The organism is Halobacteriovorax sp. HFRX-2_2 (genome assembly GCF_043196705.1).
In the GTDB taxonomy this organism is placed as follows: domain Bacteria; phylum Bdellovibrionota; class Bacteriovoracia; order Bacteriovoracales; family Bacteriovoracaceae; genus Halobacteriovorax_A.
This window is the reverse complement of record NZ_JBEBMT010000001.1, coordinates 413,716-460,302: the sequence shown is the minus strand read 5'-3', so window position 1 is coordinate 460,302 and position 46,587 is coordinate 413,716. Positions and strand designations below refer to the sequence as shown.

The following is a 46,587-nucleotide window of genomic DNA, read 5'->3' as shown; positions in this document are numbered from 1 at the left end:
CTTCCCCTCATTATAACATAATCATTTTTTAAAAATTATGAAGCTGCTTCTTCTTTCTTCTCTGCCGCTTCAGCGTCAGCGTGAGTTTCAACAACCATTTCAGTTTCTTCAACTTCTGGCTCAACAACTACTTTTGGTAGGTGACAAGAAACAACTGATGCAGTTGGCTCATGTGCCCAAGTAAGACCTGTTGGTAGAGTGAAGTGCTCTAGAGACCAGTGTCCATCAAGCTCAAGACCAGTGATATCGAATTCTAGTGATTCTGGCATATCTTTTGGTAGACCTTCTACTTCAACTTCATGCATATTGAAGTTAACTAGACCACCAGCTTTTGTTCCAACTGCTTCACCAACAAAGTGGATTGGAAGAGAAATAACAACTTTCTCTTTTGCTGATACTTTGTGGAATGAGCAATGAACAAAGTCCGTTCCTAGGTGCCCTCTTTGTACATCTGCTAGAGTTACAAGGTGTTTCTTACCTTCGAACTCTACTTCAAATACTTTTCCTGAAGTGTGTAGAAACTTTGAAAGCCCTTGCTTTGGAACCATGAATTGAGCTCCTGCAAAACCTTTGCCGTAGATAGTTCCTGGAATATATCCGTCTTTTCTCATTTGAGTTGTTGATCTTCCCGGTTTTCTTGTTTCAACTTTTAAAATACTAGTTGTTGACACATTTTCCTCCTGTGTTCCGTGGATTCAATAGATAGTATTCTATCGACCGTTCATAAAAAAAATTTAGATAAAACTTGAATAAAAACACACAATCACATATTTTTTCCCTATGAAAACCGACTTAAAAACACAGCTACTCGACTCATTCTATCTACCCGCAAGTGATATCACTCCAACTAGTTCACAAAAGGTTATGATTATCCTTCACGGCCTAGGTGATAGCCTAGAATCGTATAAAGTATTTACTCAAGAAATTAATGTCACAGGCCTTAGCTACCTACTACTTAATGCTCCAAAGAAGTATTATTTTGGTTACAGTTGGTACGATATTCCACCTAATAATCCAGTTCCAGGAATAGAAAATAGTGTCAGAGTTTTAACAAAGATCATTGATGAGATCGTGGCCAATAACGAGCATATTGATTATAGCGATATATTTATCGGAGGCTTCTCACAAGGTGGTTGTGTTAGCCTTGAAACGGCCTACCAGCTTGATCACAAGCTTGGGGGAATTATTCTCATGTCACCAAGAATCTACCCAGAAAGACGCCCAAGAGAGCTGTCAACTTGCCTAAAAGATACAGATATTTTCTGTGCCCACGGAAGTCTTGATCCCGTTATTGATATTAATCAAACGAAAGCAGGAATTGAGCATCTGGTGGCCCTGGGAGCTAATGCGCAATTCCATGCCTATGAAATGGAGCATGAAATTGATATCGATGAAGTGATTCAACTGCGTAACTGGTTGAATGAGCGTCTTTAATTTCCGACACTTACCCTAAGCTATTTCCAAAACTGCCATTATTAGGTAAGATAGAAGAAATTGAAACTCAGGAAATAAAGGAATCAATATGAGCGATAATCCATTCAACATTCTTGGTAAAGAATCAACTCCTATTAATCAAGGAGAAGCAGTTTCTGGTGCTGATAAGTCACAAGAACTTAATATTCAAATCGAAACACTAATTAAGTCAGCTGATCTTTTCTTATTCATGAAAGGAACTCCTGATATGCCAATGTGTGGTTTTTCTGCAAATACAATTGCAATGTTAAACTCTGTAGGTAAACCATATAAGACATTTAATATTTTAGAAGATATGGATATTAGAGAAGGACTAAAAGCTTACTCTAACTGGCCAACTTACCCACAACTTTACTTCAAGGGTGAGCTTGTAGGTGGTAACGATATTATCACTGAAATGTTCCAATCAGGACAATTACAAGAAGTTCTAAATAGCTAATTAGTTTTTTAAGAATCGACGCTAGGCCTTACAACGTTTTGGCCTAGCGATATTGAAAACGTTGTAAATTCAAAGTCTTTTTCAAAATCAAGAATCATATTATTTTCAAGCGCTAATTTTTTCGAAATACTTAAACCGAGCCCAGTTCCCTCGCCCACATCTTTTGTTGTAAAGAAAGGCGTAAAAATATCCTTAACGTCTTTATCCTTGATTCCGTCACCACCATCTTGAATATAAATGGTATAGTGATCAAGCATTGACTCTTCTACCCAAATTTTAATCCAGCATTTTTCGAGACTATCAAATTTATGAACTGCCTGATACGAATTTGTGAGAAGACTTAGAACCACTTGATAGAATTCATTCTTCTTACACGCAACCTCAAGTTCACTAAATGGATTTTTAAAATCGATATATATCTCACGCCCAGTTTGCGCCTGGAAAAGCCCTAAAGAGTCTTGAATTAATTTATCAAGATTATGAACCTCTTTGGTGATGGAGTTTGACGAGCGAGAATAGATTTTCAAGCTATTTGCAATATTCTCAATACGATCGACTTGCTTAATAATACTTTCTAATTTCTTTAGGTAGCCAGGATCAGAATCTTTGATCTTTCCTGCATAACGATCTTTTAGCTGTTCGGCCTGAATGCGAATAATACATAATGGATTATTTATTTCATGAGCAATACCAGCAGACATTTGCCCAAGAGAGCGCCATCTTTCAAATTCTTCAAATTGCTTTTCTTGCATCTTTAGGGTGACACGATTGGTATGTTCTTGATGAACATCACGAATCTGAACCATATAACGGCCAACACCTTGAATAACAATATAGGTAACACTAATACGACAAAAGCGCTTCTTTGAACGACGCTTTCGATAAATAGGATGAGTTACTTTAAGAGCAACACCATCAAGACGCTTTGCCTGTTCAAAAGTATTTAAAAAGAAGAGATATTCTTCATCATCAAAAATAACTTCAGAAAATTTTGCACCCACAAGACTTTGCTTTGTCACCTTATTAATATCTAAGATAACAAGCTGATTATTTAAAATAAATAAGTCATCATCAGTTGCGGTATAGAAATTTTTAAATAAAGTAGAGATGAAATTTTCAGGGCCAGCATTTGTATTTCGACTATAAACCTCAATATAAGAAGGTTCGCTCCCCGTTGCTGAGTAGCCTGGTTGAAGCCAAACTTCCCACAGGTCTCTCTCCCCTAGTAAATTTATGCATTCAGAGAAGAAGTGGCATGCTTCTCCTTTCTTTGCTTTTTCAACTTGCTTAAGGAAGAACTCCATTTTGTCGTCAGGAGTATACTTAAAGAGATTGGTTCCAATATTTAGGCCATAACCAAGATAGAGATCATTGACGTAAGTACACACCCCATCAAAATCGATGTGACAATAATGGATATTCGAATTTAATAGCTCCTTATTGAAGCTACTATTCGGTTTATTCACTTGGCGTCTCGTCTCAATCATATTGACTATAATTGGTTTAAATCAACTTCTTCTAAATATAAAATCGCCTCTATTAGTAGTAGAGGCGATTTAAAAAATTAAAAATTATAATGAATTTTCTGATACTGAGTTTTCACTATCGTTACTACTAGATGAAACATTTGATTCATCAGTACTTGCAGCTTTTTCATACGTATCAGGAATGAGTGACCACTTACCGCCACCTTCTGAACGAATGATATAACCATAGTCATGAAGTTTTCTTCTTAGGTTATATAAGTGAACATCCACAGTTTTTGGGTGAACAGTTGTGTCGCCCCAAACATTATCTAAGATATCATCGCGACTTACGATGCGATGTGGAGAATTAATAAATAATCCCAGAAGTTGTTTTTGCTTACTAGTTAAGTGTTCAACTTCTTTTCCATCGAGAAGCATCGACTTGTGAGCAATTGGTTGTACCATTCTTCTTGGGCTACCATTAAATACATTCTCGATCTTAACGATTAATTCATTTTTCTTAAATGGTTTCGTTAAGTAATCAAGAGCACCTTCCATAAAACAGAATCTCAGAGCATCGATATCATCAATACTAGAAACAATGATAAATGGAATTACCATTAAGCGACGATCTTTTGAGTGATTTAGGTACGTCATAAAGTTACCATCATCAAGCATAAGATCTGCAATTATAAGTGCAGGATTCTTTTCTGTATTAGAAAGAGCCTTTTGAAACTCTTCAATTGAAGTAAAGAATCTTAAGTTGTTGTAGCGGTGAACGAGCGTTTGTTCGTAAACAAAACGACATCCCTCATCATCCTCTAAAATCCAAATTTCCTTGTCCGTTGCCATTGTCATAATTCAAACCTCACCGATAAATTGTTGTCCCCATCAAGAATTTCGTAATCCTTTCCCTTCGCTAAGAAGTTATGAATTCCGATATATCTTCTTAATGATTTTTCGTTTTCGTCACCTAAGTTTAAGATGGAATCTAACTCTTGTCTTAAGTATTTGTTTAATTCTGACTTAATAAAAATTAATTTTCTTAACTCGTCTTTAATTTCTAAGGTGATATGAAATGTTTCGCGACCTTCTTTTTTTGCTAAAGTCGAAAATAAGTGGGCAAAAGAGAACAAGATCTCACATAAATCATTGGCCTCACAACCTTTTACGGTTGAGTCGTTTTCAATATTCCATGTTAAATCTGCATAATGTTTCTTTAAGTAGATACGTGCTTGACCGAAGGCCCTTGCAGCAATTTTACTTAAAGGAACTTCTTCATCTAAGAAATATGGCGTCGATTGCTTAAGAAGGTTTAGATCATTCTCAAAGCGTTCAAGACCTTGGTTTAATTTTTTCACAAAAGGGTTTTCTTGATCCTGATCTTGCATTAACTCATCAATACAAAATCTAATCAAATGCATATGCCCCGAGTAATCATGGGATAAAACTCTTAGCGTTTCGTTAAAAGCTTCCCCTCTATCCAATTCGTTATTCATAGAACCTGCGCTGTTATTTCAATATATATTTTGTTTACATACCAATAAATATTGCTTATTCAAAGGAAAAAATCACGCATATCAGTAAACTATTGAAATTAAAGAGGAAAGAAGGAGTATTTTTTATACTAGATTGGACAATATCCAAAAGATATTCTAGTTTCGCCACATGGAAAATAAATTTTTAAACGCTGGTAAAGACGAAGTCTTTGCAAAGAAAATTGAAAAAATCTCAGATTTTGAATTCAATCAAGATGTGGCCTCAGTATTTGACGACATGGTGTCACGTAGTATTCCAAATTATCACGAGATTCATAAAATTATCATCGACCTGACAAGACGCTTTTACGAATCAGGTACTGTCTATGACTTTGGTTGTTCAACAGGAACAACAATGCTTTTAATGGCCGACTACTTTCGCCAAAATGATAAAGAGCTACCTCAATTTGTTGGAATTGATACTTCAAGGCCAATGCTTGAAAAAGCAGCACAGAAGCTTAAGTCTCACGGACTACAGGAAAATGTTAAGTTACTAGAAGAGTCGATTACTGATGTAAAGATTGAAAATGCTGGTATGGCCATCATGAACTATACGCTTCAATTCCTACCGGTCGAAGAACGCCTTGATGTTCTTAAAAATATCTACAATGGCCTAAATGATAATGGCTGCTTTATCTTAGCAGAAAAGATCATCTGCCAAGACGAGCAAATTGATAACTTACTCATTGATCTTTATTACGATTTTAAACGTAGAAATGGTTATAGTGAGATGGAAATAGCTCAAAAGCGAGAGGCCCTCGAAAATGTTCTTAGACCTCTTACACCACAACAACAACTTAAAATGCTTGATGAAGCAGGATTTAAGAAATCTGAAATGATTTTTAGATGGTATAATTTTGCTTGTTACCTATGTATCAAATAGGAAGAGAATGGATAATTTAGAATACTTAGAAAAATTTGGTAATCGAGTTGATATTGAATCTTTAAAACAGCTTAAGGCCGAAAAGATTCAAATGTTTCGTACAAAGTACCAAAAAGAATACAAAGAGATTTTTGATATCATTCCTTCTCTTGAAGAGGATTCAAAAGAAACTCTAGAAACAGCAACGAAACTTATTCCTTGGCGAAAGGGACCTTTTCAAGTTGGCGAGCTCGATATCGATGCGGAATGGCGCTCAGATAAGAAGTGGCAAAGATTAAAAGAATCTCTACCAAACTTGAAAGATAAGGTTGTCTTAGATGTTGGCTGTAATAACGGCTACTATATGTTTGAGATGGCCAAGCAAGATCCAAAACTAGTGCTTGGAATTGATCCAGTGCTACACAATCAGGCCCAGTTTGAGTTTATCAATCACTTTAAAAAGTACGATAATTTGAAATTTGAATTATTTGGAATTGAAGACCTTCCAAATTTTAGATCATTCTTTGATGTCGTCTTCTCAATGGGAGTTCTCTACCATCACCGTCATCCTCTTGAGCAGCTAATCTCAATTAGAGAGTCTCTTGTTCCAGGCGGAGAAATGATTATGGAGACAATTGGTATTCCTGGAGAAGAAACGATCTGTCTCTTCCCTGAAGACCGTTATTCAAAGATGAGAAATGTATGGTTTCTACCAACTCTTAGTTGTCTAAAGAATTGGATTAATCGTACTGGCTTTATTGATATGGAAGTTGTTTCTGTTTCAACGACTAATTTTGAAGAGCAGAGACAAACAAAGTGGTGTCCACCTCCACATCAATCACTTGAAGACTTCTTAGATCCTGAAGATAAAACGAAAACAGTTGAAGGCTATCCTGCTCCAGTAAGGTTTTGTATTAGAGCAAAGAAAAAGCCTAATTCACCAATAAAGACTTTTTAATGATCAATAAGAGCAGAAAGGCCATTTACCTAAGCTTTGGAATTGCATTTGTGATTCTTGCCTTTATTGGTATCTTTCTTCCTCTTATTCCAACAACTCCTTTTCTGCTACTAAGTGCATACTTCTTTTCTCAAAGTAATGAGAAGTACTACCAGTGGCTCCTTGACCACAAAATTTTTGGGCCAATAATCACAGATTGGAATAAGTATGGTGTCGTTAGTGTGAAGTCAAAAATCATTGCCATCTCAATGATCGTGGCCCTCTTTTCGTACTCACTGATTTACGTAGAAGTTGATCCAACGATAAAAGTTATCGTCTCATTAATTGGAATTGGGGTTATTGTTTTCTTACTGACAAGACCGAGTAAGAGAAAGCTATAATTTATACTTCTGACCTTTTTCAAAAATATAACACTCTCCGTGAACAACAATTTCTTCATCAGTAACCACAAGTCCACTTCCATCGGGACAGGCATAAATTGGATAGCGAGATAGAATCGAATGTCTCTTCAATTCGTCATCGTAACGCTTTGATTTGCGATAATGTGGAAAGAATTCAAAGTCGATAATATTCATGGCCTCAAAATCAGTTACATTATCTTCATTATCATCGCGATCCCAAGGCGGGAAAGATGCCGTTAAAATATTAGGAGTTGTGATAATGGCGCCAGCAGAGAGTCCTGTTAGAATTCCTCCTCGCCCTACATACTCAATCAGCTCTTCAAACATCCCACTTTCTTTGAGGTGCTTTAAAAAATAAAAAGTATTCCCTCCCCCAAGATGAATCACATCGCTTTGAAGGGCCTCTTCTTTTAGTGTTCGATCAAACTCATGATCAACAGGAAGATGAATAAACCTTTTAAAACCTATTTTCTTATAGGCCATGATTAGGTCAATGAATTCTAATTCAGATTCATAAGATCCTGCAGGTATATAAGTTATGCTTGGTGAATCGCTCTTACAAAGCTCAAGGATATGCTCGTCAATTTCGACATTGTCACAAAAGTCGCCGCCACCATATAGTCCAATTTTCATTTGCTAGATGCCTTCTCTGTAATCTCTTACAATTTTTAGAAGCTCTTTTACGATAGGCTTTAGATGCTTCTTCTCATTCGCAACTCGCTCACTCTTCGGACTGATATTATCAGGGTCGAATGTTTGATGTTCTCTAAAGTCATGAACCACATTGAAAATCGTTTGTGGATCAAACTTCTTATACTTCTTCATCATTGATTCAACGATGCGTGCGATACTATCCCCAGTTACTCTTTCATACTTATTAATGATTGAAGAGCGCATAACAACTTCTAATAACACTTCATCAAATCTCTTCTTTGATTTCTTTGAAACCAAGTGAAGTAACTTAATATAAGAATCTTGAAAAGAATCAATTTTATTCGCACGATATGAATTGATCTCTAAGTCGGCCTTACTTGCATAACTAGATTTAGCGATATTAATAAACTCCTCACGAGTAATCCATTCTCCTCGACTCAATATCATTTGAGGGTACTCTCGGAGAATATCGCGCATACTAAAGATTGCATCCCAGCAAATTCCATCACTAACTTCATAGAGGCCAAAGCTTGATTTCGCTTTTTCGAAATAATAGAAGGATCTTTGTAGCTCTTCAATTTCTTGAGATTTTTTTTGAATTAACCAATCATGATATTTCGGAGAAATCCCTATTTTTGAAATTAGATTATATTTCTTTTGAGTCTCAAAAATTTCATCAAATTGTTCGAGATACTCACTTGCTGCAAATTCAGCGATAGGTTTCTTTTCTTTCGTTTCTAAAAAATCCACAATCTGTACAAAGGATTGAACAATATACTTGGCCTTATCCTTTTGTTCTTTAATTGTTGTGGAATAGCGTTGAACATCGTCAAAGCGATACTCATGGTGGTAGAGCCCGAACTGCCTAATTGAGCCATAGTCGATAATTCCCCCATTCATAAGGATATTATCTCCATCCCAATCCAGCCAACAAAAGATATAGTCATCTTCAAAATTTGCCGCAAGCTTTGCAAAGACCTCAACTTGCTTCTTTAAGAAGTAGCGGTATCTCGCCTTAGTTGTCTTAGGAACCTTCTGCCAATCATGATTCATTTTTTGGCGATCAATATAATAATTAACGATATCTTTTAAGGCATTATAATTGGCCTGCTTTAGATGATTGAACATATGTGAAGGCCTAATTAAGTTACTATTGGCCCTGACATTGATTGAGATATTGTCTTTAAACTTAATAATGGCAAGACACCTCTCTGTCTCATAGTTATTCTTTTGCATAACTTCTGAAAACATAAGAGTTGCAAGTCCTTCATCAAACTCAGAGTAGCCACAACCGTATGAAATTGAAGGGTCACCAGTTTTAAAGTACTTATTTTGTATATGAGTTGCAGGTGAAAGTTTCGTTGCCCCAGTTCCCTGACTTGAGATATCCCAAGTAAGGCCATTGTGATTGACTGTTCCGTTCCAAATAGAGCGCCCATCACCAGAGGTCTTCCCCTGCTTATTCGGGTGCTGTAGCTGAAGATAGCGTGTTGCCATATAGCGATTTGGTAAGATTTCATCTTCTGGGTATTCAACACCATTTTCAATATCATATTCATTAATGATCACGATAGAGAATGTATCGAGAATTTTTTGAGCAAGATCTTTAGTAAGGGTATTTTCATGCTCCTCAGGGATTAATCCCATCTCCTTTGCTAGCTCAAAGTTAAAGTAAGCAACACTTCCCCCATGCCTCTTTCGTACCTGGTATGTAATAAAGGAATCTTGGCAGCTATCCTGGAGCGGATGTTTGCCATTAATTTGACTAAATTTAGAATAACTTAAATTCGATTTACTCGATAATTTATTATTTGTTTTGCTACTTATCTTTAATGAGCCCATACTCAGATTATATCTTAACTAAAATAGCAAATTCTTCCCTACGAAGAATTTGCTATTTATGAGCTACATACTTGAGTATTTTTGTAAAACTTCAGGATTAAGGAAGGACGTAAACCTTCTTAATTTCGATATTTGATACCGGAAGGTTTTGAAATGGGCCATTTCTTCCCGTTTTTGATTTTTTGATTCGATTAACAACGGCCATGCCACTAATAACTTTTCCGAATACTGCATAACCATATTGAGATGGCGTTGGCCCTGAATGATCGAGAAAAGTATTATCTTTTACGTTCACAAAGAATTGTGAAGTTGCTGAATTAATAACAGAAGTTCTTGCCATCGCAATTGTTCCAAGAACATTACTTAGGCCATTAGTCGCCTCATTCTTAATTGGCTTTTCTGTTTTCTTCTTCTTAAGGCTTGTATCATATCCCCCACCTTGAATCATGAATCCATCTATTACACGGTGAAAAATAGTTCCATTATAGAAACCAGAGTTAACATAGCTTAAAAAGTTTTTTACTGTCTCAGGTGCCTTTTTATCATAAAGCTTAATTGTGATGTCACCATAATTAGTTTTCATCATTACCTTAGTGTTTGCATGTACGCTAAGACCAATTAATAGAATAAAAAGTAGTTTTAATTTCAATTTCATTTTTCTTCCTCGAAGAATTTTTTAAAGTTAATAAATTCTTCGTGTTCATTATAATCTAAAAATTTATTTTTTGCGAGAAAGTCAATATTGTGATTGCCCCAATAAAAATCATCGTCAACTTCAAATGTTGGAACTCCGAAGACTCCTTTATCAAAGGCACGATTAATATCAAGCTTTAACTCTTTCTTTAAATTACGATCACTATCTAAACGTTCGTACTCCTCTGGTGTCAAACATTTTTTCGTAATAAACTCTTTAAACTGATTATAGTCATTAAAATCGTGACCATACTTCCAACCATAATGAAATGTTTCAAGAATAAATGCTGCTTGCTTCAATTTATCATTCTTAAGACCGAGGGCCATTCTTAAGTAAGGTAAAGAATTAAAAGGAAGCATCTTTGGTGAAGTTAGTTTTACTCCCAAGTGCTCAGCACTTCTCAAGGCTTCTTTAAATAAGTACAAGGCCTTGTTCTTTACTTGCGCAGGTGCACTCATTTCATTCAAGGCAAAAAGCCTTCCCACCATCACTGGGCAATAATTAATCTCATACTTCTCGGCCAGAAGCCCTGCGTCTATTTGCATCATACTTAGGTATGAATAAGGAGACGTGAAGTCAAAATAGAAATTCAAGTTTTTTTTCATCTATCTACACAATTGTTATTTAAAGTTTGTTTAATTAAAATTATACTTTCTTAGTGATTAATTTTATTTTTCGATTCTTATTATTACTTCTTCTTTTCATTCCAGCAAAAGAAATTCTCGCAACGCAGACAATTGTACAGATTAATAATAAGACTTTCAAAGATCAAAATCATAATATTTCAAGGTATGTCGAATACAAGCTTACTGATGAGAAGCACTACACACCAGACGGCTTTAAAAGCAACGGCAAGACTGTTGTAAATCTTGATTATACAAATAAAAATATTTACCTACGTTTTAACTTTAGAAATACATTAGACCACTCTGTTCACAAAGAGCTTTATTTTAATACCCATACTTTTAAATTACATGAAGTCTATCTTGTGGATTTAGCATCACAAAAGGTCTCTGAATTTCCTGTCGAAAAAATAAATGCAAATACAACTCTGCACAAGTCATTGAGGATAGACCTAGGGCCGGGAGAGCAACAAACGATTGTTCTCAAAACTCATAGTCTACACAAATTTGATACTAAGGCCTTACTGGCAGACACTAAGTATATTCAAAAAGAGGAACAGACTAGAATCATAAGCCTTTCTATTTATCTAGGCTTTATGTGTACTCTTCTCATCTATAACCTAATTCTTGGCCTCATTAATAGAGCATCGATCTATATCGTCTACTCAGTCTTTATTTTCTTTATGGTTAACTCTGTTCTGGCCTTATCTGGTTACACACAGGGTATCCTTTCCTTAAGTAATCATGTGAAATATCTAGGTGTCTTTGCGATGATCTCGTGTAACTACCTATATAAGTTTACCAAGGACCTCTTGAGTATCGACTTCTTTGAGAGTCCAGTTATAAAGAGACTAGAAAAGATTTATGCAGTCGTATCAATTGCTCTAATCATCTCAGTTATCGTCCCATTCTTTGATTCGTTTAATTTTATCATAGGGCCACTCGTCGATATTTATATCTTAAGTCTAGTTATCTTTATCATTTATATTTCAATCTATACAAACGTAAAACAGCCGACGATTGAATCAAAAGTCTATCTACTTTCATGGCTTATCATGAACATTGGTATATTCGCCTATTTTGCGACAATCTACGGCCACTTTACAGACAATGACTTTACACAAAACTCGATTCTCTTAGGAAATATGGTAGAGTCATTCACCCTATCAATTGCCCTAAGTCTAAAGATCAATAGACTTCAAAAAGAAAATGAAATTAACTTCATTAAAAACCTGGATCAGCAAAAGTATATTCGCCTCCTAAGAGTACTCTCTCATGATATTGCAAACTCTCTCTTTGTTATTGTCGGTTACTCAAGTCGCTATCTTCGTCGAGGGTATGTTGAAGAAACGAAGGCATGGCCTAAGGTTTACTCGGCCTGTATGCATATCAAAGACATCTTAGATAATGTTAAGGCAGAACAAGAGTTAATCAATAATGAGCCGCACCTCGAATATGTGAAGGTTAAAAGCTTACTTGATAATATTGTAACGATCTTCTCTCCTCAGTGTGAAAGAAAGAAAATAGAAATTGAAATCCCTCAGACTTCTGAGGACTTACAGGTCTACTCTAACCTTGCAATCCTCACTCACCAGATTCTGGGTAATATCATCTCAAACTCAATAAAATTTACTCCGAATCAAGGACTAATCAAGATCTCTTGCACACAGGTGGATCAAGCGCTTAAGCTCGAAGTTTATGATAATGGTATTGGGATTACGAAAAAGAAGTTAGAACAAATCTATAATAAGATCGATACAGGAATCAGCTTTGGTACCTTAGGAGAAAAAGGTTCCGGTTTTGGCTATTTTATTATTCGCTCTTATTGCGAATTACTTAAGATAAAGTTCACAATTGAGCGAAAACCCGTTGGAACTCTTGTGGCACTTTATATTCCTCTCAATAAACACAAATAGTGTTAAGTCTCTATAGTTGTGTAAATTCTAAATTCACCATAAAATTAAATTAATAGACTTTATTATTAGTTTTAATGAATTAGGATTTATGGATTACTACCCTCTAAGAATCACAACAATTGAAGCAGAAAGCGTCATAACGTTTGATTTATATATTTACTTTAAAGAGACCTATCTTAAGTATCAAGAGGCAGGCAGTGCAATCTCACATGAGAAACTTGAAAAGCTAAATAAGCAACAAGTTGCTAAGTTCTATATTCTTGAAGCAGATGTTGAAAAATATCAGCAATATATTAAAGACCTTCTTGATTCAAAACTTCAGGATATTGACATACCAATTGAAGAAAAGATTGAAGTCGTTGATGGTGCGTGTAAGACGGCAATCGAACAAACACTGAAGGCTCCAGATAAAGAAGAAAATTATCAAATGACAGAGCTTGCTGCCGCTCAGTTAAAAAAAGTTCTCTCTTCAGGGCCAGATGCCTTAAAACAATTCTTTGATAAAAAAACTGTCGATACAAATTTAATTATTGAACACTCAATGAATGTTGCAACACTTGCCACTAGGCTTGCTATCAGAGCAGGTTGTAATGATACCGAGATTTCAAATATTGCGACTGCAAGTCTACTCCACGATGTTGGAATCACGCGCTTAAATAGCCAAGATCAAGAGCTCTTTAAAAAGAAGAAAGAAGAGTTGAGTGAAGATGAGCAAAGAGTTTATGGCCTTCACGTTAAAGATGCCGTCAGTGCTCTTAAAGATAAACCATGGGTAACAAAGGAAGTTCTTGAGCTCATCGTCAACCATGAAGAAGTCAAAGGTGGCGCTGGCCCAAATCGTTTAAAGGAATTAAGCCTACCTATAATGATTATCTCTCTTGTAAATACTTACGATAAAATGGTTACTGTCCACAAAGTAAATGCAAGGGATGCGCTAACTGAATTAACAATGAATCAACTTGATCACTACGAGCATGATGTCATTAACAAGTTTAAGGATATATTAATCGATGAAAATATTGTCTAGCTTAGCAGTTTTAATTTTTCTACTTTCTTCATGCAATACAAAGATAGTGGATGAAAATACATGTGATATAGAATCAATGAAGTGCTATCGAGGCTATCCTCATTCATGTGATTTTATTAAGCAATGTAGTGGGATCAAGCATAAATTCACAAAACAAGTGTGCTCAAATGCCTTTAATGAGCTTTTTAGAGGAGCAAACTCGAAAGATGTAATCGAGAAGTACTCCCCTAAAATTCTTCACTGTTTTAATGAAAAAGAATTTCATAATTTTAATATCGATAAGAGTTTAAGACCTAAAGATTGAATCTCTTAGTCTCTTAAACAAAGATCGCTGTGTTCTGATGCGATTCTTTGACTTAAGCATATTCTTAGACGAATCTAAGTCGATAAACTCTTTCTCACGATTTTCAATATATTGATTAATTTCTAATTCTTTCTGTGCACTAGTAAAATTCTTTCTTAGCTCTTTTGCATGAAGCTCATTCTTAGCAGAAATCTCTCTTGCTCTTTTTACGGCCTGATTTGCCACAGAACTCTTTTGGGCCTGAAACTTTCCTTCCCATGGCCTTTGTTGCTTCTCCATAACTTCTTCAGGTGTCGCAACAACAACCTCTTCAACAGCAACGACAGCTGGGGCAACCTCAACCTTTTTGGCCTGTTTCTTAGCTGTTAAATCATTTAAACCAATGGCCATAATTAAAACCTATTACTCAAATTTCCAAAATTAGCTTGCCCTAGGCCTCCAAAAACTCGTGCCTGATGTCCGGGAAGTTGATTTTGTTCTGATTTTCTTATGTGATAATTAGAGATCGCCTGATGGATTTGTTTAAATAACTCAACAGTGTCTTTTGCAATGGGCTTTCCTGCTGCATGCTCTGCAATTGAAAGATTAAGCGCCATCGCCTCTTCAGCACTTACTGACTCTTTAATACCAACAGTCGTACAACCAGTAACATTCTGATAGTACCAATTTAAGATATCGTTACTTAACTTCTTATTTGTTGAATACTTTGTTGGAACAAAGATTGATTCAAAATCTAGTCTCATCTCATCTTTAAATTCTTTTAGGAAGTGAGAGAAAACTCTGAAGTTTCTAAAGTTATTAATCTTACACTCTAGAGGTGAAATTAGTGCATCACTTGCCACAAGAGCATTAGTCGTTAGCTTATTCCAATTTGGAGAGCAATCCATGATCACAAGATCAAAGTGTTCCTTAAGTGGATCAATCACTCTTTCTTTTAACCAAAATTCACGACGGTTAATATTATTTAATGAGTCATTAAGAGCAACAAGCTCAGGTGTCTCTGGAATAATAAATAAATTAGGCATTCCTAGTTGAACGATCACTTCATCAAGAGTTGCCTCACCAGAGAAGTAATCACATAGGCCCTTTGTCTGATCTAGTTTTTGAATAAGCTCATCAAGGCTTCCGCTGTCATCAGACTCAGTATCATAACCAAGTGACGTTGTTACATCTCCTTGGATATCAAGTCCAACAACACATACTCGCTGTCCATGAAGTGCAGCTGTACGCGCGAGGTTTAGAGCAAGAGTCGATTTAAGAACTCCACCCTTTGTCGTGAAAACACAAACCGAAGTAGGCTTTTCAAATTTCTTGAAATAACCAACTTGTTCGCCTATTTTTGGAAGTAAATTTACTGGCCAACCTTTTCTAAAGATTGCACCACTTCTGTACTTACGAGAGGCCGGAATTTGCCCGGCAGATTCTAGATCTTGTATCTCAAATTTTAAATTTGGGTCACCATATATATCGGCCACTTTTTTAAGTGGGTAGAAATTATCCATTATTAAGTCTCCTCCATAAGTACTTTACTTATAATTTTACGCATTTAGTGGAGGCTGTGTCAAAAAAATCATACTCTCAAATGAAGCTGTGATACTATTTCGATGTGGAAGCTTTAGCTCTAGACCATATTTACGATTTTGCAGGCCATAAAGCACAGATTCGTGAAATCGGCCCTCTTGATAAGAAGATGCTTCTTGAAGGTATCCATGAAATGGAACCGAAGTCCATCTATCACCGCTTCTTTGGTGCAAAGAAAGGTTTAACTGCTAAAGAGCTAATCAATCTCACCGAATACGATAAGAGATTTCACTATGCTATCGGTGTCGCAACAATCACAAGTCCCTCTCATCCAATGGGAGTTGCAAGATTTGATATTCAACGAGACAATCCAGCTATTGCAGAGTTTGCCATTACTATCATTGATAAATACCAAGGCATTGGTATTGGTAAGGAATTGCTAAGTTTATTAATTCTTGAGGCGAGGTCTCGAGGAGTAAAAATCCTAAAGGGAGAGATGCTTAGTACAAATACGCAAATGATAGGCTTGGCCCAATCCATGACAAAGACGCATGGATGTGAGCTCAAGTTATCACGAAGTGAGCAGGGAGTTCAGACCATAAGCCTGATCCTTCCCTCTTAATCACTTATTGGCGATTACGTCCTTTAAGAACTTCTTTTCCACCCATATATGCTCTTAATTTCTCAGGAACATAAATTGAACCATCTTCTTGTTGATGATTTTCAATGAAAGGAACAAGAATTCTTGGCGTTGCAACCATCGTGTTATTTAAAGTGAAAACGTGCTTAACATTTCCATCTGCATCTCTGTAGCGAGTATTTGTTCTTCTTGCTTGCCAGTCGTGAAGTGCTGAACATGAGTGTGTCTCACGGTACTTTTCTTCACTTGGTACCCAACACTCAATATCGTACATTCTAAATTTTCCAGCACCCATATCACCTGTACATACTTCTAGGATTTGATATGGAAGCTCAAGTGCCTTACAGAATTCTTCTGCAGCTTCAAGAAGTGATTTATGCCATTTTTCAGATTCCGCTTCATCACCTTTACAGATAACGAATTGTTCTGTTTTTTGGAATTGGTGGACACGGATAAGACCTTTTACATCCTTACCGTAACTTCCCGCTTCCCCTCTAAAACATGGAGAGAAACCAGCGTATAGAATTGGCAGATCTGATTCATTGATAATCTCACCACCGTGAAGACTATTTAATTGAACTTCTGCTGTTCCTGAAAGATAGATATCATGCTCTGGAATATAGTAAGCGTCTTCTCTACCAGTTGGAAAGTGACCTGTACCATAAAGAGCGTCTTCTCTTGCCATCGATGGTGATGAAACAAGTGTGAAGCCTTTTTCTGTTAGCATATCAAGAGCTAGGCGGTGCATGGCCATCTCTAAAAGAACCATATCATTTCTAAGAGAGTAAGAACGTGAACCACAAACTTTTGCGATATTCTTAAACTCTGCCCATTCGTTCATTTCTAAAATTTCAACGTGATGTCTTGGAGCAAATGAGAAGTTTGGCTTCTCACCTTCAACACGGCTTACAACGTTTTCACTATCGTCTTTTCCAACAGGTGCATCTTTAGATGGAACCATTGGGACAACGTACATAAGTGCCTTAAACTTTTCTTCAAGTTCACTAATTTCTGGATTCATTTCCTTAAGCTCGTTGGCAATTTCTTTACCTTCAGCAATAAGTTTTGGTCTTTCTTCGTTAGATGCTTTTGGGATTAATTTCGAGTGAGCATTTCTCTTCTCTTGTAAATCCTGTTGTTTCGTCTTTAATTCAGAGAGTTTAGAGTCAACTGAAAGAAGTTCATCAAGATCAAGTCCAATTCGCTTGTTCGCAATTACATCCTTCATTAAATCAACGTTTTCTCTGATAAATTTGATATCTAACACTATGCACTCCAGTTTATTTTTATAGTTGTTAGAATAACCCAAAACCACTAAAATTGACACTCTAAATTGCTTTAAAATCAGGGAGTTACTCATGGCATCATGTCGTTATTGTGGAAAAGAAATTACTTGGATGAAAGATGGACGTAAAAACGTTCCAGTTGAAGGTGACGGTGCCGTCCATAAGTGTGAAAATATGATTAATGCTCGCAAGAGTTTCCGTAAAATTACACCAACAGAAGTTGACCCAGAATTACTTAAGCAGTACGAGAATGCGATAAACGAGAAGGCCAAAAAATAATTGCCACTCCAATGAGTATCATCGCAAAACAGTAGAATTGCCCCACAGAAAAGAGGTTAAAGAAGAGCCCAATTTGTGGATCAGGAGTTCGAAAGAACTCAACAATAAAACGACCAATTCCATAGATGATAAGAAAAAGGCCAGAGTTTAAAGCTGGTCTTTTTAAATTCTTTTTCAAAATAAATAAAATAAGAAATAAGACTAACCCTTCCAAAAAGGCTTCGTAGAGCTGTGAAGGATGACGAGGATTAGAATCATATAATTTTGGAAAAATGACGGCCCAAGGAACGTCTGAAACTCTTCCCGCAAGCTCTCCATTAATAAAGTTAGCGATACGGCCAAACATAATACCTGGCCCAACAGTTGTTAGAACGATATCTGTTAGGGCAAAGAATTTTAGCCCATGCTTTCTAGCGTAGTAGTAAGTCCAAAGAGCTCCCCCAATCAGGGCACCGTGAAAGCTCATTCCTCCCTGCCAGAAGTAAAGAACGCGCTTTAAGTCCGCAGCATAATAACTAAAGTTATAGAAGAAGATATAAAAGAGTTTCCCACCGGCCAGCATGACAAAGAAGCCAGAGAAGAGATAATTTAAATAATGATGAAAAGAGACACTTAGCTCTTCTCTTTTAATGAGATACTTTCCTAAATAGAGTGTCCAGAAATAGCCGAAGAAGTAGGCCAGCCAATACCACGCAATCTTAACACCCAAAAAATCGATAGCAATTGGATTAAGATTGTGGACATAGTATTGCATTAATTAACCATAAGATTTGTTATTAGCTTATTACATTCAATAGTTAAATTATCCATGTGTTTGTCTTCAATGGCAAATCGCTCCTTATCTTGTGAGAAGCGCTCTTGTTTTGATAGGTCCTTGCGGGCCTGATGAGTTGGAAAGTGCTTAATTTCCTCATACATCGAAAAGATAATTGGGTATTCTTCATTCTCAACAAAGTCCACGCGGTCAATAAGCATTCTTAAGCGAATACAGGCCTCACTTGCTTCACACTGTTTTTGGACAAAGGCACGTGCAATTGTAATTAGGCTGTCACGAACAAAGGCCTGTCTCTCTTTCTCTTTTGCTTCCATCTTGTCATGTTCGGCGATACGCTTTTTCGTCTCTTGCTTAAGCTTGATATAGAAGAAGCCTACTCCCATTGAAAGGATGAATACTAAAACTGATAAAATGATAAATGCGATATTATACTGTTGTTGAGTCATGGCCAATTTATACTGCGAAATCCTACATATGTGAAGGTTTTGGTGGATATGTTCCTTCTGGCGCTTCCTCATACCACTGCTTAACCTGTTGAATTATCGTGGCCTGATCTTGAGGAAGACTCCCTCCAATTGGATACATATTTGAGACGTGATTGATCCTAAGTAAAATTTCTCGAGAGGCCTCAATGCCAGATAAGATATCGTGCATCTCCCCTAGAATTTCCTTGGTTGTCAGCATTTCAAGGCCACGCTGTACCATTCGGTAATATGGGGTTCCTTCAACTGCCATTGTCGTAAGAAATGACAGATAATCTGGAGAGATTTTAGATAGAACACGTGATGTCTCTTTTACATGGGTCTCAGTATGCTTCTTGCCACCAAGTCCAAGCATGGCAATAACAGACAATTTCATCCCCGCATCCATAACTTTTTTGGAACCATCAATCATATCTTGGGCGCTATTTCCCTTAACTGTCATATGGAGGACTTTGTCACAACCAGATTCCATTCCAAGGTAAGCAATACCAAGGCCTGCTTCCTTTAAGTAGCAAAGTTCTTCTTGCGTCTTATCCAGCATATTTTGGGCCGTCGCATAGACTCCCACGCGAATATCTCCAAATTCCTCACGAATTGCCAAAAGGCTCTTATAAAGATCCTCAGTAGGGGCCCCAAGAGCATCCCCATCACATAAAAATACTTTAGAGGGGCGCATTTCAAAGCGTCGGTAATAGGCCGCCGCCTTCTTGATATCCTCAATTACCTCATCGCTGTTTCTCTCTTTATAAGTCTTAGAACGGTACATATTGCAATATGTACATTTATTATTGGAGCAACCAATGGTTTGTTGTATAAGGAGAGAACGCCCTTCAGAAGGAGGACGGAAAACAGGTTCGTGATATTTTATCGGAAAGTCATAAAACATGGCGCTACCTTAATTGATTTGGATTATATATGAAAGAATATATCATTGAATCATATGCAGAGAAATACCTAGTGACTCTAAATAATGAGGCACAATTCAATATTCTTTGTGATTCTCACTCGATAGCTCACCATCTGGCCCTATCTCTAAACTTAGGAACAATGGAGACACCAATTGAAAGCCCTGAACTTTTCACATTAGTCGGAAATGTTCGCGGCGTAAAAACTTATACCCTATCTCTTGTTTCACCAAACCTAAGAGTTGATGAAGAAGCCGATATTAATGACTGTTGCCAGAGTGGATGCAGCGGTTGTCCTTATTTTAATGGATAATAATTTATGAAGAAATTTAGTGTAACGGCAAAGGCCTATTCAGATACAACGGCAGCAGACCTACTTGCAGAAAAATGTGCAAAAGCAGGAATTGAGCTATCAAAGATAAAAATTAAAAACCTTATGAAGCAAGGTGCTTGTTGGACAAAGTCTGCTAAGCCTGAGCGAATTCGTAAGGCCAAGTATGAAATCAAACGCGGTCAAACGATCAAGCTTTACGTTGATCCAAATATTGCAGAATTTGATATGAGCACTGTTGAGTGCATGCATGAGACTCACCACTATGGAGTTTACTTCAAGCCAGCAGGGCTTCTGTGCCAAGGGACAAAGTATGGTGATGAGTACACGATCATAAGAGAGATTCACAAACGCACTGGACGTGAACCATTTCTTATCCACCGCCTTGATAAAGAGACGGCCGGTCTAATGATGATTGCTTATACTAAGAAAGCTGCCCGTGCTTTTTCAGAACAGATTAAGAATCATAAAATTCAAAAAACATATCAGGCCGAGATTAAAGGAAAGCCGGAAAAGGCCAAGCGTCTTGAAAGTGTTATCGATGGTAAAAAGGCCATTTTAGAGTACGAAGTTAAGAAGTATCTTGAAAAGACGGCCCTTGTTGAAGTTAATCTCATCACAGGACGTAAGCACCAAATTAGAATTCAATTCACAGAACTAGGTTTTCCAGTAATGGGTGATCCTCGTTACGGGAAAGGAAATGTGAACGATACAGGCCTTGCCCTTATCGCATCTAAACTTGTTTTTGATGATCCATGGAGAAGTGGGAATCTTGTTACTATCGAATTACCTCAAGACAAGAGGCTATTCTAGTTAGGTTTCTTATAATCTTTTAGGTCGATATTTTTAACCTTAAGATTTAATTCTTTTGCAATTGATTTCTTAATCAGTTCATTCTTGTAGTCAACAATAGGATTCTTGCTACGACGATTAATTGGGAATAGGTATCTGTCTTTTTCAAAGAATGCGATTTCGATTTTTCCGGCTTTCATACGCCAAAACTTAACATAGAATAAACTTACGTGCATCTATTACTTAGTCTTGCGCTACGTGTTCAAATTCACTATGTAATTTCAGCTTATTGAACGTTGAATTCTAAATCAACTTTGTCGTGAATAACCTTATCTGCCACAGTGCCCAATAAAGTTGATCGATACTTAATGCCAAATTTTGTACGGTCGAAGCTAACTTTTCCCGTGGCATTCTTGCCGTCATAATTCATATTAAAAGTTAGAGGACGTGTTACCTTTTTGATCTTAAAGTCTGCCACAACCTTATATTTATTCTTTGCAATTTTTGTAATTGATTTCGTTACCATAGTCGCGATTGGGTATTTTTCAATTTCAAAGAAGTCACTTTGGCGAAGGTGATTTTGTAACTTATCCTTCCACTCACCTTCAAGATCACGAACATCAATTGTATTCATCTGAACAGTGAATGATCCTTTCACTGGCTCGCCCTTATCGTCGTGTTCGATTGTTCCTTTTAAGAATTTAACATGTCCCCAGTGCTGGCCACCAACTTTGCTTGCATGCCATTTTAGAAAACTCTTATCGGTATCAATATCCTTAGCGAATGCAAGAATTGAAAGTAAAATACAAAAACCGATAATTAATAATTTCATCTTCTTTCCTCCAACGATACCACAACGACAATAGTTGTAAGTATTCTAAGAGAAAACACGATGTGCCAATAATTAAGATTTGGTAAAGATTAGTTAAACCGGCAATAGAAAGGCATTCTCAAGATCAATAGCGAGCTTTACTTGTGAGCCAACACTCACCTTAGATGAGTCGGCCATTTGAAATCTTAGAACCTTGGTATTCATGGTTGCAACTTCAATGAAGTCATATTCGCCATGTCTAATAATTGCCTTCACTCGCCCTTTTAAGTGTCCATCTTCCTCAACTAATTTTAAAAATTTCGGACGAAAGGCCAAGTAGACAAATTGGTTATTTGTTTTGAGATTATCCATAACTTCAAATTGTCCAAAGTCATTTTTTACGACAACCTTGTCACCATTTCTCTCAACAATAGGTCCTGCAACGAGATTGATCATCCCACCAAAGCGAGCAGCATCAATTGACAGAGGCCTATCATAGAAGTCTTGTGGTTTTTGATAAGTCTGAAGTTTAGCGCCACTAAGATAAATAATACGATCACTTAATGAATACGCTTCTTTTAAATTATGAGTGACAAAAACTAATGAGATTTCATTCTCTTTAAAAATTTCAAAAATTTCATGGCATAGAGTTGCTTTAAGAAATTCATCGATATTTGAAAATGGCTCATCTAGTAAGAGTACATCTGGTGCAATGACCATTGAGCGAGCAAAGAGAAGTCTTTGTAATTGTCCGGCCGAAAGTTGATCGAGCTTTTTGTGATCCTTGTATTCTAGGCCAAAAATTTCAATCATATCACGAACGCGATTCGTATCGGCACTTGGCTCGTGAGCAAGTAAATGACTTTCAATATTTTCAAAAACCGTTAAGTCCCAGTTAAGGTTATCAACACCAGAGACCATTTCAATTTTAAGTCCCTCTGATTTTTCAACCTCACCACTTAATGGTGTTAACTTTCCAGTAAGGATATTGAATAAAGTCGTCTTCCCTGTTCCAGAAGGCCCAAGAAGAGTTAAGACCTCACCCTTTCTAAGATCGAAAGAGATCTTATCAAACTGACAAATTGATTTTTGATCAAAATTATAAGTTAAATTATTTACTGCTAAAACTTTCATTAACCCTAGACTCTCCTAAGTAGGACAATCTGTAAATACAGGGTTTGGAGAGAATTTAAGAAATCTTAATTCAAAAGAAATTATGTTGCCAACGATGAGTAAGCTGTAGCGCCCAGGAGACTTTATGAGCTTTGATAAGGAACTAATTACTGAATCATTTAGGAGAATTGAGCCTAATCTTAAAAACTTTACAAATGCCTTCTTTGACAATGTCATTATTCTCGAGCCAGGCATGCAAAAAGTTTTCGCTCACATGGACCGCGAACAATTGAAAGCGTCTTTTATCAGGGCCCTTAGTATCACGATCAATAACTTAAAAAATCCAGAGTATTTAAAATACTACCTCCAAGGACTGGGAGGAAATCAAATTAAGTACGAAGTATCTGAGACTTATTTTCCCATTTTTGAAGAAGCATTTATTCAAACCCTTATGCTCTTTCATATGAACACCTGGAATCCCAAATTAGAAAAAGCTTGGCGTGAGTGCTTCTACTATGTGGCCGAATATATTTCAGACGGAATGGTTGATGCAACCCTACGCAGGGAGTTTGAAGATTTTTTAGAGAACAAGGAACGAGTGGACTCCTTTAAAAAGGCCGCCTAATTACTTTCTCAATAGTTTCGACGTAATAATTAAGTAATCACTACCCTCTTTCCAAGACTCAGTGACCTCAACTTCGTCTTCAGCGACAAAGTAAAAGCGTAGAGAAAAGCCATCTTCTTTAGAATAGATCGTTAACTCGTCATTATTGATCAGTCCAGAAACCTCTCCTTTATAGTAAAGAAGTGGGCCCTTAACATCAAAGACAGAGTATGGATATTCAGCACTAAGGCCATTACAGTTGTAACCACCCTCTTGAATTTTAAATTTCTTCCCATCGTAGAATAAACGAAAATAAACTTCAGAGCATTCTTGAGTTGCCTTAGGAGTTTTTACAGCTCCAGTGCCTAGCCACTTACCGCCAATACTAGCGAAAGATAATTGAGTAAATAATAAGAGTGAGATTAATTTCATGGATTAATTATCTCTGGCGCTTGCCCTATAGTCAAAAACCAACAAGTTAAATATAATGGTTTCTATGAATAAACTTCTCATTGCTTCTTTTGCTATATTATTAAGTTCTTGTGGGGGCCCAAAGAAATTTTTAGGGCAGGAACAAGGAAGCCTCTATACTTCAGAGAACTTAAAGAGAAATCCAAGTGATGGCAAAGAAGTTACCCTTAAGGCCCGAATTCATAAGAAGCTAAAAAATAATTTCTACCTTGTTAAGGATGAGCACGGACTCATTCTCGTAAAGATTCGCTCAAGCCTACTTGGACTTGATACTGACTATAACTATCAAACCCTTTTTCTTATGAAGGGTGAAACTGATAATGAGTCAAAGCACTTCTATGTTGAGATAGAAGAGCTTGAGGTCTTTAGGCCTTAGTCGACATTTAGTCCTCTGAGCGACAAATATCGTCTCCGTAGCGACGACACACTCCACTAGAAGAACGAGTTTCGCAATAAGGAATGCAGACGGCGTTGATACCGCAGAAGTCCTCCCTATACCTACGACACTCACCATCCGATGACCTTGAGTCACAATGAGCAACACATTGCCACTGGCGATCTTGCGGAGGTCTGCCATCTTCACTACAGAAATAACGAGTCCCATCGATGACAACTGTTACCTCTGCATTAACACTGAGTCCTAGAAAGAATAGAAATGTAAAAAGAATGAGATTTTTCATATCACTATTAACTCACACCATCTTCATTTTGTTTAGACTGGCCGCACACAAAGTTATGAATGACACTTTAGCTCAGGCATTTTATATTGAGCGAAACAAAAGGAGATCACATGGTTTCAGATATTTTTGACCCAAGTGCTTGGAAAGAAGTCGAAGGCTTCGATTTCAAGGACATTACATACCACCGCGCCGTAGACCAAGGGACAGTTAGAATTGCATTTAACCGCCCTGAATGTCGCAACGCATTTAGACCTCAAACTGTTGATGAGCTTTACCGCGCCCTAGACCACGCAAGAATGTGGAGTGATGTTGGTGTTGTTCTTATCACAGGTAACGGGCCATCACCAAAAGATGGTGGATGGGCATTCTGTTCAGGTGGAGACCAAAGAATTCGTGGAAAAGATGGATATAAGTATGTTGATGGTGATGGAACTCCTGATCCAGCAAAGCTTGGAAGACTACACATCCTTGAAGTGCAACGCTTAATTCGCTTTATGCCTAAAGTTGTTGTTGCTGTCGTTCCTGGTTGGGCAGTTGGTGGAGGACACTCTCTTCACGTTGTTTGTGATATGACAATTGCTTCAAAAGAGCATGCTATCTTTAAACAGACAGACCCAGATGTTGCTTCTTTTGACTCAGGTTACGGTTCAGCATATCTTGCACGCCAATGTGGCCAAAAACGTGCTCGTGAAATTTTCTTCTGTGGTTTCAACTACAGTGCCGAAGAAGCTTTCCAAATGGGCATGGTAAATAAAGTTGTTCCTCATGCAGACCTTGAAAAGGTGGCACTTGAGTGGGCAAAAGAGATGAACTCTAAATCTCCAACTGCAATGCGTATGCTTAAGTTTGGATTCAACCTTCTTGATGATGGCCTAGTTGGTCAGCAACTTTTTGCAGGTGAAGCAACGAGACTTGCTTATGGAACTCCTGAAGCACAAGAAGGCCGTGATGCTTTTGTTGAAAAGCGTGAAAAAGACTTCTCTCAATTTCCTTGGCATTACTAAAGATATAACGGGGGCCTCCATGCCCCCTCGTTCTCTCTACTTCCATGAGAAAATAATTGAGAAATATTCTTTCGTTGCATTTTGTCCGCGATCAAAAACTGTCACCCCTACTTGAAAATTTCCTTCAAGGTCGTACTTTCTATTAAACAAGCTCTCTTTAAGAACATTAGAAATAGTGAACTCATCAATGGTTACTCGGTCAATGATTTCTTCTTCATTTTCTTTGGAAAAGACAACCTGATAGAGAGTGTATTTATAAAATAACTTATCATCACTTACACAATTATCATCGGCATCTTTAAACTTGAATTTGGGTAATTGTTTTCTAAATAATGGTGAATAGTCGATCTGCTCGACCTCGACTTCATCAGGAGGGGTGAAGTCAAATCGAATGGGACTTGTTTCGATAATAATTGATTTCCTATTTTTCTTATCAACAGACTGAAAATAGACCTGTACTTCTTCACATTCCTTATAACCCAACCTAAGCAACTCATGGCCATCAAGAAGTAATTGGTTGGTATTTTGTGGCAGCTTCTTCCACTCCACCTGAATATAGCTATTCTTTGAGTAGTAGCCATAATAAATATCATTAACTTCAGACTTATAAGGATACTTCCAATAGAAACGAAGTGGAGATACTTTAGAGCCCCATCCTGGAACAGGTGACTCTTGTAGAAAGTGATAAGGAAAGGCAACGGCATAACTATAGTTAACATCAATTAACTGCTTGGCCCCTTGATAACTTTCAAATAAATTAACTTCAAAGATTTCATATTGATTTTTTCCCGCCATCTGTGAAGATGTTATCTCGATTGAGTACTTCCCATTTATACACTTGGCCTGTTCAATATTTTCATTACTAAGATCAAGTAAACGCACAGAGTTTCCTTGAGAGCATCCTCCTTCAATTATATGATTCATACTATGCACATCAACACCCTTTGGTGCTAGTCGTATTTCATTAGAAGGTATATAGTCGAAAGAGGTTGAGAAATTATTCGTTTTATAGTCGATATAAAAATCATTACATTCTGCAAAGATTGTCGTCTCTCCCCCGAGATCATACTCATCAGGGAAAATAATAAAGACACCATCATCTTGTCTTAGTGGAATATTGTGAGCATCACGAAGTATATTTTCTGACTTTTTTGTATAGAGTCTCACATTGCCATTGGTATAAGTTCTTCCACAAGTTCCACTAATAACATGTCTTCCTCTAGCACTTTCATCATACTTGCCCCGAGGAGAGAAGAAGTGCGGAGAGGTCTCAACCGACTTATAATAATAAAAGAGCATTCGAAGATTTGAACGAAAATTCCCATTCAGGCCCTCGACAGGAACTTGATAGAGGAGACGTCCCGTTTTTTTTCGAGGTAATAAATCAAGTTTGTAACTAAAGTTACCACTACGACAATTAACAATATTTCCATCGATACTAACTCGTTCAAAGCCTTTACAACTTCCTGTTACCTCAAGGGAATCACCAGAGGCTCCAACAATTGACTCAGTTAAGAAGATCGAATGATCGTCATTTCTAAATTTGATCTTCTTAATAGTCATTTCAGAGCTATTTCCATACGCATCCACCTGATTGATAAATAGATGGGTCTCCATTGCTTCAGCGTTAATTTTTGAAAAGTAGATAGGAGTAAGAAATAGTCCATTTGAGCATGCCGCGGTTTTGACAAAGTCTTCAATATAACTTCCTCGTATAAAAACTGTTCCCTTAAGCTGACAACGGCCAGAAACATAAATGGTGCGACCATAGAAGTAGCCTTCCATTGGTGTATCAACAATAACTTTGCCAGGGCGGCGGGTGACGACACTTGGAATTGTCACGACAGCAGAGTATCCATCTTGAGTGACGAAGATATCCTGATGGCCCACAACATCGGCTTGAAAGAATAAAACTTTTCGATACTTCTCATTTTGACATTGTGTGGATAAATGTTGGTCGTTAATAAGATGATTTGAAAAGAAGCTAACGGGAATATCGTCTGTACACTCCCCTTCAATCACAACCCTTTGTCCATTTAGTCTTCTTGAGACAAGGTGTGCTGTTAAGTCCCCTTTGGCAACTTGAAGATTTGTTCCTACAGAGCTGATAGTACGACTGTGCTTTTGACAACCTTCGAGGACAAAGATGAAGATAAGAATGGTGTAAATATATTTATATTCCACACCATTCTTATCGAGATTAAGATATTTTTTCGCAGTTAAAATTGATTAAAAATTGCTGTTAAAACTAAAACGATAATTAAGTTAGCAAAAAAGATAATATCTCTAAGTCCAACAGATAGATTTAACGCTTTTACAATCTCACTCTTTGAAGGAGACTTGCCACTCCTCATTTGAAGTTGCTTAAAGAGTTTTGACTCCACCTTTCTTTTAAAATAGTCGTCTTTAAAGAATGCAACCCTTAGCCCAATAATAAGACAAACAAAGTATAGCCAAAGATTTGAAATCCCTAAATCCTTAGCAAAGAGATATGTGATGATCATTGGAATTTGAACAACAACTAAATAGACAAAGAGAGTTGAAATATTATTTTGTAAACCAATCGCTAGCATTACATAAGCCTCTTAATAACTTCTAAGAATAGAAGCCACGTCTTTTCAACTGATGAAATTGAAACTTGTTCATCTGGGGAGTGTGCTCCTGTAATCGTCGGTCCAAAGCTTATGATATCAACATCAGGCATGGCCTTTGAAAGAATTCCACATTCAAGACCAGCGTGAATTGAAGAAATTTTTGGGGCCTGACCTCTTAAGTCTTTAAAAGCTTCACCAGTAACTGAAAGAATTTTAGATTCTGGATTTGGCTTCCAACCAGGATACGCACCTTCAAGAATGGCATTAGAGTTAAGTGCATTTTGAGCAGAGATCATTTCTTGAGCAAAGCTATCTCTCGCATCTTCACTAGCACTACGAATAAGATTTGCCATGCTAAACTTACCAGCTTCAAGAGTGATCACACCTAAGTTAGTCGATGTTTCAACAACACCTTCAAAGTGCTCATCCCATGCTTTTACGCCGTGGTGACAATTAATAATTGCCGACAGCACAAGTTTTGAGTCTTCCAGCGAAAGGGCCCTTGCCTCTTCACTAATTGATGATAACTCAAACTTTAGCCCTGCTTCGGCTTCTTGGTTCTTTTCCCATAGAGATTCAAAGTTTCCACGAATCTTAAGAAGACTTTCTTCACTTGTATAAAAATCAACAAAGGCTTCACGAGCAATTGCATTTCTTAGAGATCCACCTTTAATCGAAACAAGTTGAATATTATCAACTCCAGCAAAGACTTCTGGAATCAGTTTATTTGCATTTAAGCGTCCACGGTGAATATCAATTCCCGAGTGTCCACCCTTTAAACCTTTAATGGCAACTCTTTGATGGACACCATTTGCTTGCCCTTCACTGAATTCTTTTTCAAAGATCAGATCAACTCCACCGGCACAACCAATGATCAGTTCATCTTCCTCTTCAGTGTCGAGGTTTAGCATAATCTTTCCATCAAAGTGGTCACCCTTAAGACCAATTGCTCCGTGCATTCCAGCTTCTTCACAGGCCGTAAAAACACATTCTAATGGAGGGTGCGGTATATCCTTGCTTTCGAGAAGCCCCATTGCAAACGCACAACCGATACCGTTGTCGGCACCAAGAGTTGTTCCATTAGCACGGACCCAATCTCCATCGATAAATGTTGTGATAGGATCTTTTTTAAAGTCATGAGGGTTGCCTTCGTTCTTTTGTGCAACCATATCAAGGTGACCCTGAAGGATAACTGGCGCTGAATTTTCACCACCTAGTTGCCCTGGCTTCTTTATAATGACATTATTTACTTCATCACGATAAGTTTCTAAGCCTAAGCTCTTTCCAAATAAGAGAAGTAGAGTTTGTACAGCTTCTTCGTGATAACTAGGCCTTGGAGTATCTAGTAGTTTTTGAAAGTTAGACCAAACATATTTTGGACTTAATTGTTCGACACGTGATTGATTCATAAAATAACCTACTTGTTATGTTTTTAAACAATCTACTATGAAGATCAATTTTAGAAAAGCCCAAATGCTATGCGGCTTCTTCACCACCATCGTCCTCAGAATCAGGGAAATGAGGAAACTTAGGATGATTCTGCGCTTCTTCAATTAGATACTTATCGACAATATGAGGCCGCCAACTTAGGTAAACGCCATCAAATTTATCGAGGGTAAGGTTTTCGTCATAATGGGGGCTGCGCTTAATATCCATATGATAGATATCGATGCTGCCCTCTTTCTCAAAGTAATTTCTAAGATTTGCACCGCGAGAAAGATAGAGCTTTCGAACTGTTGACTCTTCTGCAGAGGATTCAATATTTAAAATGATATTATAGTGGCGGTAATCAACGGCAAGGTTAATCGAGTTACACTTTAGATCTGGTTTATAATCATATCTCTTACAATCACTTGTTCCTAAATTATGAATGAGCAGAACATTCTCAAAGATCGCCCCTCCATGCTTTTGAGCGGCACGAGCTCGTGACTTAGAAATCGTAATGGAAGCGGCCCCTTTATATCGCAAAAAGTCAAAATCAATCCCGGCCACAAAGCCAGGGCGAAGGACGTCATTTAACAATAGTGTAAAATCGCTTTCATCTGACATGGCCACCATATGTGAGAGCTTAGAAGTACTCACAGACAAGTAACGCTTTTGGCCGTAGATATTCTTAAGCTCAACAATGGCCTTTGTGCCAGCATAGACCTCAATCCAATTAACCTGCTTTCTCGTTTGCAGCGGGATATCACCAAAAATGCCAGAATCAGGCCCTCCCATTAGGACGTTACAACCTAATTCCTTCATGAGGCTTTTTGAAAAGTGCTGAACATAAGATTTATGGACATTGATATACTTCAAGAGTTCTTCTTTAAAGAAGATTTGTTCACACAACTTTTCTAATTCCAATTCGAATTCTTGCTTTTTCATAGTCAGCCTATCGACTGTCGAACGATATGCAGTGAGTTAAAAAAAGTTAATTTAGTCAGGCCTTCTAAAAGCTCATAACGACTAGTAAAACGGCCGAAAAGGTGGTAAAAATGCATGTATAAATCAAATACAAAAAACTGAATTTAACTCAAAAAGTCGAGGATCTATGTCTAATTTTCTAGAAGATTATCACGCACATGTTGAGGAAAGGGCCAAAGAAGGTATTCCTCCATTAGCACTAACAAAAGAACAAGCTACTGAAGTTGTTAAACTTCTTGAAGCTGCGCCAACTCAAGAGCTACTTGATCTACTAAAAGATCGTATCAACCCAGGTGTTGATCCAGCTGCTCAAGTAAAAGCAAGCTTCCTAGTTGGGATCACGAAAGGTGCACAAACTTGTTCACTTATTTCAAAAGAATATGCAGTTGAATTACTAGGAACAATGGTTGGTGGTTTCAACCTTCAAGGTCTAGTTGATATTGTTGCAGGAAATGATGAAGCTCTTGCAAAACTAGCTGCTAAAGAACTTAAGAATCTTCCTCTTGCAGTTAACGTTTTCGACGACGTTAAGAAACTTGCAGATGGTGGAAACGCAATTGCAAAAGAAATTATCGAGTCTTGGGCAAATGCTGAGTGGTTTACAAATAAGCCACAAATTGATGAATCAATCAAAACTGTCGTTTACAAAGTAGACGGTGAAATCAATACAGACGACTTCTCACCTGCTCCATTTGCATTCACAAGAGCGGATATCCCTCTTCACGCAAATGTTATGGGTGGAGCACTTTTCCCAGAAGGTCCAAAACAAATTTCAGACCTTAAAGAAAAGTTCAGCCTTCCTGTTACTTTCGTAGGTGACGTTGTAGGAACTGGTTCTTCAAGAAAGTCAGCTTGTAACTCTCTTCTATGGCACATTGGTGAAGATATTCCATTCGTACCTAACAAGAGACGTGGTGGTGTTATCATCGGTTCAACAATCGCTCCGATCTTCTTTAACACTGCAGAGGATTCAGGTGCTCTACCAATTCAAGGAATTGATGTAACAGCACTGACAACAGGAACTGTAATTGAAGTTCGTCCACTTGAAGGAAGAATCCTTGATGAAAAAGGTAGCGAGCTTGCAAAATACGACATCGCTCCAGAAACGATCCTAGATGAGTTTAGAGCTGGTGGTCGTGTTCCTCTAATCATCGGAAAAATGCTTACAGATAAAGCAAGAGCTGAACTTGGACAAGGAACTGCAAATGACTCAGGAATCTTTGCTAAGCCTCACACAACTCTTGCACACGAAGGTCAAGGTTACACTCTTGCACAAAAAATGGTTGGGAAAGCTTGTGGCGTAACTGGTATTCTTCCAGGAACTTCATGTCTTCCAAAAATGACGACTGTTGGTTCTCAAGATACTACAGGGCCAATGACAAGAGATGAGATGACTGAACTTGCATGTCTTAAGTTCAACGCTGATCTTGTTATGCAATCATTCTGTCACACAGCTGCTTATCCAAAGCCAAGTGATGTTATCACTCACGCGACTCTTCCAGACTATATCAGAAACAGAGAAGGTGTTGCTCTTAGACCAGGTGATGGTATTATCCACTCTTGGCTAAACCGTCTTCTAGTTCCAGATACTGTTGGTACTGGTGGTGACTCTCACACTCGTTTCCCACTTGGAATCTCATTCCCAGCTGGTTCAGGGCTTGTTGCATTTGCTGCTGCTCTTGGTGTTATGCCACTTGATATGCCTGAGTCTGTTCTTGTTAAGTTTAAAGGAAAGTTACAACCAGGAATCACTCTACGTGACGTTGTTAACATGATCCCTTACCAAGCAATTCAAGATGGTCTACTAACTGTAGAAAAGAAAAATAAGAAGAATATCTTCGCAGGTCGTATCCTTGAAATGGAAGGTTTACCAGACCTTAAGCTTGAGCAAGCATTCGAACTTACAGATGCTACGGCTGAAAGAAGTGCTGCTGGTTCAACAATTAAACTAAGCCGCGAAACAGTTGTTGAGTATTTAAGCTCAAACGTTGCTCTTATGAAGTCAATGATCGCAAACGGTTTTGGTCACGTTGGAACACTTGAAAGACGTATTGCTGAAGTTCAAGACTGGATTGAAAATGGTGAGCTAATGGAAGCGGATACAAACGCTGAGTACGCTGCTGTTATCGAAATCGATCTAGATGAAATGAAAGAGCCAATCGTTGCTTGTCCAAACGATCCAGATGACGTTAAGAAAATGAGTGACGTTCAAGGTGATAAGATTGATGAAGTATTCATCGGTTCATGTATGACAAATATTGGTCACTTCAGAGCTGCTGCAACAGTTCTAGATGGTCAAGGTCAAGCTGATGCAAGACTATGGGTATGTCCTCCAACAAAGATGGATAAAGACCAACTAACAAAAGAAGGTTACTACTCGAAATTTGCTGCTGCTGGTGCAAGACTTGAAATGCCAGGTTGTTCATTATGTATGGGTAACCAAGCACGTGTTAAAGACGGTGTAACAGTATTCTCAACTTCGACTCGTAACTTCAATAATAGACTTGGTAAAGGTGCTCAGGTTTATCTAGGTTCAGCAGAACTTGCTGCAATCTGTGCGAAACTTGGATACATTCCAAAAGTTGATGAGTACCTATCAATGATGAAGCCACTAGAAGGTAAAGATGATTCAATCTATCGTTACTTAAACTTCGATCAGATGGAAAATTTCAGTATTGATGACAACGCGTGATCAAAATAGTCCAGTGGACTATTTTGGCGCGTAGTTGTATGTGATAAAAGGCAATCAAGCGAAGCGCGGATTTCCGATAAGTACAGGTAAAACAAAATACTGTGCTAAAACTACAAAAATCAAAGGGAGCTTAATAGCTCCCTTTTTTTATTCGCAAAATTCTTTAATTACTTTCTTAACTCTCTTGATCTCAACTTTCCTTCCCGTATACGGAGCAAACTCTCCATACCAACGATTATAGTGAAAGAACTTATCTCCATAATTGTAGCGAACCTTTTGCAGTTCTCCAGGGAAATTACTATCGACTGCATAAAGAGTATAACCTGTTCTTGTCTTCTTCATATCGACAACAAGCCAAGCGTGAGCATCGATTCCCTTAATCTGAAGTTTTTGATAAGTCACATCACCTTGATTAACAACGCGATCATAAAGCCCATCCATCATCTTTCTCATACCATTTGCGCTTCGCTTTGGTGTTCCAAGTAAACCAATCACCCACTGCTGATTAATAAACCCATCAGTTTTTTGCCAGGCCTCAAGCTCATTTTGAATTAAGTGATCATTATCAATTGAGAATTCTCTTAAATTTCGATAACCAGGAATCTCAACGACACTGCGGCCTCGACGAATTGCTTTAATGATATTCTTCGCTTCATCTTCTGATGGTTTCGAATACTCTGGCCTAAAGACTCCAAGATAAAGTGCGTTGCGGTGAAAGCGCGAGTGCCACCAACAAACACCACCATTAAGGAGGCCTCCGTAATTTCTAAAGCCCATGTGAGCACTTATCTTTGTCATCATCTGATTTCTAACAAAGTGCTTATTCTCTCTTTCTTTACAAAATTTCTGCTTAGTCGTTTGGGCCATGGCAGAATGTGCGCTAAATGCTGTTAACGCTATCAAAAGTGATAGATAAATAGATCTCATAGAATCGTCCCGTGTTTTTGTTCTAGATGAACTTGTATAACGCATTGCCAGCAAGCTCAAGGGAGCCTATAAAATCTTCTGTAAAACCATGGGAGTCTTTCGTAATTACAATTACTTAGATTGATTAATCTGACAAATCTTCGCTTTCGGATTCATTTCGCAAAGAGCTTCCTTAAGCATCTGATTCTCTTCTTCAAGTTGTTTTGTGCGGGCCTCAAGGGAAGCAATACTTCTTCCTTGATCCTTTGAAATTGTAAATAGGCCCTTAACTGCTTCAATAAGTGGCGCTACTAATTTGGCATAAGCAACACTTAGATAGCCGCTTTCGTCTTTTGAGATGGCCTCAGGGAAAACCTTTTCGACATTTTGAGCAATGACACCAATATCTCTACCCTCTTTAAAATTCTTTTGTGGAAACTCATCTTTTCTCCACTCAAAATAAACACCATCAAGAAGAGAGATTTTATCGAGGATTGACATCTCACTTGAGATTGTCACGACCTTCTTTTTTAAGCGCTCATCTGATGTTGAATCAAATGCAGCAGTACCACGAACAGAACCATTTACATCTAGTGCAAAAGCTCCATCTGGAGTTGTTGTGAGAATCCCTACATTTCCTTCAGTTCCGTTAACATTAAGAACATCAGTAAGTGAAGCATCTCCAACAGAGAAATTAATATCACCAGCAAAGGCATGCATACGCATTCCATTAGCAGTCTCAGGTGCAGAGTGAAATAACATCACATCTGACCAAGAAGCATCTGGAAAGTCTGCGGCCCAGTCATAATTTGAATTTAAAAGAGCAAAGCCAGCTTCAGAACCATCTGCAAGGAAAGTGAAGTTTACCTCTGATGAAATACCTGTATTGCTATCTTGAATTTTGGCCTCTGCATGAGAGTCGACAATATGAAGATCGGCCGCAGGTAAATTAGTTCCAATACCGACATTACCGCCAAGGTTAACATAGAGACCTTCATCAAGTCCGGAGTATGAAATATAGTTGGCACCAATTTGAAAGTTTTGAGTAGCAGTATGGTTTCCAAGATCATCACCTGGAGCAACTAAGTCTCCTGGCTCCCACTCTGAATAAGAGCTATTCCAAGTTAAGACCTGGCCGTTTGTAGGAGCAAGTGTCGAAACAGCACGAGACTGTAGTGTTGTATCACTTGCTGGTAGGTTATAAAGATTTGTCGCATCCAGAGATGGTAAGCTTCCATCAGACTCAAGACGAAGAAGTCCATCAGCAACATTTGTATTTGCAAGAGAAATATCTAAGTATGTCCCAACATCCATCACCGAAAAGTCAGAACTAAAAGTTAGCCCCTTAAATTGAAGATCGTCTCCAACCTTTTGAGAGTATAGGCCAAAGTTTCCACCAGCATTGCTTGCTGTATTAGATTCACCACCTGCAGAGATCCCAGTAAGCTGAGAACCATCAATGGCCGGTAGACGGCCAGTGCCATCAAGGCGAAGAAGTTCATTAGCACCATTAGAAGTATTCACTCCAACTTGTACATCATTTACATTTTCAGTTATCGCAAGGTCACTTGTCACAGTTAGACCTTTTAACTCAAGGTCGCTTCCTGTTTTTTGTTTGAATAAAGTTGCGCCACCAGCGCTTGAAATTGTGTTAACTTCTCCACTACCACCAGCACTAATTGTTTGTGGCTCCCACTGTGAAGCAGTGTTATTCCACACAAGGGCCTGGCCATCAGTTGGTGCAGTCGAAGCAACTGCTCGTGATTGAATTGTGTTATCAGAAGTAATAATTCCAGTTAGCTGAGATCCATCAACTGCAGGAAGACGCCCAAAAGCATCAAGTCTTAGAAGTTGATTAGCTGTATTAGTCGTTGCTACATCAATTTGAACATCATTAGTATTACCTGTCAGTGTGATATCCGCGCCACCTGTTAGGCCTTTAAAAACAAGGTTAGTTCCAACCTTTGCTTGAAATAAACCTTCACCACCAGCACTAGAAGCTGTATTGGCCTCTCCACCTGCTCCACCTGTCACAATTGTTGTCGGCTCCCATTGAGAGCTTGTACTATTCCATAAAAGAGCTTGTCCATTTGCAGGAGCAACTGCAGATACTGTACGTGATTGAATGGCCGTTGCATCAGAGCTTCCACCAGCAATTCCTGTTAGAAGAGAACCATCGATAGCAGGAAGACGTCCAGAGGCATCAAGTCTTAGTAGTTGGTTTGCACCATTTGACGTATTAATTTGTAGATCAACAGTATTAGTACTACCTGAGATCGCAAAATCAGTTGAGCCTTGAAGGCCCTTTAAGATTAAATCAACGCCTGACTTCTGTTTAAAAAGAGAAACTCCACCAGCACTTGAAATGGTATTATTTTCACCTGAGCCACCACCTGAAACGATTGTTTGAGGCTCCCATTGTGTAGTTGCATTATTCCAAACAAGGGCCTGTCCATCTGCTGGAGCAGTCGTTGAAATAGTTCTCGTTTGAAGAGTTGTTGCATCAGAACTTGCAGCTGCAAGAGTTTGCGGCTCCCACTCTGACACAGAGTTATTCCAAGTTAAGACCTGTCCATCTGTTGGCGCTGTTGATGAGATATCTCTCGTTTGTAAGCTTACAGCATCTCCTGAAGCAGAGGCCGCAATCCCTGTTAAGAGAGATCCATCCAATGCCGGAAGTCTTCCAAAAGAATCAAGACGTAGAATTTGTCCTGCTCCATTTGAAGTGTTAATTCCAATTTGAATATCATTAGCATTTCCAGTTAAGGAAATATCTGATGTATTTGTTAGTCCCTTAAAGACTAAATTTGATCCAACTTTATTTTGATAAATTGCTTCGCCACCAGCGCTTGAGGCCGTGTTGATTTCTCCACCGGCTCCACCAGCAGTGATTGTCGCTGGTTCCCACTGTTGACTAACATCATTCCAAAGAAGGGCCTGACCATTAGTTGGTGCAGCGGCCGATACGTCACGTGATTGTAAAGTTGAGTCTCCCCCACCGGCCGCAATTCCAGTAAGCAGAGAACCATCAATAGCAGGCAGGCGCCCACTTGCATCTAGTCTTAAAAGTTGATTTGCACCATTGGCCGTATTGATTTGTAGATCAACTGTATTCGTACTTTCATTAACAACGAAGTCCGATGAACCTAAAATACCTCGCATCACAAAGTCCACACCAGACTTCTGTTTAAAAATCGAAGCACCAGCGGCCGTTGACATTGTGTTGGTCTCACCACTTCCACCACCTCCGCCAGAGATGCCTGTTAGTTGTGAACCATCGATAGCAGGAAGTCTTCCAAGAGAATCAAGTCTTAGAAGTTGGTTTGCACCATTACCTGTATTTATTTGAAGTCCAAGTGAATTTGAACCTTCAGTAATATTAATATCAGAAGATGGAGAAAGGCCTTTAAACTGAAGTTGGCTACCAACCTTTTGTTTGAAAATAGACGTTCCACCTGTTGAGTAAACTGTATTCGCTTCACCAGAGCCGCCTCCACCGCCGCTTGCGATAGTAGAAGGAACCCAAGAAGAGTTACTACTGCTCCAAACAAGGGCCTGCCCATCTGTTGGTGAAATATTTGAAACTAAGCGGTTGTGAATAGAAGTTGCATTTGTTGATGAACCACCTTCATCTGTTCCAATAACCCAATTTGTTCCATTGAATTTTAAGATTGAACCTGAGATGGCACCACTTGTGTCTGTATCGTATAGATCTTCAACCGTAAGGTTAACCGCACCCAACTTCCCATTTACAGAAGTTACACTTGAAGTTGGTTGATTGGCCGGGGCCCACTTTCTTGTGATGGCATTGTATTGAAGAATCTGTCCGTGAGATGCTCCAAGATCAGGAAGATCAACATTAATTGAAAATGTACTTGCACCACTTGCGCTCTCTAAAGTCATGGTAAGAATTTGATTAAGAGGTAGAAGTGTGTTGGAAAGAGCATCTGCAATGATCTCCCCTTCATTCTGTGAACCAATTGAAAAGTTAGAAGTCGCTCCACTCTTATCTGTGATGCGAATATTTTCAACCTTATGAAGACTCGAACCTACGATTCTAAGCTTATCACCTTGCACACTAATATTCTCAACCTGAACTTCACCGCGGCTATTATCGCGACGTTGAATTTCAGGCACACAACTAGAAATTAGTAGCTGTAGGCATAAAATATGAATATAAGACTTTTTAAATATCTTCATCATTTCGCTTCTTTATCGACGATCTCAATTAAATTCGTATGAGAATTTTAATACAATTTAAAAATCGGCAAATAACGTACTGAAATGATAAGAAGTGGAGTAAAAAGATGGGGCATTGCTGCCCCAAAAAGACGGCATTCTAATAACTTATAATTTTATGATTTAGTACAAAGTCGTTCTTCAACGATAAGGTGAGAAATATCGTACTTCGCTAGTATCTTTTCACGGTAGTACTCACTCCCCTTTAGTTTGCAATTATAAATCATCACTTCACATGCATGAGCATTGGGAGCAATTCTCCATAAGTGAAGATCTGCGATCTCAATATCTTCATCATGTGAAAAGAGTTTTCTGATTTCTTCTTCATCAAATAATTTTGAATTTCCATCAAGAAGTTCCCAAACTGTATCCTTAGCAAGCCCCCATGCCCACTTTAAAATGACGATGGCACCGAGAATACCAATAATTGGATCGGCCCAATTCCAACCAAAGTACTTTCCAGCAAAGAGAGCAGCAATGGCCATCACTGAAGTTAGAGCATCTGCGATGACGTGTAAAAGTGCCGAGCGGTGGTTGTGGTCATGAACATGGTTATGGCCATGACTGTGACCGTGACCGTGATCATGCCCATGATGATGATCGTGAGAGTCCCATAAGAGAACCGCACTAAGGACGTTTACGATAAGACCAATAATGGCCACAAGGATGGCCGTTTCAAATTTAATCGCCATTGGGTTTAGAAATCGTCCAATCGACTCAACACCCATCACAATGGCAACAATTCCCAACATAAGAGCACTAGTGTAGCCTCCTAAAGGAATCATCTTTCCGGCACCAAAGCTTAGCTTTTCATTTATTTTTTCAGATCGTGCCAGACGATAAACGATAACAGTAATTCCAAGAGCTCCTACGTGAGAGCCCATATGCCAACCATCAGCGAGTAAGGCCATTGATCCGGTAAAGTATCCATAACCAATTTCGACAACCATGGTTACAAAAGTAAGAAGAATGACGAGCATCGTCTTCTTCTCATTTGATCCTAGTCGATCATCTTCTAGGACATAATTATGTGGTTCGATATGTTCTTTATGCTTCATGATCAAAACTCTGTCTAAAATATGAGCGAGGGAATTTTAGAAGCTCAAGCTTTGGGATATTAAAATCCCCGATTTTCGTATCATTAAGGGTTACGGCATAGAACTCATTCTTACCTTCTTTTCCAATAACGAAGACATTGATTTCTTGGCCATCCATGAAGAGCTTATGTTCACCAAATTTTCGATACTCCCCAAAAGAAGTTTTTTGATCTTCTAAGGGAAGTGTTTCTGGCCCAAGAGGTAGACGAAAGCGGTAACTACTAACGAGGTTTCCTGCAACAATCATGGCATTGCCACGATTTAGTTTTGTTGTGGCCTTGTTAATGAAGTAATCCATAATATAAGCAATGAGATCAACATCTTTTAAATTAAGATCATAAATCTTTTGTTCATTACCTTCTAAACGAGACTGACGATTTAATACAACTTGCGAAATAAAGACATTCCCTGATGGGTGTAGAATACGAACAGTATTGCCATGGTCTTTTGAGATATCCCAGGCCCATTCAGTTGTTGGAAAAAGTGGTGTTAGCGTTACAGTTTTTGAATTCATATTTGGATCCTAATCACATTGTTCCAAGTAGTAAAGATCTTGGTAAGTTTCTCGCTTTCTTATTAAACGAGCGTTAGTGCCATCAACAAGCAACTCACATGCTCTAGGCCTTGAATTATAATTACTCGACATGGTAAAGCCGTACGCCCCACAAGAGCGGATTGCGAGAAGCTCCCCTTCACAAAGCTCAAGTTCCCTTTCCTTTGCAAGGTAATCCCCTGTTTCACATACGGGACCAACAATATCAAAATTTTCTTTTGTTCCTTTAATCGACTGATCCACCTTAATGACTTCTTGCCAAGCCTGATAAAGTGCAGGCCTCATTAAGTCATTCATGGCCGCATCAACAATGGCAAAGTACTTGCCTTCATTCTCTTTGATATACTCAAGCTTTGTTACAAGAATACCTGCATTCGCCGCAATGGCCCTACCTGGTTCAAAAATAAGTTCTAACTCAGGATAGTTTTCAAGACTCTTAATCACTTGGGCCAGATATTCACTTGGGTGTGGTGGAGCTTCATCTCGATACTTAACTCCAAGTCCTCCACCTAAATCAATATGCTTAAGGGGTGTACCATTCTTTCTTAAGGTATCAACTAATTGTTTTAGCCTTTCTAGTGCTTCTAAGAAAGGGCCGACATTTGTAAGCTGCGAACCGATATGACAATCAATTCCTTCAACATTGATATGCTCCAACGAGTGAGCGATCTCATAAACCTCTTGTGCCTTTTGAAATGAGATTCCAAATTTATTTTCTTTTAGGCCAGTTGCAATATAAGGATGTGTCTTGGCATCCACATCAGGGTTAACTCTAATGGAAACAGGAGCCTTCTTATTTAACTTCTGTGCGACTTCATTAATTCTTCTAAGTTCTGCTACTGATTCAACATTTAAGCACTTAATACCCTTTTCAAGTGCAAACTCTATTTCATCATGAGATTTTCCAACCCCTGAAAACACGGTCTTTGATGCAAGTCCTCCAGCGGCCAAAACTCTTTCAAGCTCTCCCCGAGAAACGATATCAAAGCCACTTCCCATGGCCGCGAGTTCTTTTAAAATATTAATATTGGAATTTGCTTTAACTGCATAACAAATTAAATGACGATGCTCTTTTAATGGTTCTTGAAAGGCGAGAAAGTGTCTTTTAAATGTTTTTAAAGAATAAATATAAAGTGGTGTTCCATACTTTTTAACGAGATCAGAAACTTTATTTTCTTCTGCAAATAACTCATTGTCTCTATAGTTGAAAAAGTCCATTTTAATCCTTATTAACTTCCCTATTGATTAAGCTGCATTCATATAGCATACCTAGCCCGCCATTGAATTTTATTTTTAAAAAGCCCGGCCCTTCTTCTTTTAACTTAAAACCATATTTTTCATGCATTTTAATCGAAGTCTTATTATTTGCATTAACAACGTAGTAGGCCTTCGTTGAGATCTGGCCAATATGTCTTAGTCGCTCTCGAGTTAAAAGATCACCAATTCCAGAGCCCCGATATTCAGGCAGGACAGTAAGCCCCATGAGATACCACCCAATGGGTGCTTTGTACTTGTAGCGATTCACCATTTCCTGCGTGTATAAGATTGACCTACCATAGCCAACGATTTCTTCATCAACAATGGCAACGATTAAGTGAAAGCCTTTTAAATTTCCACCGCGGGCCAACTCCTTCTTTGTTCTTTCAAGAAAGAAAGAATAGTCGAGGTTTGGATCAATATTATTTTCACTAATAATACGAGCGATTGCCTGGGCATCGTCATACCTAGCATAGCGTGTCTTTATCCCCTCAGGTACAGGCCTTGACTTGTGATCTGTAACAAAAGGACAGTAGGAATTATACTCTTTACTGGTCTTAGACAGAGTCTGCAATGTTTGAGGAATTAGCTTTTTAAACATAATTTAATCTATTATAGCGCATTCATAAAAGCGGTGAATAAATTAATTCAATTAATAAAGTTTTTATTTTAGATACTCTGCTTATGTGCTTTAATTGTGACAAATACATAATATTGACCAATGACCGATCGTTTTACTCATGAAAAAAATATTTCTAGGCATAGTGCTCATATTCATTACTACCCTAATCGTTCTTATCTTGAATTATAAGTGGGTCATTAAGAAGTCTCTGGCCATGGCCGGAGTGAGAATTGAACGTGTTGAAAAAATCAGTATCGGCCAATGGACTCTCCATAATCTAAAGTATCAATTGGATGAGAAAAATGAACTGAAAGTTAACTCCGTTAATATAAGCTTCTTAGAAATTGATGTTAATGCTAAAAAACTTGATCGCTACATCCAGGCCCTTAATTCTAAAATAAAAGTAAAAGCAGTTGGTATTGAACTTCAGAAATTCAAACTTAAGAGTATGAGTTGTTTTGTTCATAAGAAAGAAGGAACAACGGTAGAGATAAGTCAGATACATATTCCAGACTTTGGTAGCAAGAATCGTGGTGTCCTAACACTAAATCTCGCCACACTTAAAGATATCCACTTAAATTATAACAACCTTGATATTAACCACATCATTAAATACTTTGATGCTGGCCTAGGATTATCGGGCCTTATTGATCTTGAAGCAAAAGTGAATGGTGATATTACAGCAAAAGTATCAGGCAAGAACTTAGTTCTAACAGGCTTTAGGGTCGATGATGTTATTACGAACTTTCTCGATACTCGAAGTATTGGCCTTATCGATGCAGCGGCCGTTGTGGCGCTTGGCCCTATTGGACTTCTCTATACGAGTGCTGCAAGCTTAGGGCAAACAGTTGGTGGCTTTCGCGGTGGGGACACAAACCTGAAACAGATTAATGCAGCAGTAACACTAGCTGGAGACCTGATTGTCTTTGATGATGTTGCTGTTGCAACAAAAGAGCATTTAATAATTGCCCAAGGTGGGGCCAATATTGAAAAGCAAACCTTTAAAAGCTTTATTGTTTCTGTTGTTGATGAAAAGTATTGTCCTGAATTGCAGCAAGTGATTAAGGGAACATTTACGAAACCAGAGATTTCAAAAACCAAGGCCTTCCTTGATACCGCTACCGCGCCTGTCTCAAGTGTGAAGAGTTCAACTTTTCAATTTGTTGGCGTGGAGAAATGTAAACCAATCTACAAAGGTGTGGTCAAGCATCCAGAGCTTGACTGAACCATTTCAGAAAGCGCCCACTTTCAAAATGACACATTACACATAATGAGAAAAATCATGGAGGAAAGCAAACGCTTGATGTATATTTGATCCTAATTGTTAAAACTTAAACGAGGATAAGACTATTAGCGTTATATCTGTACTCATTTTTCTCTTTCTTTTTGGTATTGCCTCAATGAGCTATGTCTACGCTTACCGTGGAACTGAAAGATATGAGAGCTTAAACTTCTATCTACGTAAAGGTTGGCCAATTTTTGCACCTTTAAATTGTCTACTCTATATGTTCACAAAGAAGAGAGCGGCAAAGCCAATTATGAATCTAGCGGACTTTCCAGAATTAAAACTTGTTCAAGAGAACTGGGAAACAATCCGCGATGAGGCCGTAAGCCTTAGAGAGAACGGCTACTTTGATAAGGTAAAGGACCCAACTTCAAGCGCATACTACGATATTGGTTTTAGAACTTTCTATAAGTATGGTTGGTCAAAATTCTACCTAACTTGGTATGGAACAACTCTTAAGTCAGCGAAAGAGTTATGCCCGAAAACAGTTGAACTTGTTTCAAAGGTTCCTGGGGTTAATGGTGCCATGTACTCAATTCTGCCAGTGGGATCAAAACTTACGAAGCACTTAGATCCTGTTGCCACTTCACTTCGTTACCACCTAGGTCTTAAAACGCCTAACGATGATCGTTGTTATATCAATATTGATGGTACAGATTATTCTTGGCGTGATGGAGAGGCCCTACTTTTTGATGAAACATACCTTCACTTTGCATTTAATAATTCTGAAAATGAAAGAATTATTCTTATGCTAGAAGTTGATCGCCCAACAAATATCGTAGGAAAAATTATCAATTTCATCTTTAAGCAAATTATGAGAATCACTCTGGTTCCTAACGTTCCAGGTGATCAAAGAGGACTAGTAAATGCAATCTTTGGTGCTGTTACTCCAACTCTTCTTAAGGTAAGAACGCTTAAGCAAACGAATATTGTTCTTTATAAGATCATTAAGCACACTGTAAACTTAACACTACTTGCTCTCGCATTTGGTTTAATTTACTTAGTACTTACTTTTATTCAATCTCTATTTTGAAAAACTAGAAGCAACATATGCGGCGACGTACTCTTCAAAGTCTACGTCGTCGAATTTCTCAAAGTCCACCTGGCGCTGCATTGATGCATTCTTCTCTAGTGCCAACTCTTCTTGAAAAATATGATTTACATCTTTAGAAGCTAACTCTTTACGATGCTCAAGAGCAAGCTCTTTCATTGCTTGAATATGTCCCTTTTGTGAGACAAGATCAAATACCTTCTGAGATAAAGTATTTGCAGGATCAATTAACTTACGTTGCTCTTCAATAGCAGAGAGTAATTCTTCCTTACGCTCACCATCTGAAATAGCATGAATGACTTCAGTCATTTGTTTAAAGAATTTTGTTAGATATTCTTGATAATTAATTTTTGAACCGTTAAGGCCAATTTCTAATCCAGCACTTCTTCCCTGTTTAACAATAAGCTGATTATTATCTTCAATCTCATTATAGATTTCTCGATTGCACTTATCGGCCTGCATGAATAGACATGTCAAAAGAAACGCATCTAGAAAGTCTGCCTGAGTTTTAGTAATTCCATTTTTTGCAAACGGATTTAAATCGAGAAGCCTTACTTCAATATACTCAATCCCCTTGCTTCTTAAGCTAGCAAGAGCACTTTTCCCAGGAGGGGCAATTCTTTTTGGCCTAATAATTGAGTAGAACTCATTTTCGATTTGAAGAATATGAGTGCTGATTTGCTGAAGCTCACCTTTCTCATTTCTTAAACCAATCTTATCAAAGTCTGCAAAGTTCATCTGCAGCGCTTCTTCTAAACTATCACAATAGCTATCAAGACTATTATAACAAATGCGAATTCCACTTTGAGAAGCACCTGTATAACCTAGTCCTCCCATTCTTAAGCAAGTTCCCTCTTTTGAACCATAAGTCTTGCCATGAACATCATTCTCATGAAGAACTTCGAGGTTATGCTTCTTACCATTAAGAAAAGACTCATGAACAGAAACAGAATTTCCAAATAAATAAAGCAGAACATTTGAGTAACTTCTAAAGTTACGACAAAGGTTAAGATATTCTTCATTGATAAATAGTTGCAACGAAAGATCGCTACCACTTAATTCATGCCAATTCTTCCAAAACTCATCAGTCATGGAAAAGTTATAGTGAAGGCCTGCAATGGCCTGCATCGATCGACCATAGCGAAGCCCAAGCCCTGAGCGATAAAGAGTCTTAAGTCGGCCAGAGTTACTTTCACCGTAATATGCAAGTTTGATATCTTTATCTTCAGGTAAGATACAAGGCATTGATGATGGCCAAATGACTTCATTTGAATCTTGCTCTAATACATAGTGCTGAAGATTACCAAGTGTGTTTAATGTTTCACGGTTAGACTTTGAAACAGGAGTGATAAACTCAAGAAGGCTCTCAGCAAAGTCAGTTGTAATCCACTTATGAAGAAGCTTTGAACCAAATTTTGGATCATGATCTGAGCTTGCAAGTTTGCCACTATCAACTTGTACACGAAGCCCTTCTTTTTCAATTCCCTTATTAACATTTAGAATTGAATCACTTCCGTATTTTGTTTGATAATTTTCAATTGCTTGCTTATTAATCTTAATCATAAATCGTCCTATATTTCGCATCTATAGTACGCTTTCAGTAATATGCAAGCAAGCTAATCTTAACCTAGTTAAGATTCCCAATACTTATAGGAAGCTCATAATTTATCCCAAAGGCAAAGTCTTCATTCTTCGTTTGGCCAAGCATAAGCGCAAAATTAGAAGCGCTATCAGCATAGAAGTGAAATAGTGCAGGATAAAGGTTGAGACGGACTCTAAAGTCCTCTGAACTGTTCATGAGTAGTGACGCAGCCTGTCTGCCCATGGTTTCTAGAAAGTAGCCATAAACAAAGCGGCCCTTCTGCTCGAGAGGGTTTGTAAATGCCATTCCGGCCGTAATTGAATGAGAGAGGTCACCATTATCATAAGTTAGTCCCACCATATTCATCATCCCCATATAAAGAAGGGGCCTAAACTTATCAAAGTGAAGA

At 38.1% G+C, this 46,587-nt stretch carries 49 protein-coding genes; 18 read left to right on the top strand and 31 right to left on the bottom strand.

The features are described 5' to 3' along the window. Positions 1-35: 35 nt before the first annotated feature. On the bottom strand, positions 36-671 hold the full coding sequence (locus ABMA79_RS02210) for a 50S ribosomal protein L25 (RefSeq protein ID WP_392856764.1): 636 nt from the start codon (positions 669-671) through the stop codon (positions 36-38). Positions 672-780: 109 nt separating this feature from the next. Between ABMA79_RS02210 and ABMA79_RS02205 the strand changes: the two genes are divergently transcribed. Together ABMA79_RS02205 and grxD are read left to right on the top strand one after the other, a co-directional pair. Next, positions 781-1,434, top strand: a complete 654-nt coding sequence (locus tag ABMA79_RS02205) for an alpha/beta hydrolase (RefSeq protein WP_393089882.1) — start codon at positions 781-783, stop codon at positions 1,432-1,434. 88 nt (positions 1,435-1,522) lie between these two features. Next, positions 1,523-1,912, top strand: a complete 390-nt coding sequence (grxD, locus tag ABMA79_RS02200; RefSeq protein ID WP_392856768.1) for a Grx4 family monothiol glutaredoxin — start codon at positions 1,523-1,525, stop codon at positions 1,910-1,912. An 8-nt stretch (positions 1,913-1,920) separates the two neighbouring features. Here the strand turns inward: grxD and ABMA79_RS02195 are convergent, their stop codons facing one another. The 3 genes from ABMA79_RS02195 to ABMA79_RS02185 form a co-directional block, all read right to left on the bottom strand. After that, on the bottom strand, positions 1,921-3,378 hold the full coding sequence (locus ABMA79_RS02195; RefSeq protein WP_393089879.1) for a nitrogen regulation protein NR(II): 1,458 nt from the start codon (positions 3,376-3,378) through the stop codon (positions 1,921-1,923). Positions 3,379-3,483: 105 nt separating this feature from the next. Continuing rightward, positions 3,484-4,236, bottom strand: a complete 753-nt coding sequence (locus ABMA79_RS02190; RefSeq protein WP_393089876.1) for a response regulator transcription factor — start codon at positions 4,234-4,236, stop codon at positions 3,484-3,486. Continuing rightward, on the bottom strand, positions 4,233-4,877 hold the full coding sequence (locus ABMA79_RS02185; RefSeq protein ID WP_393089873.1) for a hypothetical protein: 645 nt from the start codon (positions 4,875-4,877) through the stop codon (positions 4,233-4,235). The genes ABMA79_RS02190 and ABMA79_RS02185 overlap by 4 nt, the downstream gene beginning before the upstream one ends. 169 nt (positions 4,878-5,046) lie before the next feature. Between ABMA79_RS02185 and cmoA the strand changes: the two genes are divergently transcribed. Genes cmoA through ABMA79_RS02170 form a run of 3 tightly spaced genes read left to right on the top strand, consistent with a single transcriptional unit; the run spans position 5,047 to position 7,116 of the window. Then, entirely contained in the window at positions 5,047-5,799 is a 753-nt protein-coding gene (gene cmoA, locus ABMA79_RS02180) for a carboxy-S-adenosyl-L-methionine synthase CmoA (RefSeq protein ID WP_393089870.1), read from the top strand. Positions 5,800-5,806: 7 nt separating this feature from the next. Continuing rightward, entirely contained in the window at positions 5,807-6,736 is a 930-nt protein-coding gene (gene cmoB, locus ABMA79_RS02175; RefSeq protein WP_393089867.1) for a tRNA 5-methoxyuridine(34)/uridine 5-oxyacetic acid(34) synthase CmoB, read from the top strand. Then, entirely contained in the window at positions 6,736-7,116 is a 381-nt protein-coding gene (locus tag ABMA79_RS02170) for a YbaN family protein (RefSeq protein ID WP_393089864.1), read from the top strand. The genes cmoB and ABMA79_RS02170 overlap by 1 nt, the downstream gene beginning before the upstream one ends. On the opposite strand, the gene ABMA79_RS02165 is transcribed toward ABMA79_RS02170, so the two are convergent. The 4 genes from ABMA79_RS02165 to ABMA79_RS02150 all read right to left on the bottom strand — a co-directional run bounded on the left by ABMA79_RS02165 (position 7,111) and on the right by ABMA79_RS02150 (position 10,932). Beyond that, complete coding sequence (locus ABMA79_RS02165) at positions 7,111-7,770, bottom strand: Type 1 glutamine amidotransferase-like domain-containing protein (protein WP_392856782.1); 660 nt, start codon at positions 7,768-7,770, stop codon at positions 7,111-7,113. The genes ABMA79_RS02170 and ABMA79_RS02165 overlap by 6 nt on opposite strands. 3 nt (positions 7,771-7,773) lie before the next feature. Continuing rightward, on the bottom strand, positions 7,774-9,633 hold the full coding sequence (locus ABMA79_RS02160; protein ID WP_393089861.1) for a hypothetical protein: 1,860 nt from the start codon (positions 9,631-9,633) through the stop codon (positions 7,774-7,776). Between the two features lie 97 nt (positions 9,634-9,730). Then, positions 9,731-10,288 carry a peptidylprolyl isomerase gene (locus tag ABMA79_RS02155; protein ID WP_392856785.1) on the bottom strand — a complete coding sequence of 186 codons (558 nt, stop codon included), beginning with the start codon at positions 10,286-10,288 and terminating at the stop codon, positions 9,731-9,733. Then, complete coding sequence (locus ABMA79_RS02150; RefSeq protein ID WP_392856788.1) at positions 10,285-10,932, bottom strand: 2-hydroxychromene-2-carboxylate isomerase; 648 nt, start codon at positions 10,930-10,932, stop codon at positions 10,285-10,287. The genes ABMA79_RS02155 and ABMA79_RS02150 overlap by 4 nt, the downstream gene beginning before the upstream one ends. A 53-nt stretch (positions 10,933-10,985) precedes the next feature. Here ABMA79_RS02150 and ABMA79_RS02145 point away from each other — a divergent pair, with 53 nt between their 5' ends. From ABMA79_RS02145 to ABMA79_RS02135, 3 genes are all read left to right on the top strand, one after another. Further along, complete coding sequence (locus ABMA79_RS02145) at positions 10,986-12,866, top strand: sensor histidine kinase (protein ID WP_393089858.1); 1,881 nt, start codon at positions 10,986-10,988, stop codon at positions 12,864-12,866. An 88-nt stretch (positions 12,867-12,954) separates the two neighbouring features. Further along, positions 12,955-13,893 carry an HD-GYP domain-containing protein gene (locus ABMA79_RS02140; RefSeq protein WP_393089855.1) on the top strand — a complete coding sequence of 313 codons (939 nt, stop codon included), beginning with the start codon at positions 12,955-12,957 and terminating at the stop codon, positions 13,891-13,893. Beyond that, the gene (locus tag ABMA79_RS02135) at positions 13,877-14,197 is read left to right on the top strand and encodes a hypothetical protein (RefSeq protein WP_393089852.1); all 321 of its coding nucleotides are present in this window, start codon (positions 13,877-13,879) and stop codon (positions 14,195-14,197) included. The genes ABMA79_RS02140 and ABMA79_RS02135 overlap by 17 nt, the downstream gene beginning before the upstream one ends. Here the strand turns inward: ABMA79_RS02135 and ABMA79_RS02130 are convergent. Next, complete coding sequence (locus ABMA79_RS02130; RefSeq protein WP_392856797.1) at positions 14,180-14,587, bottom strand: hypothetical protein; 408 nt, start codon at positions 14,585-14,587, stop codon at positions 14,180-14,182. The two genes, ABMA79_RS02135 and ABMA79_RS02130, sit on opposite strands and share 18 nt — an antisense overlap. Positions 14,588-14,589: 2 nt before the next feature. Further along, complete coding sequence (locus tag ABMA79_RS02125) at positions 14,590-15,699, bottom strand: ParA family protein (protein WP_393056389.1); 1,110 nt, start codon at positions 15,697-15,699, stop codon at positions 14,590-14,592. A 104-nt stretch (positions 15,700-15,803) separates the two neighbouring features. Here ABMA79_RS02125 and ABMA79_RS02120 point away from each other — a divergent pair, with 104 nt between their 5' ends. Then, on the top strand, positions 15,804-16,340 hold the full coding sequence (locus ABMA79_RS02120) for a GNAT family N-acetyltransferase (RefSeq protein ID WP_392856802.1): 537 nt from the start codon (positions 15,804-15,806) through the stop codon (positions 16,338-16,340). Positions 16,341-16,344: 4 nt separating this feature from the next. Here ABMA79_RS02120 and serS read toward each other — a convergent pair whose 3' ends face one another. After that, entirely contained in the window at positions 16,345-17,625 is a 1,281-nt protein-coding gene (gene serS / locus ABMA79_RS02115; protein WP_393089850.1) for a serine--tRNA ligase, read from the bottom strand. A 91-nt stretch (positions 17,626-17,716) separates the two neighbouring features. Here serS and ABMA79_RS02110 point away from each other — a divergent pair, with 91 nt between their 5' ends. Next, a complete protein-coding gene (locus ABMA79_RS02110) occupies positions 17,717-17,923 on the top strand; it encodes a hypothetical protein (RefSeq protein WP_021266340.1) in 207 nt (68 codons plus the stop codon). Here the strand turns inward: ABMA79_RS02110 and lgt are convergent. The 3 genes from lgt to ABMA79_RS02095 are packed head-to-tail and all read right to left on the bottom strand — an operon-like array spanning position 17,880 to position 20,066. Continuing rightward, on the bottom strand, positions 17,880-18,677 hold the full coding sequence (lgt, locus tag ABMA79_RS02105; RefSeq protein WP_393089847.1) for a prolipoprotein diacylglyceryl transferase: 798 nt from the start codon (positions 18,675-18,677) through the stop codon (positions 17,880-17,882). The genes ABMA79_RS02110 and lgt overlap by 44 nt on opposite strands. After that, on the bottom strand, positions 18,677-19,144 hold the full coding sequence (locus tag ABMA79_RS02100) for a DUF2489 domain-containing protein (protein WP_392856806.1): 468 nt from the start codon (positions 19,142-19,144) through the stop codon (positions 18,677-18,679). The genes lgt and ABMA79_RS02100 overlap by 1 nt, the downstream gene beginning before the upstream one ends. Positions 19,145-19,166: 22 nt before the next feature. Further along, a complete protein-coding gene (locus tag ABMA79_RS02095; RefSeq protein ID WP_393089844.1) occupies positions 19,167-20,066 on the bottom strand; it encodes a radical SAM protein in 900 nt (299 codons plus the stop codon). A 29-nt stretch (positions 20,067-20,095) separates the two neighbouring features. Between ABMA79_RS02095 and ABMA79_RS02090 the strand changes: the two genes are divergently transcribed. Together ABMA79_RS02090 and ABMA79_RS02085 are read left to right on the top strand one after the other, a co-directional pair. After that, entirely contained in the window at positions 20,096-20,398 is a 303-nt protein-coding gene (locus ABMA79_RS02090) for a hypothetical protein (protein WP_393056396.1), read from the top strand. Between the two features lie 6 nt (positions 20,399-20,404). Continuing rightward, positions 20,405-21,229, top strand: a complete 825-nt coding sequence (locus ABMA79_RS02085) for an RluA family pseudouridine synthase (RefSeq protein ID WP_392856811.1) — start codon at positions 20,405-20,407, stop codon at positions 21,227-21,229. Here ABMA79_RS02085 and ABMA79_RS02080 read toward each other — a convergent pair. The 3 genes from ABMA79_RS02080 to ABMA79_RS02070 form a co-directional block, all read right to left on the bottom strand. Next, the gene (locus ABMA79_RS02080; protein ID WP_392856814.1) at positions 21,226-21,408 is read right to left on the bottom strand and encodes a hypothetical protein; all 183 of its coding nucleotides are present in this window, start codon (positions 21,406-21,408) and stop codon (positions 21,226-21,228) included. The genes ABMA79_RS02085 and ABMA79_RS02080 overlap by 4 nt on opposite strands. Positions 21,409-21,494: 86 nt before the next feature. Continuing rightward, positions 21,495-22,040 carry a YceI family protein gene (locus ABMA79_RS02075; RefSeq protein WP_392856815.1) on the bottom strand — a complete coding sequence of 182 codons (546 nt, stop codon included), beginning with the start codon at positions 22,038-22,040 and terminating at the stop codon, positions 21,495-21,497. A 93-nt stretch (positions 22,041-22,133) separates the two neighbouring features. Beyond that, positions 22,134-23,153 carry an ABC transporter ATP-binding protein gene (locus tag ABMA79_RS02070; RefSeq protein WP_393089841.1) on the bottom strand — a complete coding sequence of 340 codons (1,020 nt, stop codon included), beginning with the start codon at positions 23,151-23,153 and terminating at the stop codon, positions 22,134-22,136. A 124-nt stretch (positions 23,154-23,277) separates the two neighbouring features. Here ABMA79_RS02070 and ABMA79_RS02065 point away from each other — a divergent pair, with 124 nt between their 5' ends. After that, entirely contained in the window at positions 23,278-23,757 is a 480-nt protein-coding gene (locus ABMA79_RS02065; protein WP_392856820.1) for a globin domain-containing protein, read from the top strand. On the opposite strand, the gene ABMA79_RS02060 is transcribed toward ABMA79_RS02065, so the two are convergent. Continuing rightward, positions 23,758-24,168: a hypothetical protein gene (locus tag ABMA79_RS02060; RefSeq protein WP_393089838.1), complete on the bottom strand. Its 411-nt coding sequence runs from the start codon at positions 24,166-24,168 to the stop codon at positions 23,758-23,760. Positions 24,169-24,232: 64 nt separating this feature from the next. Here ABMA79_RS02060 and ABMA79_RS02055 point away from each other — a divergent pair, with 64 nt between their 5' ends. Then, positions 24,233-24,583, top strand: coding sequence for a NirD/YgiW/YdeI family stress tolerance protein (locus ABMA79_RS02055; RefSeq protein ID WP_392856824.1), 351 nt, complete (start codon positions 24,233-24,235; stop codon positions 24,581-24,583). Positions 24,584-24,590: 7 nt separating this feature from the next. On the opposite strand, the gene ABMA79_RS02050 is transcribed toward ABMA79_RS02055, so the two are convergent. Next, positions 24,591-24,887 carry a hypothetical protein gene (locus ABMA79_RS02050; RefSeq protein WP_392856826.1) on the bottom strand — a complete coding sequence of 99 codons (297 nt, stop codon included), beginning with the start codon at positions 24,885-24,887 and terminating at the stop codon, positions 24,591-24,593. A gap of 110 nt (positions 24,888-24,997) precedes the next feature. Here ABMA79_RS02050 and ABMA79_RS02045 point away from each other — a divergent pair, with 110 nt between their 5' ends. Further along, complete coding sequence (locus ABMA79_RS02045) at positions 24,998-25,891, top strand: 1,4-dihydroxy-2-naphthoyl-CoA synthase (protein WP_021266380.1); 894 nt, start codon at positions 24,998-25,000, stop codon at positions 25,889-25,891. Positions 25,892-25,927: 36 nt separating this feature from the next. On the opposite strand, the gene ABMA79_RS02040 is transcribed toward ABMA79_RS02045, so the two are convergent. The 4 genes from ABMA79_RS02040 to ABMA79_RS02025 all read right to left on the bottom strand — a co-directional run bounded on the left by ABMA79_RS02040 (position 25,928) and on the right by ABMA79_RS02025 (position 30,855). Then, positions 25,928-28,075 carry a hypothetical protein gene (locus tag ABMA79_RS02040; protein ID WP_392856829.1) on the bottom strand — a complete coding sequence of 716 codons (2,148 nt, stop codon included), beginning with the start codon at positions 28,073-28,075 and terminating at the stop codon, positions 25,928-25,930. 35 nt (positions 28,076-28,110) lie between these two features. Further along, the gene (locus ABMA79_RS02035) at positions 28,111-28,464 is read right to left on the bottom strand and encodes a hypothetical protein (protein ID WP_392856831.1); all 354 of its coding nucleotides are present in this window, start codon (positions 28,462-28,464) and stop codon (positions 28,111-28,113) included. Continuing rightward, positions 28,464-29,894: a beta-Ala-His dipeptidase gene (gene pepD, locus ABMA79_RS02030; RefSeq protein WP_393089836.1), complete on the bottom strand. Its 1,431-nt coding sequence runs from the start codon at positions 29,892-29,894 to the stop codon at positions 28,464-28,466. The genes ABMA79_RS02035 and pepD overlap by 1 nt, the downstream gene beginning before the upstream one ends. 67 nt (positions 29,895-29,961) lie before the next feature. Then, on the bottom strand, positions 29,962-30,855 hold the full coding sequence (locus tag ABMA79_RS02025; protein ID WP_392856835.1) for a hypothetical protein: 894 nt from the start codon (positions 30,853-30,855) through the stop codon (positions 29,962-29,964). A 166-nt stretch (positions 30,856-31,021) separates the two neighbouring features. Between ABMA79_RS02025 and acnB the strand changes: the two genes are divergently transcribed. Beyond that, the gene (acnB, locus tag ABMA79_RS02020) at positions 31,022-33,586 is read left to right on the top strand and encodes a bifunctional aconitate hydratase 2/2-methylisocitrate dehydratase (RefSeq protein ID WP_393089833.1); all 2,565 of its coding nucleotides are present in this window, start codon (positions 31,022-31,024) and stop codon (positions 33,584-33,586) included. A gap of 147 nt (positions 33,587-33,733) precedes the next feature. Here acnB and ABMA79_RS02015 read toward each other — a convergent pair whose 3' ends face one another. From ABMA79_RS02015 to ABMA79_RS01990, 6 genes are all read right to left on the bottom strand, one after another. Next, positions 33,734-34,513 carry a hypothetical protein gene (locus ABMA79_RS02015; protein WP_393089830.1) on the bottom strand — a complete coding sequence of 260 codons (780 nt, stop codon included), beginning with the start codon at positions 34,511-34,513 and terminating at the stop codon, positions 33,734-33,736. A gap of 111 nt (positions 34,514-34,624) precedes the next feature. After that, positions 34,625-38,695 (bottom strand): tail fiber domain-containing protein, encoded by a 4,071-nt coding sequence (locus tag ABMA79_RS02010; RefSeq protein ID WP_393089827.1) that lies wholly within the window; start codon positions 38,693-38,695, stop codon positions 34,625-34,627. A gap of 152 nt (positions 38,696-38,847) precedes the next feature. Next, positions 38,848-39,789, bottom strand: a complete 942-nt coding sequence (gene dmeF, locus ABMA79_RS02005) for a CDF family Co(II)/Ni(II) efflux transporter DmeF (RefSeq protein WP_393089824.1) — start codon at positions 39,787-39,789, stop codon at positions 38,848-38,850. Beyond that, on the bottom strand, positions 39,779-40,342 hold the full coding sequence (locus ABMA79_RS02000) for a hypothetical protein (RefSeq protein WP_393089821.1): 564 nt from the start codon (positions 40,340-40,342) through the stop codon (positions 39,779-39,781). The genes dmeF and ABMA79_RS02000 overlap by 11 nt, the downstream gene beginning before the upstream one ends. A gap of 9 nt (positions 40,343-40,351) precedes the next feature. Continuing rightward, complete coding sequence (gene lysA, locus ABMA79_RS01995) at positions 40,352-41,599, bottom strand: diaminopimelate decarboxylase (protein ID WP_393089818.1); 1,248 nt, start codon at positions 41,597-41,599, stop codon at positions 40,352-40,354. A 1-nt stretch (position 41,600) separates the two neighbouring features. Then, positions 41,601-42,239 (bottom strand): GNAT family N-acetyltransferase, encoded by a 639-nt coding sequence (locus ABMA79_RS01990; RefSeq protein WP_393089815.1) that lies wholly within the window; start codon positions 42,237-42,239, stop codon positions 41,601-41,603. A gap of 139 nt (positions 42,240-42,378) precedes the next feature. Here ABMA79_RS01990 and ABMA79_RS01985 point away from each other — a divergent pair, with 139 nt between their 5' ends. Together ABMA79_RS01985 and ABMA79_RS01980 are read left to right on the top strand one after the other, a co-directional pair. Then, the gene (locus tag ABMA79_RS01985) at positions 42,379-43,485 is read left to right on the top strand and encodes a hypothetical protein (protein WP_393089812.1); all 1,107 of its coding nucleotides are present in this window, start codon (positions 42,379-42,381) and stop codon (positions 43,483-43,485) included. Between the two features lie 175 nt (positions 43,486-43,660). Further along, entirely contained in the window at positions 43,661-44,578 is a 918-nt protein-coding gene (locus ABMA79_RS01980; protein ID WP_393089809.1) for an aspartyl/asparaginyl beta-hydroxylase domain-containing protein, read from the top strand. On the opposite strand, the gene gshA is transcribed toward ABMA79_RS01980, so the two are convergent. Then, positions 44,570-46,159 carry a glutamate--cysteine ligase gene (gene gshA, locus ABMA79_RS01975; protein WP_393089806.1) on the bottom strand — a complete coding sequence of 530 codons (1,590 nt, stop codon included), beginning with the start codon at positions 46,157-46,159 and terminating at the stop codon, positions 44,570-44,572. The two genes, ABMA79_RS01980 and gshA, sit on opposite strands and share 9 nt — an antisense overlap. 64 nt (positions 46,160-46,223) lie before the next feature. Next, a partial coding sequence (locus ABMA79_RS01970) for a hypothetical protein (protein WP_393089803.1) occupies positions 46,224-46,587 on the bottom strand: 364 nt, incomplete at its 5' end.

What these genes read in the sequence shown, in the direction of transcription:
- ABMA79_RS02140 (WP_393089855.1), top strand. Translation starts at nt 12,955, where the DNA reads ATGGATTACTACCCTCTAAGAATCACAACAATTGAAGCAGAAAGCGTC.
- ABMA79_RS02070 (WP_393089841.1), bottom strand. Translation starts at nt 23,153, where the DNA reads ATGAAAGTTTTAGCAGTAAATAATTTAACTTATAATTTTGATCAAAAA.
- gshA (WP_393089806.1), bottom strand. Translation starts at nt 46,159, where the DNA reads ATGATTAAGATTAATAAGCAAGCAATTGAAAATTATCAAACAAAATAC.
- pepD (WP_393089836.1), bottom strand. Translation starts at nt 29,894, where the DNA reads ATGAATCAATCACGTGTCGAACAATTAAGTCCAAAATATGTTTGGTCT.
- dmeF (WP_393089824.1), bottom strand. Translation starts at nt 39,789, where the DNA reads ATGAAGCATAAAGAACATATCGAACCACATAATTATGTCCTAGAAGAT.
- ABMA79_RS02045 (WP_021266380.1), top strand. Translation starts at nt 24,998, where the DNA reads ATGGTTTCAGATATTTTTGACCCAAGTGCTTGGAAAGAAGTCGAAGGC.
- ABMA79_RS02125 (WP_393056389.1), bottom strand. Translation starts at nt 15,699, where the DNA reads ATGGATAATTTCTACCCACTTAAAAAAGTGGCCGATATATATGGTGAC.
- ABMA79_RS01980 (WP_393089809.1), top strand. Translation starts at nt 43,661, where the DNA reads ATGAGCTATGTCTACGCTTACCGTGGAACTGAAAGATATGAGAGCTTA.
- ABMA79_RS02095 (WP_393089844.1), bottom strand. Translation starts at nt 20,066, where the DNA reads ATGTTTTATGACTTTCCGATAAAATATCACGAACCTGTTTTCCGTCCT.
- ABMA79_RS02065 (WP_392856820.1), top strand. Translation starts at nt 23,278, where the DNA reads ATGAGCTTTGATAAGGAACTAATTACTGAATCATTTAGGAGAATTGAG.
- ABMA79_RS02130 (WP_392856797.1), bottom strand. Translation starts at nt 14,587, where the DNA reads ATGGCCATTGGTTTAAATGATTTAACAGCTAAGAAACAGGCCAAAAAG.
- ABMA79_RS02090 (WP_393056396.1), top strand. Translation starts at nt 20,096, where the DNA reads ATGAAAGAATATATCATTGAATCATATGCAGAGAAATACCTAGTGACT.
- ABMA79_RS02190 (WP_393089876.1), bottom strand. Translation starts at nt 4,236, where the DNA reads ATGACAATGGCAACGGACAAGGAAATTTGGATTTTAGAGGATGATGAG.
- ABMA79_RS02080 (WP_392856814.1), bottom strand. Translation starts at nt 21,408, where the DNA reads ATGAAAGCCGGAAAAATCGAAATCGCATTCTTTGAAAAAGACAGATAC.
- ABMA79_RS02010 (WP_393089827.1), bottom strand. Translation starts at nt 38,695, where the DNA reads ATGATGAAGATATTTAAAAAGTCTTATATTCATATTTTATGCCTACAG.
- ABMA79_RS02135 (WP_393089852.1), top strand. Translation starts at nt 13,877, where the DNA reads ATGAAAATATTGTCTAGCTTAGCAGTTTTAATTTTTCTACTTTCTTCA.
- ABMA79_RS02185 (WP_393089873.1), bottom strand. Translation starts at nt 4,877, where the DNA reads ATGAATAACGAATTGGATAGAGGGGAAGCTTTTAACGAAACGCTAAGA.
- ABMA79_RS02150 (WP_392856788.1), bottom strand. Translation starts at nt 10,932, where the DNA reads ATGAAAAAAAACTTGAATTTCTATTTTGACTTCACGTCTCCTTATTCA.
- ABMA79_RS02155 (WP_392856785.1), bottom strand. Translation starts at nt 10,288, where the DNA reads ATGAAATTGAAATTAAAACTACTTTTTATTCTATTAATTGGTCTTAGC.
- ABMA79_RS02055 (WP_392856824.1), top strand. Translation starts at nt 24,233, where the DNA reads ATGAATAAACTTCTCATTGCTTCTTTTGCTATATTATTAAGTTCTTGT.
- grxD (WP_392856768.1), top strand. Translation starts at nt 1,523, where the DNA reads ATGAGCGATAATCCATTCAACATTCTTGGTAAAGAATCAACTCCTATT.
- ABMA79_RS02205 (WP_393089882.1), top strand. Translation starts at nt 781, where the DNA reads ATGAAAACCGACTTAAAAACACAGCTACTCGACTCATTCTATCTACCC.
- cmoB (WP_393089867.1), top strand. Translation starts at nt 5,807, where the DNA reads ATGGATAATTTAGAATACTTAGAAAAATTTGGTAATCGAGTTGATATT.
- ABMA79_RS02075 (WP_392856815.1), bottom strand. Translation starts at nt 22,040, where the DNA reads ATGAAATTATTAATTATCGGTTTTTGTATTTTACTTTCAATTCTTGCA.
- ABMA79_RS02015 (WP_393089830.1), bottom strand. Translation starts at nt 34,513, where the DNA reads ATGAGATCTATTTATCTATCACTTTTGATAGCGTTAACAGCATTTAGC.
- lysA (WP_393089818.1), bottom strand. Translation starts at nt 41,599, where the DNA reads ATGGACTTTTTCAACTATAGAGACAATGAGTTATTTGCAGAAGAAAAT.
- ABMA79_RS01985 (WP_393089812.1), top strand. Translation starts at nt 42,379, where the DNA reads ATGAAAAAAATATTTCTAGGCATAGTGCTCATATTCATTACTACCCTA.
- ABMA79_RS01990 (WP_393089815.1), bottom strand. Translation starts at nt 42,239, where the DNA reads ATGTTTAAAAAGCTAATTCCTCAAACATTGCAGACTCTGTCTAAGACC.
- lgt (WP_393089847.1), bottom strand. Translation starts at nt 18,677, where the DNA reads ATGCAATACTATGTCCACAATCTTAATCCAATTGCTATCGATTTTTTG.
- ABMA79_RS02170 (WP_393089864.1), top strand. Translation starts at nt 6,736, where the DNA reads ATGATCAATAAGAGCAGAAAGGCCATTTACCTAAGCTTTGGAATTGCA.
- ABMA79_RS02025 (WP_392856835.1), bottom strand. Translation starts at nt 30,855, where the DNA reads ATGAAAAAGCAAGAATTCGAATTGGAATTAGAAAAGTTGTGTGAACAA.
- ABMA79_RS02000 (WP_393089821.1), bottom strand. Translation starts at nt 40,342, where the DNA reads ATGAATTCAAAAACTGTAACGCTAACACCACTTTTTCCAACAACTGAA.
- ABMA79_RS02085 (WP_392856811.1), top strand. Translation starts at nt 20,405, where the DNA reads ATGAAGAAATTTAGTGTAACGGCAAAGGCCTATTCAGATACAACGGCA.
- ABMA79_RS02035 (WP_392856831.1), bottom strand. Translation starts at nt 28,464, where the DNA reads ATGCTAGCGATTGGTTTACAAAATAATATTTCAACTCTCTTTGTCTAT.
- ABMA79_RS02160 (WP_393089861.1), bottom strand. Translation starts at nt 9,633, where the DNA reads ATGGGCTCATTAAAGATAAGTAGCAAAACAAATAATAAATTATCGAGT.
- ABMA79_RS02110 (WP_021266340.1), top strand. Translation starts at nt 17,717, where the DNA reads ATGGCATCATGTCGTTATTGTGGAAAAGAAATTACTTGGATGAAAGAT.
- cmoA (WP_393089870.1), top strand. Translation starts at nt 5,047, where the DNA reads ATGGAAAATAAATTTTTAAACGCTGGTAAAGACGAAGTCTTTGCAAAG.
- ABMA79_RS02060 (WP_393089838.1), bottom strand. Translation starts at nt 24,168, where the DNA reads ATGAAATTAATCTCACTCTTATTATTTACTCAATTATCTTTCGCTAGT.
- ABMA79_RS02165 (WP_392856782.1), bottom strand. Translation starts at nt 7,770, where the DNA reads ATGAAAATTGGACTATATGGTGGCGGCGACTTTTGTGACAATGTCGAA.
- ABMA79_RS02100 (WP_392856806.1), bottom strand. Translation starts at nt 19,144, where the DNA reads ATGACTCAACAACAGTATAATATCGCATTTATCATTTTATCAGTTTTA.
- ABMA79_RS02050 (WP_392856826.1), bottom strand. Translation starts at nt 24,887, where the DNA reads ATGAAAAATCTCATTCTTTTTACATTTCTATTCTTTCTAGGACTCAGT.
- acnB (WP_393089833.1), top strand. Translation starts at nt 31,022, where the DNA reads ATGTCTAATTTTCTAGAAGATTATCACGCACATGTTGAGGAAAGGGCC.